General features: G+C 50.8%; 40 protein-coding genes (1 of these 40 cut by a window edge). 19 read left to right on the forward strand and 21 right to left on the reverse strand.

What is annotated here, in order from left to right; genetic code table 11:
• Positions 1–1605 carry the 5' portion of a M1 family aminopeptidase gene (locus BOC67_RS15880; RefSeq protein ID WP_291911588.1) on the reverse strand. The gene continues 954 nt to the left of window position 1, outside the view, so only the first 1605 of its 2559 coding nucleotides appear in the window; the start codon lies at positions 1603–1605; its stop codon lies beyond the left edge, outside the window.
• Positions 1606–1668: 63 nt separating this feature from the next.
• Here BOC67_RS15880 and BOC67_RS15885 point away from each other — a divergent pair, with 63 nt between their 5' ends.
• The 3 genes from BOC67_RS15885 to BOC67_RS15895 all read left to right on the forward strand — a co-directional run bounded on the left by BOC67_RS15885 (position 1669) and on the right by BOC67_RS15895 (position 3106).
• Positions 1669–2463, forward strand: a complete 795-nt coding sequence (locus BOC67_RS15885) for an AraC family transcriptional regulator (protein ID WP_291911589.1) — start codon at positions 1669–1671, stop codon at positions 2461–2463.
• A 72-nt stretch (positions 2464–2535) separates the two neighbouring features.
• On the forward strand, positions 2536–2910 hold the full coding sequence (locus BOC67_RS15890) for a VOC family protein (RefSeq protein ID WP_291911590.1): 375 nt from the start codon (positions 2536–2538) through the stop codon (positions 2908–2910).
• Positions 2911–2974: 64 nt separating this feature from the next.
• Entirely contained in the window at positions 2975–3106 is a 132-nt protein-coding gene (locus BOC67_RS15895) for an alanyl-tRNA synthetase (protein ID WP_291911591.1), read from the forward strand.
• A gap of 105 nt (positions 3107–3211) precedes the next feature.
• Here BOC67_RS15895 and rph read toward each other — a convergent pair whose 3' ends face one another.
• The 3 genes from rph to BOC67_RS15910 all read right to left on the reverse strand — a co-directional run bounded on the left by rph (position 3212) and on the right by BOC67_RS15910 (position 8267).
• Entirely contained in the window at positions 3212–5794 is a 2583-nt protein-coding gene (rph, locus tag BOC67_RS15900) for a rifamycin-inactivating phosphotransferase (RefSeq protein WP_291911592.1), read from the reverse strand.
• Positions 5795–5922: 128 nt separating this feature from the next.
• The gene (locus tag BOC67_RS15905) at positions 5923–6921 is read right to left on the reverse strand and encodes an RloB domain-containing protein (protein WP_291911593.1); all 999 of its coding nucleotides are present in this window, start codon (positions 6919–6921) and stop codon (positions 5923–5925) included.
• Positions 6918–8267 carry an ATP/GTP-binding protein gene (locus BOC67_RS15910; protein ID WP_291911594.1) on the reverse strand — a complete coding sequence of 450 codons (1350 nt, stop codon included), beginning with the start codon at positions 8265–8267 and terminating at the stop codon, positions 6918–6920. Before BOC67_RS15910 ends, BOC67_RS15905 begins: the two co-directional genes overlap by 4 nt.
• Before the next feature lie 201 nt (positions 8268–8468).
• On the opposite strand from BOC67_RS15910, the gene BOC67_RS15915 reads away from it, so the two are divergent.
• Entirely contained in the window at positions 8469–8900 is a 432-nt protein-coding gene (locus tag BOC67_RS15915; protein ID WP_291911595.1) for a thioesterase family protein, read from the forward strand.
• A 58-nt stretch (positions 8901–8958) separates the two neighbouring features.
• Here the strand turns inward: BOC67_RS15915 and BOC67_RS15920 are convergent, their stop codons facing one another.
• The 4 genes from BOC67_RS15920 to BOC67_RS15935 form a co-directional block, all read right to left on the reverse strand.
• On the reverse strand, positions 8959–9486 hold the full coding sequence (locus BOC67_RS15920) for a hypothetical protein (protein WP_291911596.1): 528 nt from the start codon (positions 9484–9486) through the stop codon (positions 8959–8961).
• A 740-nt stretch (positions 9487–10226) separates the two neighbouring features.
• Positions 10227–10985 carry a GLPGLI family protein gene (locus BOC67_RS15925; RefSeq protein ID WP_291911597.1) on the reverse strand — a complete coding sequence of 253 codons (759 nt, stop codon included), beginning with the start codon at positions 10983–10985 and terminating at the stop codon, positions 10227–10229.
• A gap of 7 nt (positions 10986–10992) precedes the next feature.
• Positions 10993–13779 carry an outer membrane beta-barrel family protein gene (locus BOC67_RS15930; RefSeq protein WP_291911598.1) on the reverse strand — a complete coding sequence of 929 codons (2787 nt, stop codon included), beginning with the start codon at positions 13777–13779 and terminating at the stop codon, positions 10993–10995.
• A 166-nt stretch (positions 13780–13945) separates the two neighbouring features.
• The gene (locus BOC67_RS15935; RefSeq protein WP_291911599.1) at positions 13946–17986 is read right to left on the reverse strand and encodes a DEAD/DEAH box helicase; all 4041 of its coding nucleotides are present in this window, start codon (positions 17984–17986) and stop codon (positions 13946–13948) included.
• A gap of 422 nt (positions 17987–18408) precedes the next feature.
• Between BOC67_RS15935 and BOC67_RS15940 the strand changes: the two genes are divergently transcribed.
• Together BOC67_RS15940 and BOC67_RS15945 are read left to right on the forward strand one after the other, a co-directional pair.
• Positions 18409–19287 (forward strand): DMT family transporter, encoded by an 879-nt coding sequence (locus tag BOC67_RS15940; RefSeq protein WP_291911600.1) that lies wholly within the window; start codon positions 18409–18411, stop codon positions 19285–19287.
• 27 nt (positions 19288–19314) lie between these two features.
• Positions 19315–20139: a glycoside hydrolase family 16 protein gene (locus BOC67_RS15945; protein WP_291911601.1), complete on the forward strand. Its 825-nt coding sequence runs from the start codon at positions 19315–19317 to the stop codon at positions 20137–20139.
• A 379-nt stretch (positions 20140–20518) separates the two neighbouring features.
• Here BOC67_RS15945 and BOC67_RS15950 read toward each other — a convergent pair whose 3' ends face one another.
• The 3 genes from BOC67_RS15950 to BOC67_RS15960 form a co-directional block, all read right to left on the reverse strand.
• Positions 20519–25576: a DUF4132 domain-containing protein gene (locus tag BOC67_RS15950; RefSeq protein WP_291911602.1), complete on the reverse strand. Its 5058-nt coding sequence runs from the start codon at positions 25574–25576 to the stop codon at positions 20519–20521.
• A 36-nt stretch (positions 25577–25612) separates the two neighbouring features.
• A complete protein-coding gene (locus tag BOC67_RS15955) occupies positions 25613–26038 on the reverse strand; it encodes a hypothetical protein (RefSeq protein WP_291911603.1) in 426 nt (141 codons plus the stop codon).
• Positions 26039–26116: 78 nt separating this feature from the next.
• Positions 26117–27604, reverse strand: a complete 1488-nt coding sequence (locus BOC67_RS15960; RefSeq protein WP_291911604.1) for a PLP-dependent aminotransferase family protein — start codon at positions 27602–27604, stop codon at positions 26117–26119.
• 122 nt (positions 27605–27726) lie between these two features.
• Here BOC67_RS15960 and BOC67_RS15965 point away from each other — a divergent pair, with 122 nt between their 5' ends.
• Both BOC67_RS15965 and bioB read left to right on the forward strand, forming a co-directional pair.
• A complete protein-coding gene (locus BOC67_RS15965; RefSeq protein WP_291911605.1) occupies positions 27727–28365 on the forward strand; it encodes a hypothetical protein in 639 nt (212 codons plus the stop codon).
• Between the two features lie 7 nt (positions 28366–28372).
• A complete protein-coding gene (gene bioB / locus BOC67_RS15970; RefSeq protein ID WP_291911606.1) occupies positions 28373–29356 on the forward strand; it encodes a biotin synthase BioB in 984 nt (327 codons plus the stop codon).
• A 75-nt stretch (positions 29357–29431) separates the two neighbouring features.
• Here the strand turns inward: bioB and BOC67_RS15975 are convergent, their stop codons facing one another.
• Positions 29432–29572, reverse strand: coding sequence for a hypothetical protein (locus BOC67_RS15975; RefSeq protein ID WP_291911607.1), 141 nt, complete (start codon positions 29570–29572; stop codon positions 29432–29434).
• Positions 29573–29694: 122 nt separating this feature from the next.
• Here BOC67_RS15975 and BOC67_RS15980 point away from each other — a divergent pair, with 122 nt between their 5' ends.
• On the forward strand, positions 29695–30585 hold the full coding sequence (locus tag BOC67_RS15980; protein WP_291911608.1) for a hypothetical protein: 891 nt from the start codon (positions 29695–29697) through the stop codon (positions 30583–30585).
• A gap of 169 nt (positions 30586–30754) precedes the next feature.
• Here the strand turns inward: BOC67_RS15980 and BOC67_RS15985 are convergent, their stop codons facing one another.
• The 7 genes from BOC67_RS15985 to BOC67_RS16015 form a co-directional block, all read right to left on the reverse strand.
• A complete protein-coding gene (locus BOC67_RS15985; RefSeq protein ID WP_291911609.1) occupies positions 30755–33703 on the reverse strand; it encodes a sugar-binding domain-containing protein in 2949 nt (982 codons plus the stop codon).
• A gap of 82 nt (positions 33704–33785) precedes the next feature.
• Positions 33786–35939, reverse strand: coding sequence for a RagB/SusD family nutrient uptake outer membrane protein (locus BOC67_RS15990; protein ID WP_291911610.1), 2154 nt, complete (start codon positions 35937–35939; stop codon positions 33786–33788).
• A gap of 24 nt (positions 35940–35963) precedes the next feature.
• Complete coding sequence (locus BOC67_RS15995; protein WP_291911611.1) at positions 35964–39245, reverse strand: TonB-dependent receptor; 3282 nt, start codon at positions 39243–39245, stop codon at positions 35964–35966.
• Positions 39246–39671: 426 nt separating this feature from the next.
• Complete coding sequence (locus tag BOC67_RS16000) at positions 39672–40310, reverse strand: family 16 glycoside hydrolase (RefSeq protein WP_291911612.1); 639 nt, start codon at positions 40308–40310, stop codon at positions 39672–39674.
• Positions 40311–40379: 69 nt separating this feature from the next.
• A complete protein-coding gene (locus BOC67_RS16005; RefSeq protein WP_291911613.1) occupies positions 40380–40664 on the reverse strand; it encodes a hypothetical protein in 285 nt (94 codons plus the stop codon).
• An 81-nt stretch (positions 40665–40745) separates the two neighbouring features.
• The gene (locus BOC67_RS16010) at positions 40746–41243 is read right to left on the reverse strand and encodes a ferritin (RefSeq protein WP_291911614.1); all 498 of its coding nucleotides are present in this window, start codon (positions 41241–41243) and stop codon (positions 40746–40748) included.
• Positions 41244–41340: 97 nt separating this feature from the next.
• Positions 41341–41601 (reverse strand): hypothetical protein, encoded by a 261-nt coding sequence (locus tag BOC67_RS16015; RefSeq protein WP_291911616.1) that lies wholly within the window; start codon positions 41599–41601, stop codon positions 41341–41343.
• A gap of 299 nt (positions 41602–41900) precedes the next feature.
• Here BOC67_RS16015 and BOC67_RS16020 point away from each other — a divergent pair, with 299 nt between their 5' ends.
• The 3 genes from BOC67_RS16020 to BOC67_RS16030 are packed head-to-tail and all read left to right on the forward strand — an operon-like array spanning position 41901 to position 43537.
• Positions 41901–42332 carry an SRPBCC domain-containing protein gene (locus tag BOC67_RS16020; RefSeq protein ID WP_291911617.1) on the forward strand — a complete coding sequence of 144 codons (432 nt, stop codon included), beginning with the start codon at positions 41901–41903 and terminating at the stop codon, positions 42330–42332.
• Positions 42329–42646 (forward strand): helix-turn-helix transcriptional regulator, encoded by a 318-nt coding sequence (locus tag BOC67_RS16025; RefSeq protein ID WP_291911618.1) that lies wholly within the window; start codon positions 42329–42331, stop codon positions 42644–42646. The genes BOC67_RS16020 and BOC67_RS16025 overlap by 4 nt, the downstream gene beginning before the upstream one ends.
• Positions 42647–42670: 24 nt before the next feature.
• A complete protein-coding gene (locus tag BOC67_RS16030) occupies positions 42671–43537 on the forward strand; it encodes an AadS family aminoglycoside 6-adenylyltransferase (protein WP_291911619.1) in 867 nt (288 codons plus the stop codon).
• 80 nt (positions 43538–43617) lie between these two features.
• Here the strand turns inward: BOC67_RS16030 and BOC67_RS16035 are convergent, their stop codons facing one another.
• Complete coding sequence (locus tag BOC67_RS16035; protein WP_291911620.1) at positions 43618–44205, reverse strand: Crp/Fnr family transcriptional regulator; 588 nt, start codon at positions 44203–44205, stop codon at positions 43618–43620.
• Positions 44206–44479: 274 nt separating this feature from the next.
• On the opposite strand from BOC67_RS16035, the gene BOC67_RS16040 reads away from it, so the two are divergent.
• A complete protein-coding gene (locus BOC67_RS16040; protein ID WP_291911622.1) occupies positions 44480–45472 on the forward strand; it encodes an AraC family transcriptional regulator in 993 nt (330 codons plus the stop codon).
• Between the two features lie 4 nt (positions 45473–45476).
• Here the strand turns inward: BOC67_RS16040 and BOC67_RS16045 are convergent, their stop codons facing one another.
• Positions 45477–46610 (reverse strand): prolyl oligopeptidase family serine peptidase, encoded by a 1134-nt coding sequence (locus BOC67_RS16045; RefSeq protein ID WP_291911623.1) that lies wholly within the window; start codon positions 46608–46610, stop codon positions 45477–45479.
• A 211-nt stretch (positions 46611–46821) separates the two neighbouring features.
• Between BOC67_RS16045 and BOC67_RS16050 the strand changes: the two genes are divergently transcribed.
• From BOC67_RS16050 to BOC67_RS16075, 6 genes are all read left to right on the forward strand, one after another.
• The gene (locus tag BOC67_RS16050) at positions 46822–47208 is read left to right on the forward strand and encodes a DoxX family protein (protein WP_291911624.1); all 387 of its coding nucleotides are present in this window, start codon (positions 46822–46824) and stop codon (positions 47206–47208) included.
• Positions 47209–47226: 18 nt separating this feature from the next.
• Complete coding sequence (locus tag BOC67_RS16055; RefSeq protein ID WP_291911626.1) at positions 47227–48228, forward strand: alpha/beta hydrolase; 1002 nt, start codon at positions 47227–47229, stop codon at positions 48226–48228.
• A gap of 94 nt (positions 48229–48322) precedes the next feature.
• Positions 48323–49306: an NAD(P)-dependent oxidoreductase gene (locus BOC67_RS16060; RefSeq protein WP_291911627.1), complete on the forward strand. Its 984-nt coding sequence runs from the start codon at positions 48323–48325 to the stop codon at positions 49304–49306.
• Between the two features lie 383 nt (positions 49307–49689).
• Positions 49690–49887, forward strand: a complete 198-nt coding sequence (locus BOC67_RS16065) for a helix-turn-helix transcriptional regulator (RefSeq protein WP_291911629.1) — start codon at positions 49690–49692, stop codon at positions 49885–49887.
• 4 nt (positions 49888–49891) lie between these two features.
• On the forward strand, positions 49892–51859 hold the full coding sequence (locus BOC67_RS16070) for a site-specific DNA-methyltransferase (RefSeq protein WP_291911630.1): 1968 nt from the start codon (positions 49892–49894) through the stop codon (positions 51857–51859).
• 2 nt (positions 51860–51861) lie between these two features.
• Positions 51862–54729 (forward strand): type III restriction-modification system endonuclease, encoded by a 2868-nt coding sequence (locus tag BOC67_RS16075; RefSeq protein WP_291911631.1) that lies wholly within the window; start codon positions 51862–51864, stop codon positions 54727–54729.
• The last annotated feature ends 130 nt before the right edge of the window (positions 54730–54859 follow it).

Below are 54859 nucleotides of genomic sequence, written 5' to 3' on the forward strand. Positions count from 1 at the left end.
CGGCCGTGGCAGGCCGGCAGCGCCTTTGACGGTGAGCCGCGCGGCATTCATATCTACCTGGATCGTTTTTACCGACTCCGGATATACGAAAGTAATGTCAAACAGCTGCGGCCAGATGTCCGTGCCGCCAAACTCCGGCCGCTGCGTGATTTCCAGCTCCTTTACGCGGTTGCCGGCATAAGCAATGTTATAATCGAATACCGGGCGATGCGGCTGGTTAACCCATACGGCATTCCACTTGTAAAGGTTCTTTTTCGTGTATTTGGCGAGGATGGCGATCAGGTCATCCCAGGAGGCATTGCCATAAGCGTATTTTTTCAGGTACTCCCGCACGCCTTGCCGGAAATTATCCTTGCCCATGAGCAACTCTATCTGCCGCATCATGATCGGCGCCTTGTGATAAATGATATCGCCGTACATCGTGCCCGCTTCCTTCAGGTTATCCAGCTGCTGCCGGATGGGATTGGCCCCGCGGGTACGGTCCACATTATACGCGCGCGGATAGTGATCCTGCAGGAAGCGCAGGTTAAACTGTTCGGACCCGAGGATGTTTTCCGCCACCTTATCCGCCATGAAGTTGGCGAATACTTCTTTCATCCACACATCGTTGAACCATTTCATGGTAACGAGGTCCCCGAACCACATATGCGCCGTTTCGTGGGAAATCAGCTGGGTGCGGGATAGCAGCTGGTCCGTAGTTGGACTCTGCAAAAAGAAGGAAGCGGCTTTGTAATGCACTACGCCCGGGTGCTCCATCCCGCCGAACTGGAAGTCCGGGATAGCGGCATAGCCCATTTTCTGAAATGGATACGGGATGCCCGTCCATTTTTCCAGGAAGCTCACCGCCTCGCGGTGCAGGCGGAAAACGCTGTCGATATTGCTGCCGGGGTCCTTCTCCCGGTACAGCAGGGTTACCGGCTGGCCTTTGATGTCTTGTACGGCGGCCTTGAAAACGCCTGCCACAAAGGAAAACAAATAAGTAGGCAGTTTTTCCGTAGTCGCAAAATGCCAGGTAGTGGTACCGTCGGCATTTGCCACACTGTCTTTCAAGGCGCCGTTAGCCAGCACCGTCCACCCATTGGGCGCCGCCACAGTAAGGTCGTACGTGGCTTTCATATCCGGCTGGTCAAAGCAGGGAAACACTACCCTGGCCCGGTCCGGCACAAATAAAGCGTATAAAAATTCATTATTGCGGTTCAGCGAGCCATCGCCCGCCAGGAAGGTAATTTCGATTTCATTTTTCCCCGGCCGCAGCGCTGCTGCCGGTATGACCAAATGTTCTTCTTCCACCACAGGGCTCACGGGCTTTCCGTTCACCACCAGCAACGAGATATTGGCAGCAGGCTGTTTAAAGTCGAGCTGCAGGGGTTGCTGCGCATTGTTTAGGGAGCAGGTAATGCGCTCCTTTGCCGGAATACCCGCCGTTTTATTGGCAGGGAACTGGAACGTCAATGCATAATGCACATCTGCGATGTTGTGGAAACGCGCCGTTGCCAGCTCGCGGGATACGCCTGCGGTGACGGGCACGGCAGCCGGCTGTTGTTGGGCATATGCCAGCGGCGCCACCGCCAGCAGCAAGACAGAAGTCAATAAATTTTTCATCATAATTGGTTGGCCGAAGGTTGTAAATATAGGATTTTACAGCCATCATTTCCCTAACTTTAAAGTATGAAATACGAGACTGTTTTCCCGGACCCGCGCCTGCGGCATATCGTCCGGTTTTACTGGATACTGGAAAGCGGGGAGGGCTACACGCACCACTCCCTGGCGGACATGTGTCCGGAATTGTTATTTCATTACAACGGCAGGTTTGATGAACTCTCCGCCAACGGCAGTACAACCCCGGGCTTTATCGCCGGCATTCACGGTCAAAGCGCGCAGGTGAGCCGCCACCGGATCAACACCGGCTTCGGCATGATTGGCGTGTACCTCTACCCCCAGGCCATTCCGCTCGTCTTCGGCCTGCCCGCGGAGGAAGTCACCAACCAGATGCCGGACCTCTCTTCCCTCCTTAAATCTGAAGCGCAGATGCTGGAAGAGCGCATCTTTACCGCTCCCGGCAACGGGGAACGGATACGGCTCATCGAGCAATTTCTCCTGCGCCGGCTGGCCATTACCGAGAAGCCGGAACCGCCCGTATTTAAAGCCATTGCAGGTATCATCCAGTCCCACGGGCAGCATAGCATTGCGGAGCTGGCGGCCACGCACTATTTATCGGAACGGCAATTCCAGCGGCAGTTCCGCCACTATACGGGCTTTACGCCTAAGCTGTTCTCCCGCATCGCCCGCTTTCATGGCGCCATGAAACGTTATGGCGACAAAAACATCTCGCTCACCCAACTGGCGCTGGAATGCGGCTATTACGACCAGGCGCATTTTATACACGATTTCAGCCGCTTCTCCGGGCAACACCCACGTATATACTTTTCCGGCAAATCGGGCGCAACCGACTGGATGGAATAATGTCGGTTTTTTACAATTCCGCCCCACGTAGTGGCCCTAGTTTTGTGGAACAAATCATCAAAATATTTAGCTATGAACATTCCTACAGGACATCAAACCATTATGCCTTACCTGATTTTGAAGGATGCCAGTGCATTTCTCTCCTTTACGCAGGCGGTTTTCGGGGCTACGGTCACGCATAAGTCCATGCAGCCGGATGGTAACACGATCCGCCATGCGGAAGTGCAGGTGGGCGATTCCACCATCATGTTTAGCAATACCACGGCGGATTACGGGTCACAGCCGGCAGGGCTTTTCATTTATGTGCCGGATGCGGATGCCACGTTTAAAAAGGCGCTGGAGCATGGCGCTACCACGGTCATGGAAGTGGCGGACCAGCCGTATGGCCGCAGTGGCGGCGTACAGGACACGAACGACAACATCTGGTGGATTACTTCCGTGAAATAAGTGGCTGGTTGTATCTGAAAACATTAGTAAATTTACAGGTACACAACACATCCTGATTTACGCCATGGAACCCGCAACTACCACCAGGAAAGAAAAAATCATGAAATGGCTCAAACGCCTCGGCTTTTGGGGGTTCATGTTCTTTTTGCTGAAAGGGCTTTTCTGGCTGTACCTGATTTACTGGGTAGCCAAATAAAAACGATATCGCACAAAGGCCGGCATTTTTATACTGCCGGCCTTTGTTTTTTTAGGGGGGAAAGATTTAAGGCTGCCCCGCTGTGAGGTCCCGTTGCTGCGGGCATTATAACACTTCAATAAAGCCATCGGTACCATTTACCCTTATGCGTTCCCCATCCCGGATGAGCTTTGTAGCGTTTTCCACGCCCACTACAGCCGGTAATCCGTATTCCCTGGCAATTACCGCACCGTGCGTCATAAGGCCGCCTACTTCCGTCACCAGTCCTTTGATGCCCACGAACACGGGCGTCCAGCTGGGGTCAGTGAAGGCGGTAACGAGGATATCCCCCGTTTCGAGTCGCGCCTCGGCGAGGTCGTGAATCACCCGGGCACGCCCTTCCACCACGCCGGAGGATACCGCCAATCCAACGATGGCGTTCTCAGGAATATTTTCCCGTGTGTACCTGCCCGTTATAACTTCTCCATCGGAGGTCATTACCCGTGGCGGCGTGAGTTTTTCGTATTGCAGGAAGGCGGTTTTCCGCTGGTCGATCAGGGATGGGTCCACCCGCTGCGACTCAATAGCCTCGCGTAATTCCTGGAAGCTGAGGTAAAAAATATCCATCGCCTCTTTGATCACGCCCGCCTGTTGCAATCGCGCCGCTTCGGCCATCAGCGCCTGCTTGTAGTAGAAGTTGCGCTTGATGATGCTGTATTTCGGGAACTCCCGGAAACCGCTGTATTCCCGCACCAGTTGGATCATACGTTTGGTTTCTTCCGCTTTCGCTTCCCCGTCCGGCAACTGGCGTAACCGTTCGAGTATCTCCTTTTCCTTGTCCGTAGCCGCTTTGAGGCCCTGCTCAAATTTGCGGGCCGCAGCGCCGGGCTCAAAGTTGCGGATATTATTGAGGATCATAGGCAGGAGGATGGCGGGGTTCTCCGCCCAGCGGGTTTTGGTAAGGTCTATTTCGCCGGCGCAGCGCATGCCGTATTTTTCGAGGAAGTCCGTAATAGCCGCAGCGGATTCCGCGCCGCCCGGCAGGGATGGCAGTTGTGCCAGGAAGTTTTCGGAGGTAGTGCGTTCCAGGAAGGATACCACTTCCGGGTAATGGCGGATTACGTCCGCCACGTTCATGAGGGCGAGCCCCATTTCGGAGGTAACGTTGTCTGGTACGGACTGGGTGAGCGTGTCCGCCACGTTCTTATCGCCCAGCCATTCCTGGATATGTTCGTTGAGCCAGGTGGCGGCGTTCATGGCGGTAACGATCACGTTCAATGTTTGCGGATCGAACAGCACTTTGGCCGAACCGGGAATATGCGCGAGGATGAAATCAATTAGTTCTACCCCCTGCTTACCTTTAATCTCTTCTTTGAGTTGCGCGTTAGCCGCTTCGTTGGCGGCAATGAGCGTGCCTACTAAATGCGGATCGTATTCGATTTTCACTGAATAATCGTGCATCGGGTGCACACCCGTTTCTTCCTTATCCGTACTGAATTCCGGCCGTTGCAGCAGGGTATGCAGGGCATCCTTGATAAGCGGGTCCGATTTCCCCAGCACGCCGGTAAGCATGGCTCTGCGCGCGGGCACAGCCAGATCCGGCGCGATATCCACAAACAGCCGGCCTGCGGCTTCGTACATGGGCCGCTGCGTCGTCAGCTGGAAGAGCGATAAGCCCAGGGGCTTCATGGCATCCGTCATCATCTGCTGGTGGCCAACGGAAATGAACGCATGAAACTGATCATCATTCGTCGCGGGGATGGGGAATAGCGTGGTGATTGGCCTGCTTTGTACGATATAGAAAGTACCGCCGGCGAGGCACCATTCAATATCCTGCGGCTGGCCGAAGTGCGCCTCTATCTGCCGCCCCAGCTGCTCCAGTGCAAGTAGCTGAACGTCTGTCAGCACGGTTGCCTTTTGCCGCTCCGTAGCGATGGCTTGCTGCCTGGTGCCCCCGTTGTTTTCCGGGAAGATACCGAGTTGCTTCACTGAAATTTTTCTCCCAACAATAACCCCCTGCGAAATTTTATAGTTATCCGCATTTACCAGTCCGGCTACCAGCGCCTCCCCGAGGCCAAAACCAGCATCGACGGACACCGTTTTCCGGTTGCCGGTAACCGGATCTGCGGTGAACAGGATGCCTGCCGCCTCCGGGAACACCATTTGCTGGATCACCACTGCCAGCTGGACTTTGCGGTGATCGAAGCCCTGCTGTATGCGGTAGATGACCGCCCGCTCCGTGAACAGGGAAGCCCAGCATTTGCTGATATGCTCCAACACGGCGGCGATGCCAATGACGTTCAGGAAGGTATCCTGCTGACCCGCGAAAGAGGCCGTGGGCAAGTCTTCCGCGGTAGCGCTGGACCTCACGGCCACCGACGTGGCGGCCATGCCTTTCAGCTGCCGGGTAACCGCTTCCCGTATGTCCGCCGGGATGGGCAGCTGTTCGATTTCCCTGCGGATGCGCGCCGCTTGCTCCGCGATGGCCGCGTGATCCTGCGACGGCAAAGCAGCCAGCTCATCCAAAAGTCGGCTTACCTCCGGCGAAGAATGGACTACCTGCCGGAAAGCCGCTGTGGTAACGCAAAAGCCCGGCGGCACGTGGATGCCATCGATACGGGAAAGTTCTCCGAGGTTGGCGCCTTTACCGCCAACGGTGGCGAGCATGGAACGATCAGTTTCCGTGAAGTTGCAAACATAGGACTGCATAATGAGCGGATGGAATTTATGGGTTATGAGAGATGGTGAATGGTGCAAAGGTAGTATTGGAAACGGGAAATGCTCTAACAATCTTTTAATTTTTAAGCGGACGCTTACATTAGAAATGCCAGTAACGCTTAGCAGGCAATTATCCGGGGCTCGTTACAGGTGGTGTCTATTACTATCACCTCATTTGCAAATTCCATGTAAAACAACGGATATGCTTTTACTTCGAATGAAAATTCCTTTGTAGCGCCGGGGGATACTATCTCCCGTTCTTTTGCAATATTATTTTTAGCTCCGTTGGAGGCAATAGTATAGAATTGAATTTGTGTTGAAATTAAGGCGGCTTTTGCGTTATTTAAGACATGTACTTCACATACTTCATCTTTCATCAGGATGCTGAACGTAATACCCTGGATTATAAAACTGTCACCGGGAAACATCAGTCCATATCCATGCATCCTTAGCAACAGGTGATCCATATTGGCGTATGGATTTTTCTCATAAAACCGGATTTTCGGATTGTTTTGTCGCAACCTTAATGCAACCACATTATTCAAGGCAACGGGCAGGCGTAGTTTAAGATGGTCGTAAATTTTTGTTTTGGCCTTCTTCTCTATGACATACTCCGCTATATGCGTCGCCAGTGGAATATGCGCAGATTTTTGGTAAGCTACATGATTGATTTCGAAATGCAGCAGGAACCATTGTTCAATGGCAATACTGTTGAAAGCAATATTCACCCGGGGGTGCTGCTGGGCCAGCAGATAGGAGTTTTCATGGTGTGGATGGCCGTCTTTGTCGTACACGGCCCAGGCCTCGTTATGACCGGCTTCCTCCATTCGCTTTTGCGCTTCCCTGACATAACGGGTAGGCACCGCCTTGTATTCCTTTTCAATATCCAGCGATAACGGCGTGCTGACAGCATGGAGCTTTCTAAGTTTTCGGCCGGACTTATGTTCCACTGCATTCGTAGTCGTTCCAGCTTCTTCAGCTGGCAACGGAAATATATCAATTGCGTCCCACGCCTTCAACTCATTGGCGAATCCTCTCAGATAGGATGGGGTAACTTCGGAATCTTCACAAACAATGACCATTGTTCTTAACAATGGTTTCTTAATGATTCTTGTCATTCTGAAAAAATAGCTTCAATGTCTTGTATTTCAGGAAGGGCGCCAAATTTACCCGCCAGGTACCACTTATCAAATGGGCTATCTTCTCTAATATCCTCAAAGTCCTGCGCGCTATAGATTTCCGTTGCGCCGTCTGGCTGTTTCGAAGCAAACCAGATTTGGTCCGATCTGAACATATCGCGGTCTATCAGGTTGGCTTCATGTGTAGTAAACACCAACTGGGCGTTCTTTTTATTGATTGTTGAATTATTAAAGAGGGAAACTAAGAACCGGGCTACTTTCGGATGCAGGCTATTATCAAGTTCATCAAAGAAAACAATGCTTCCTTCCTCGATTGCGTTTAGGATGTACGCACCCAGGGCAAAGAGCACATTTGTGCCGGACGATTCCTCGCGGAATGGCCATGAAACGCTGTAAAGAATTTCGCCCTTCTTGTCCCTGACATTATAAACAGAATACAATTTTTCTGTATGGTGCGACATGTCATAGTGAAGTATTTGGGACCCTTCCTTTATAACCAGATGATTCTTAAAGCCTGTACCAAATCGTCCTGATTCTGTATCTGCATCACCATTTACTTCTATTTCGTCAATCCTGGTATCGCAAGCTTTAATAAGTTTTATGAGTTTTTTAAAAAATTGCTCTCCTTTTTTAGGCAGCATATCATTGATAACTTTCTCCGTTAACTGCTGAATGCCATAGGTGGTATTGCTACTCCAAACTTTCCAGGATGCAAAGTAGGTAAAGACTGCATTCAGAAATGCATCAGGGATATCGAAACCAAATTTTGCCAGTGCCGGCTGGGTTTTAAATACTTTAAGACTGGGCGGAAATACATCGTAATCAATGTCGGGAATAGTACTGTTTAATATGACCAGGTCTACCTCCCCATTGTGTGGATCAGGCGCCCGTTTATAAATATTTTTAATGATTTTCTTCGGAAAATAATTTAGCTCTTCCTTTGTTACTTTGACTCCGTCAAAAGCAATTACATAACTATACTTCACATTATTCAATAAGAATACACACTTATACTCTGTAGGAGCAGCCATCGTTTCCAGGGATAATCCAAAGGCATCATGGATAGCCATCTCCTCCCCTTTTAAAACACGGTAACCCGTTAAAAGCGTTTTGAAGTTAAGGGCCGCTTTAATGAAATTACTTTTACCGGAGGCATTGGCGCCATACATCACTGCTGATCTTACCAGGGTGACTTTTCCACCGGCGGCCAATTCAATATCGAAAGTATTCGAAGCCCTTTTATTCTTCGTGGCTTCAGCAACCATTGTGAACACTTGCTCATCACGAATGGACCGATAATTCTTTACTGAAAATTCCAATAACATAAATGTGAAATTACAAAAAACACCTTACAATATGCTAAAAATCTCCTATAGCATCCATTTTTTTGTAAAAAAATTACATAAAATAGCCTACTTATTCCCAGCAAACCTTATATACATTATTAGATAACTGTATATCAGCAGGCAGCTTGCCTTTTGGCAAGCCCTTTGCAACTCCCTGTCTCATTTTTCGTACATTTAATCATGGAGATTTTTTTCGAAGGCCCGGTACTATGGGCGCAACTGGATGCCAACATGCACATGCGGCATAGTGCGTACGCCGACTTTGCAGCGCAGGCGCGGCTCAACATGCTGGATAAACTTGGAATGAAAGCGGAAGAACTTGTAGCGCTGAAGCTGGGGCCCATCCTGTTCAGGGAGGAGCTGATCTATCACCGGGAGGTGGGGCCCAACGATTACCTGAAGGTCACCTGCGTGATGACGAAATCCCGCAGGGATGGCAGCAGGTGGTCCATCCGGCACGAGATATTCCGGAAGGACGGCGTAAAGGCCGCTACCATTAATGTGGATGGCGCCTGGCTGGACGTTGTGATGCGAAAACTAGGCACGCTGCCGGAGCATTTGTACCAGAAATTCAAGCAGCTTCCCGTGAGCGAAGATTACGTGGAAGAATAAAAGAGAAAGTCCGTTCCTGTAAACACAGCAACGGACTTCTTTTTTCAAAGGGGAACAATCAGCGACGGGTAATGGGTTTTTCACGGAAATAGACTAACCTGCCCGCTTCCAATTCCTTGATAAAAGGCAGGTTGTTTTGTATATAAGACTTGGTGGATTGTTCAAAATAGCTGTCGAGCTGGAAGAATTTGGCGGCACGGGTAGCGCCGAGGAGTTTATTCATCCGGCGGAAGTAGCGCATCTGGAGGTGACTGTATTCCAGGTCGTTGTTCATCATCTGTTTGGTCAGGGAGTTCAATTTCTTTTCGTCCAGGGAGGAAAATTCTTCGTTGTACATCCTGAGCAGCGCCAGTCGCTCCGCCTGCCAGGGCTGTTTGTCCGTTTCATAATCCATCATGGCTTCCTGGAAGCCTCTGCTTTCAACAGGTGAAATGCGCAGGTAATCTTTCATCAGGGCATCTTTGTTCTTGCCATAAATTTCCGTGATGATGTCCTCCCCTTCCAGTGGCATGGCCACCCGGACGGCCTGGGCATGCGCTCCCAAATTGGCTAACAATACCAGCAGCAAACAAAACAAATTTCTCATCTTGATAAAGGTTTTTGGTGATCGGTTATTTGAGATCCAACGCCCATTGGCGCATATCACCCAGGCACGGCTTTGCCTGTAAAATTTCCGGAATGTTTCCCGTTGTTGTAACTGCATCCAACTGTCCAATACTTCAGGGGCTCTAACAAATGAAAGGGTTTTCATACGATTACCAGATGCCGGCGTAATACTAAAACCAACAATACACGGCTCAGCCTGATGTAGTACTTGCTATTCGCTGTGACGTATCGCTTCCAGTTTCGCGGTTACCTTAAGCTACGGTTACATTGAATTTAAACGACATTGCGGCTTAGATCTCTGTCATGTAAATATTTATTTCATTCACACTCATTTTTAAATTCATAGGAAATCCTCCTCAGCAGGGCGTTACGGCCTGTCAGATTCGGGTTACTATATATTGAAAAAAGTTACGTCAGAAAATTGCGGAGTGTGATCACTCCGCAGTCATTCATTATAATTCCACGTTACGAAAAAGAAGTATCTTTTATCAATAGTTTTTTTCGCTTTAATAATATTGATACAGGCTACTTTTCGACTAAGAACATTTGAATGATGCCAGAGGTCATGCTTAGGAGTCAATCGTTATAATTACGCAGGACTCCAAATTTAATTGTTAGTTTTTTATCCACCAAAAAAATAAATTTATCCACAGTTCAAACAATTCAGGGAAACAAAAAAGCCCCCGGACTACGGAGGCTTTCAGCGGATTTAGCCAAACTTTATAACTCTGCGAACCTGATGTAAAACTTACCATACGAACCCCAGCTCCCCAGCGCGTCTGTCATATCCTTATGCATTTGCGCGCGGGTTACTTTCTTTCCTTTTTTATTCGGCAGGAGTTGATCGGCCGGGATGGATTCCGCGAGTACCTTGGTGGCGAACCAGGTGACGTGTTCGTGCGGGAGGGCCACGCCGAGGATCATCCCCGGCAGGCCGGTGAAGGACTCCGGCCCACCAGGCGGCACTATCTGGTCCGTATAAAAGGCTACGACGTAGATGCTGTCCATAATCACTGCGTTGGCGCGGCGGCAATCGAACCCTGCAATATTCCTTGTTTCATCCGTGATCTTCCAGTTGATATGCCGCAGGCTATCCTGCACGAGGAAAGTTTGTTCGAAAATATGTTTCTGCGAAACGGTGCGGCCGGCGTTCAGCAGGTTGTACACTACGTTATCATTGGCGGGAAACTCGCGGGATACCTTCGCATCCGGACTCTCCTTTCCTGGCTTGAATAATGTTACCGAGTCCGTAAACCAGCAATCGAAATACTGCGTGGCGAACTGCGGATAGCGTTGCAGCTCCACCTGCATCCAGCCATTGTCCAAATCATCCTTGTTCATTTCCTTTATGATCGCATGTAAGTTGATGCGCTTCTCAAATTCAATCCGCCCGGTGGTGAAAAACATCGCTTCCTGCGCTTTCACCATTTGTATTGCGCTTATACACAGGAATACTCCTACAAGTATTTTCATTTTCATACAAATACTATTTACTGGCGGCGCCATCTGCGCCAAACTTATTAAAGTTCCAAAGGAAAGAAAGCATCACGTAGCGGCCGATAATACCATAAGTACTTTGCGAAACGGTATTACCATACATGCTTCTGTTAATGCCCTTGCGCTGCTTTAAAATATCGTCTACCGTACACCTGAACTCAAACGCATCACCTTTTCCAAACTTCTTGCCCAGCCCCGCATTCCAGATGGCCATGCTATTATTGGTGGTAAACAAAGCTGTTTTAGGACGGATGGCGTAATCAAGATCCGAATTCAGCTCCAGCTTCCAGGGAAGTTGTACGGATACGTTGGCATTGAGCGGGTATTCCCAATAGGTGGTGGTGAGCGACTGCTGGATGGACGACACCGTGCTGTTGAAATTGATGCCGCCGCGCAGCCGTGCGTCGTACCGCTTCTCCTTGAATTTTCTCAGCTGGAAAAGAGCGCCTGCGTTATAGGTATTGGAGACGTTCTCCACGTGGTTCACGAGGCCCGTACGCCGGCCTATCTGGCCATTGGTTTCCACACCTATGCGTAGGTCCTGCCACTTCAGCTTCCATTCCCCGGAGAGGTAGTAGCTGACATTGCGGTTGCCGTTTACGTTTACAGCCATGCTTTTGCTTCGGCCGCTGGCATCCACCTCGGTTGCATTGGCAAAATCATTCATCGTAAAATTATAGCTGAGGTTAAACCAAATGGACCGTTCCGTAAATACCTTGTAATCCCCGAGGTTCAAACTGATAGTGCTGTTGAAGGATGGTTTCAGATCAGGGTTACCGACGAAGATGTTGATCTGGTTATCGTTGGACACCAGCGGCTGTAACTGGTTGATGGAGGGCTGCCGGGTATAACCGTTATACGACAGCGAAATGCTTTGCTGCTGTTTGCGCTGGTAGCTGAAGCGCATCCTGGGGCTCCAGTTGACGAAGCTGCGGTCATAGGTTTTGCCGGTGTACAGGTTATCCTGGTGGTACTGTGTGGCCCCCACTTTGGCGCCTATGTTAAAACGGAACTTCTTGAAATTGTAGCTATAGGCCAGTCCGCCCAGGTTCGTGACCACGTTATATTTATAGTCGTTACTGTACAGCGAATCCAGGTCTTCATACTTACCATTATCCGCCTTGTTATAGGAACTGCGCCCGGAACGGTTGTTATTCAACTGCAACCCGTAGGATATTTGCATCAGGCCATTTTTGCCCACCGGCTCCGTATAGGCTACGTTGCCATTGATATCCGTTTGCTCGCTGTTGTTGATCTTGTGCTGATCGACTTTCAGTACGGAATCCAGGACGCCGTTCGTATATATGTTGGCGTGGGAGAGCTGCATAACCTCGCTGTTCGACTTTTCATAATTCTGCCAGAAATTGGCGGTAAGGGTACGGCCCTTCTTCTGAAAACGCTGCTTCCAGAGCAGGTTGGTACCGAATAAGTCACGCTGGCCATCACTGCTGGTATTGTTTTCATTTTCATTGAGCAGTTGATTATTTTCATTGGTTACCTGCCCCATCTTGCGGGAGAAGCTCGTACGGTTATCCCTTCCTCCTTGCACGGTGAGCTTTACAGTAGCCATGCTGTCGATCTTCCATTCATACAGGCCATCCGCACGGAGTTTTTTATCGATAGACTTGCTGCTGCTGCTATCCCTGGAATATTGTACAGCATTGTTCAGCACTTGCTGGTTCAGGTCTGCAGACCACTGTTCCACCCCCATCCGCATGGCTTTCACGTTGGCGGATACCCGTTGTTTATCCTCCTTCCATTTATCCTCATAGTGAACGCCACCTGTTTGCACCAGCGGATAACCTCTGCCCTCAAACCTGCCTTCCCAGCCACCCAGGTCATCGCCATTGCCGGAGAAGGTATAATAACCATTCATCTCATCGTAACTCATATTGCCGGCATCACCTTGTCCGAATTTTTCCCGTTCCTGCCAGTTGAGGCCCGTTTTACCGGTGTTGGAAGCTATCCCGAACACGGCCGCTTTGCGTTTGCCCTGGAAGAGGTTGGCCATCAGCTGCGTATCAAAATATCCATTAGTACCGCCACTGGCGCTGGCTTTTCCGAAGTATCCCTTCTTTTTATTTTCTTTCAGGGTGATGTTGATGGTCTTGGATTTTTCACCGTCGTCCACGCCGGTAAAGGCAGCCTGGTCGCTTTGCTTATCGAATACCTGCACCTTGTCTACCATATCTGCGCGAAGGTTTTTGGTGACCAGCGTCGGATCATCGCCGAAGAATTCCTCCCCGTCGACCAATATTTTTTTCACTTTCTGCCCCATGGCCGTGACCTGCCCATTCTTATCCACCTGGATGCCGGGCAGGAGCTTCAACAGTTCCTCCACATTGGCATTGGCGGCGGTCCTGAAGCTATCCGCATTAAATTCCGTGGTATCTCCTTTGAAGCGTATAGCCGCTACCTGCTGCTTGATCACTACTTCTTTAAGGAGGCGGGATTTCTGGATCATATTAACGCTTCCGAGGTTATGGACGGCGCTATCCGTCAGCGTGATCGCTTCCACATAATCGGCAAACTTCGGGTAGGAGACCATCACCAGGTATTGCCCGGGCTGCAGGTTTTTCAGCTCAAACCGGCCGTTGCCGGCAGTGCGCTGGAAACGGTAAAGCATGGAGTCCTTAGCATGCAGAACAGACACTACCGCATTGGAAAGGGGAATACGATTCAGGGTATCGGCCACTGTTCCTTTTACTATCGCGGATTGCGCCCATGCTGCATGTAGGCTTAGCAACAGGGCAAACAGGGTAAATATTTTTTTCATTAACGGCTTACAGGTTGTTATGGAATGCACAATTCCCGGCCACACGCATTCTCAAGATGCTACGCCGCCAAAATTCCATAAAATATTCCAACCGGATTTTACCATGTGTGATAAACATCTGTTAAATCGCACCCTACTTATCAAGTAGGGCAAACAGGTTATCCTGTTAATAACTCCTGATCAGTTCCACCAGCTCGTCGGCAGATAATTTCACGGCCTGGTCCGTGCCTTCCAGCAACTGATCCGCGAGGGAACGTTTGGTATGGTGCAGGGTTAAAATCTTTTCTTCTATGGTATGCATGGTAACGAGGCGATAGATGGTGACCGGCCTCGTTTGCCCGATGCGCCTTGCCCTGTCGGAGGCCTGCTCTTCGATGGCGGGGTTCCACCAGGGGTCCAGGTGGATGACGTAATCCGCGGCGGTGAGGTTGAGGCCGAGTCCGCCCGCCTTCAGGCTGATTAAGAAAATATCCGCTTCCCCTGCCTGGAATTGCTTTACCAGCGCGGCGCGGGTAGCCACGGGCGTACTGCCGTCCAGGTACAGGAACTTCACGCCTTTTTGCAGCAATGCCGCTTTGATTAAATCCAGGTGCATTACAAACTGGCTAAACACCAGGGCTTTGTGCTGGTTCTGCAGCAGCTCTTCTACTATTTCCAGGAACACTTCCAGCTTGGAGGAAGGCATGTCCAGGTTGGCGTCTACCAGCTTCGGATGGCAGGCGGCGAGGCGGAGGCGGGTGATTTCGGCCAGGGCTTGTATATGGCGCTGCGCGATATTATCCTCGCGGGAATGCAGCGATTCCAGGGCTTTGCGGCGGACGGCTTCATACAGCGCCGCTTCTTCAGGGGTTTGCTGTACGAGTTTGACAATTTCCGTACTAGGCGGCAGTTCCTCCAGCACGGCGGTTTTTGTTCTCCTCAACATAAAAGGAGATAAGAGTTTTTTCAGTTGTTTCCTCACCGGGCTCTCGGGGTTACGCAGGGAAGGGAATACGTATTGTTTGTTGAAGTACTCCTGGCTGCCCAGCAGTTCTTCATTCAGGAAGCGGAACAGCCCCCAGATTTCGCCCAGGTTGTTTTGTACAGGCGTTCCCGTCAGGGCGAGGCGGAAGTGCGCATCCAGGCTGTATGCCGCTTTTGCCGTGCGGGTATTGGCATTGCGGATGATATGCGCTTCGTCCAGCACTACGGTGTGCCATACTTTTTTAGCCAGCAGCTGTTGCTCCGATTGCAGCAGGCCGTAGGTGGTAACTACTACGGTGAAGGCCTGCGCTGCTTTGATGATAGCGGCGCGGTTAGCGGAAGAGAGGTCGATTACCTGCAGGGCCGGCGCAAACTTATTCGCTTCGCTGATCCAGTTGGGCAGCACGGAGGCCGGGCATACCACCAGGGCGGGCCCTTGCGGCGCGCGATGGAGTAGTAACGCCAACGCCTGTATGGTTTTACCAAGGCCCATATCGTCCGCCAGGCAAGCCCCCGCTCCCCAGGAGGCCAGTTGCACCATCCAGCGGAAGCCTTCTTCCTGGTAGCTGCGCAGGGTGGTTTGCAACCCTGCCGGCACGGTTACCTGCAGTTGTTTGGCTGCTTCCCATTTTTCCAGCATACGGCGCCAGGCGGCATCGGTTTTTACTGCTTCCAGGTCCATCAGGGCTTCCGATGCAAAAGGCGCCAGCATAGGGCGGATGCGGATCTGCTCCTGCTCTTCCATGGTAAAGGCAGCCAGCTCCTGCAGCCTGCGGCGGATGCCGTCTGTAAGGGAAACGATTTCCCCGTTCTTAAGGGTATAGAACTTATGGTGTTTCAGGTTTTTAGCATCGAGCAGTTCTCTGAGGGTAAGAACGGTATATTCGTCCACCTGCACGCTGCCTTCCGCGGTGAACCAGTGGTCTTTTTCCTTGATGGTGATATGCAGCTGCGAGGCATCCAGCTCCTGGCGGATGCGATAGCGCTCTCCTTCCGGCCATTCGGCCACGGCGAGGTCCGGATGCAGCCGGATTACTTCCAGGAGTTGCAGGCAATCCACCGGGTCTTCAAAGATGATCTGGTCCTCATCTACTTCCTGCATGACTTCCAGCTGAATATAGCCGAGCAGCGCTTTGTAGTTGGCCATTTCCTGGTCGAGGTCCCGGCGGGCCTGGCAGCGCTCCCCGTTCATAATCCCCAGCACGGAACGGCCGCCCAGGCCGGGTTTGCAATACGGAGGATCGTTGCGGAAGGGCTTCACAAAAAAGGCCGCTTTCAGCCCGGTGTTAACCGGCAGCATTTGCACGACGATCCGTGGGTCCGCGGTGATACTGCGTATATCCGCCGGCGTTTCCAGCATATCCGCATGCACGGTGAGGTGCGTGGCTACCTGTTGCAGCACGGCGTTGAGTTTATCCTTTCCCGTGAGCGGCACGGTGTGCAGCTGGTGCAACGTTCTCAAGAGGTGTTGCTGGTAGGTGTTGAGTACAATTACTTTCAGGCGGGTATTACTTTCCCGGATGAAGATCATGGGAGAATTAAAGTCATGTATGTTCGTTGAAATCGTATAGCCTTTAGCGTTAGTAATCACGTTGATTTCAGGAACGCCTTTCACCACTTCAATGGGAGCGCCTTCGTGGATATCAAACAGCAGCGGGTGGCCGGCCATTTCCTGCCATACCCGCGGCTCGAAGGACCATCCATCGGCGCCGGAGTTATAGTAGCTGACCTTTTGCACGGTCGTGCCTATACGAAAATCCTGGTCTGTCATACCTTCGGCGCTGCCGTCTTTGAGGCGGCTGAGCGGCAGGTTACGGCCGCTGCTCCAGGCGTTATCCTTCCATTGCTGCTGCACCGGTTGAATCGTGTACTGCCGGAGGTCCAGCAGGTAGGCAATACGAAACGGCGTGGCCGCTTTTTCCTTTTTCTTTTCCTCGTGGCCGAGCAGCGAGTTCAGCACCCGTTCCCACTCGGGCGCCTGTTCGGAGGATGCGCCCAGTGGTTGCAGGCCGGTGGCGGCGGCAAATTCATCGTAGAACGACTGGTAGCCGTCGTAATTCTCGTCCTTTGCATGGAAGCAATATTCGAATGCAGGGAGCTGATAGCCGTTTGCTACGGCCCTTGCCAGCAGCATGCGCTGCGAGGTTTGGTGCAGCACGAGCAGTTTATTTTTCGGGTGGTACCACTTCAGCGCGAGGTAGCCGAGGAATGCCATCAGCCGTTTATCGGCTTCCCGGGCGGCGTTTTCAAACAGTATTTCCAGCAGGTTTTCCGCCCGCTCCCGTTTGCCGGTATGCAGGAGCAGCAGGGCCAGCGCCGGCACGATCGCCGGGAAGGATTTGCGTTCGTAATGCGCCGTGATCTTTTGGATCAGGGGGTTAGCGTCTGCCGGGGGCAGCAGGGCGAGGTTGCAGGCGTAATAAAAAGCGTAGATCGCCGTGGTGGGCAGGATATTCTTTTTATCGCTGCTGCGTTGCTTTTTCATGCCCAGCTCGAATGCTTGCCGCGCCTTAGCCGGCGTATCGTGATAGAGCAGCCATACGGCCTGTTGAAAATATTCGTCTGTTGTTGCGGGAGATGGGATAGCTGCAAAGGAACCATCCAGCAGGCTCACCTCCGGGCATATGGTGGTAGTGCCGAAGGCGGTAAGTTGCGCTTGTAATTCCCGTAGCACCGGGAGGGGTTGCAGCTGCTGTTCCTGGTATCGTAAAGACCAGCTGAACATGGCGGCCACTGCGTTTTCGCTGAAAAAGTGCAGCAGTCCTCTATAGGCTTCGCGGCCTGCGAGGCAGGACAGGTAAGGCAGGTATTCCGCCAGCTGCTGTTCCATTTTGCGCACGGGTGGCTGCAGCAGGGAGCGGTCCCCAATGAAGTAAGCCACCAGCAGCCGCTGCACTTCCTGCAGGGCGGCATGCATGGTATAGAAATGAAAATCATTCGCCGGCACGGCGCGCAGCATCTGTTGGTACTGTGGCGCTTTGATTACAACAGGAAATAACTGCAGGCAATATTCCAGTGGCAGCAGGAAGCTGCCGGTGATGTTTTTTACCACGATACCTTTATCTGCCAGTTGCTGCAACAGCTCCCCCACTTCCACCGGCTGCAAAGGCAGCAGGGTAGCCATGGCCGCATTGAGCGTAGGCTTATCGATGGGGTACATATAAATTGCCAGTACATCCGTCATGATGCGGAGGTTAGGCGAAAGCGCCTCGTATTGCCGGGTGAAATACTGATCTTCAAACATGATGGCAGCAAAAATAAAGTATTCGCATCTTGCATGGCCGGAATGAATTGCCTATTTTTGAAACTATGTTGAAACCAAGATTATTAGGTACGCTTCCTCCTCCTCCGGTAGCCCGCTAAGCTGAATAAGAAGCTTGTTTTTTTATGCTACTGTTGTTCCTGCTGCGGCGGGAACCGGGATTGGTTTGCCGTTCATGCAAACCGGTATCCCATCAGCGGATCATGCGCATAATTTCCTTCCTTTATTCAGCCCTCTCCTCACACAAAAAATTTTCGTTTCAAAACCTTGTCGCGGCGCATTTTACTGCTGCAACACCGCCTATCGTAGCCACGTGGTTTACGGCAGGCTGCCGGGCGCCATTACTACCCGGACGATGCGGTGCTGCGGCGCAGCCGTAGACATCTATCCACCTAAAAATAAAAATGAAAAAATCTCTTCTGATGCTGCATATCGCGGTCATCCTGGCAGGATTTACGGGCATATTCGGTAAGCTTATTACTATTAACGACATCGGCCTGGTGTGGTTCCGGGCGCTGTTTTCCATGATCCTGCTGTACGCGCTGCTGAAGGGCAGCCGCAAATTCCGTACGTACGGCCGGCGGGATCAATGGCGGCTGATTGCCTCCGGATTGCTGCCGGGGCTGCACTGGGTGCTGTTTTACGCCAGTATTAAATATTCCAACATCAGCATTGGGGTGATCTCCTTTTGCACTTCCGGTTGCTTTACGGCGCTGCTGGGGCCACTGGTGGCGGGCAAGCGGCTTTACCTGCGGGAGCTGCTGTTGAGTTTACTGACGGTACTGGGCGTAGGGCTGATCTTCGCCTTTGATACCGGCTACCGGCTGGGGATTGCGCTGGGCCTTATTTCGTCCGTCTTCGGTTCGTTGTATATGCTGACCAATGAAAGGCTGATCCGCCGCTATGATGCCGCTATGATTAACTATTACCAGATGATGGGGATTACGCTGGGCGTTGGGTTGTTGATACCCGTTTACGTATATGCGTTACCGGTAGCCGTGAGGTTGATACCCACCCGTACGGATATTGGTTACCTGCTGGTCCTGTCCTCCTTCTGCACCATTGCCATTTACGTAATGGTGGCGGAAGCTTTGCGGCGCCTCTCCGCGTTTACGGTGAGCCTCTCGTTCAACCTGGAGCCGGTGTACAGCATATTGCTGGCCATCCTCTTTTTTGACGAGGGCAGGCAGCTGAATATGGCATTTTATGCGGGGCTGCTGCTGATCATCACGTCTGTGAGCTTGCAGCTGTATGTATCCCTGAAAACCAGCAAAATAAAGTAGTATCTTCAGGATAATTTACAGTTGACAATGAAAAGATTACTCCTTGTGCTGCTTGCAGCAGCAGCCATTTCTTCGTGCAAGGTAACGCAGCGCAGCGGCGACAACCGCCATATTTACGTGCAAAAAGACGGGCGCGCCAACAAGCCCTGGAAGCTCGTTTGGAAAGACGATTTCGATGGGCCGCAGCTGGATACCTCCCGCTGGTCGCGCATACCGCCGAACAATGCCGCGTGGGGCAGGCACATGAGCAGCAACGATGCCTGCTACCGGCTGGACAGCGGCCTGCTGTACCTCCGGGGGATCGTTAACCCGGATACAACGGCGGACACGCGCCCTTACCTTACAGGCGGCATCTGGTCGAAAGGGAAATTTGCTTTCCAGTACGGGCGAATAGAGATCCGCGCGAAGCTGGAATGCGCCCGGGGCGCCTGGCCGGCCATGTGGATGCTTGCCGAGCAAAATAAATACGGCGCCTATCCGAAAAACGGGGAGATCGATATCATGGAGCATCTTAACCATGACAGCATCATTTATCAAACCACGCATTCCTGGTACACGCTGCAGCTGAAGCAGACTAAGCATCCACCGCATGGCGGCACTGCGAAAGTGGACCCGCTGGCGTTCAATACGTTTGGTATTAGCTGGTACCCGGACAGGATTGAGTTTCAGCTGAACGGGCGAACAACTTTTACGTATCCGCGGGTACAGGGGGTGGATGCGTCGCAATGGCCGTATGATCAGCCTTTTTATATTTTGATCGACCAGCAGCTGGGAGGCGATTGGGTAGGGCGCGTGCATGCAGAGGACTTGCCGGTGCAGATGGTGGTGGATTGGGTGAAGGTGTACCAATAGCGCGGTTTTTTTCTCGCAAAGGGGCATAAGATTGCAAAGAGCGCAAAGGGGGGTAAGGGGCAGAGGGGCGTAAGATTGCAGAGAGAGCAGAGGGAAATAAGGGGCAAAGGGGTGTAAGATTGCAGAGGGAGCAGAGGGGAATAAGGGGCAGAGACAGCAGAGGATTGTATTGTGCGGCTTTACGCTCAAAGGGAACTAAGAGGCAAAGATCGCAGCGGATGGTATTGTGCGGCTTTGCTTGTGATATGACCTTATATTAAAAAAGGGGCCGATTAGGCCCCCTTTGCGTTCTTTGCTATCTTATGTCTCTTTGCGAGCCCCCCCTTTGCGCTCTTTGCAATCTTACGCCCCTTTGCGAGAAAAAAAACCGCGCGCAACCCTACGCCGTCTGCAGTTGGCGCAATATGGTAGGGTCCTGGATTTCCTGGTCCCGTGCCAGCAGCAATACCTTCGATACCAGCTCCGCTGATCTCGGGTCCTCGTCGGCAAACGGGAGGAAGATGCGGCCCCTGTGCTGGGAATGCACCGGCAATATGCTCAGGTAGTTACCCGGCAGCTGATGCACGACGGCGCTTCCCAGGTGTACGGTGTACTCGCCGTACTTGCCTTTGATAAAGGCGTGGTTGCCTTTTACGGTGACGTTATCCAGCTTGAACAGCCGGGCGGATTCCTTCAGCAGCACCGCGCGCATTTCAATAGAGCTGTGGCTGGCCTCAGGGTCTACGCCGCCTACGTGCGCCACGCTCACCACGAGGTCGATGTCGCGCATCACTTCACTGAAAATATGGGGCGGAATATCTTTAAACGCTACATTTTCGTAGGTCTTCAGGTCATGGAACTGGATGGTCTCCAAAGTAGGGCTTTCCACTTCCGCCGGCGAAAACCAGTCGGCCATGGCGTAGAGCTTCGCTACAAATCCCTGCTTGTGGTAAACCTTTTGCAGGCCTTCTTCGTAGTTCACTTTCCAGCCGCGGGTTTTGAGCAGGGCTACCGCCTGCGAAGGCTGCACCTGGTGGCCGGCATACCTGCGGGAAATGGAAACTTCCTTCAACTCCTCTTCCAGCGGCAGGTACAGCTCGCGGAATATCTGCTTAAACGGCTGCTGCAGCTGGTGCGTGAAGCAATAGTGCTGGTAGGCGGACCAGAGGCCGGTACTGTGCAGGTCAGCACAGTGCGCGATGCGTATCTCATCGTTCGCTGTTGGCGTGTATGCTTTACCGTTAGTATCCGCCAGTTCCCCGCTGCGCCAGAAGCCGGTGTGCCCGTTGCTGACAAACACGAGGTTTTCCAGGTGTTTGCTGATCACGGGGTGGGCAAAGAGGGTGGTTACTTCTTCGAGGGTGAAGTTGTCCGCCTTTACCATGGCTTCTTCCAGCGCTTGCCTTGAGCGGCTGAACTGTTCGCGGAGCGTTTTGCGGTACTCCTGTAATTCCAGTATCTTCTTGTCTTTTTTGTATTTGGGCGGGATCGCTTTTAAAGGCTTATCTCCTTTGTAGGCGACTACCTCCGCCAGCCCGTCGTCCTGTATCACCAGGCCGATCAGCGTATCATCGAATTGCACCTGTGTGTTGGACGCGAGGATCTCCTGCACCTGCCTGGTTTCCATGGCCCAGGCGAGGCGCTGCGGATCGGCATAACCGGCATTGCGGGCCAGGTTTTCCATGGCGATGCGATAGGCCAGTTTTTCGCTGGCCTGTTTCTGCGCGCCCCATTGGCGCGTTTCTTTCAGAAACTGTTGCAGGTAGGCGTAGCGGGACAATACATCCTTGGCAGGATTGGATTTGGCCAGCGGAATGAGGCCGTACATGCGGAGGTAGTCCTGGTCGCGCGTATCCTTTACTTTAGCGGTTACTTCCTTGATCTTCAGGTCGCCCGTCATCACGTCTGCGTACAGGCGCGCCCGCCGGTGCGCGTTACCGTCGCTGATATATTTGGCGGCATCGTAGACCAGCTGCCAGCGTTCTTTTCCGAGCTCTTTGCGGGCTTTCAGGAACCATTCCTTATCTACTGCGCCGTCTTTAAAACCCTGTAAGTCCACTTCGGAGTAGCGGGCGATTTCGCTTTCCGCTTCCGCATTTTGTTCGTTCGCCCCGGAATTCTTCGTATGGGCATGCATCCACCAGATGGCGGAGTCCAGGCCTTTCCAGCCCAGGTAAGCGCTTACAAATTTCTGCCACTGCGGCGCATATACGGCGGCTTCCACGAGGCGCTGCTCCGTAATGCCGGCGGCTTTCACCCCTGCGTTGAAGGCTTCCTGGGTATCTTCCGGGAGCGGCTGGCAACGTTTCAGCAGGGTGCTGAAGAGTTCTGTTTTATTGTAGAGGGTATTATCGTAGCTGTACAGGTATCCCCGGTGGAGGTTCGTTTTACCCATGGCGTGCAGGATGCCGGTAAACCGCTTCACGCCGTAAATTACCTGTAACGACTGTACGAAGAGGGAAACGGTGGTTGGCGTGTCGCCCCGCTTCAACTCCACATCCAGGAAGGCCTCGCGGATGCGGTCCAGCTTAGGCTTCACAAACGGATACTTTGTAGCGTAGTCCACTTCGTGCGGGCGGGTTTTCTTTTTTGATAAAGCACGGATGTATTCCGGATGGATGATCCCGGCGAAGAGGTCATCAGCGTTGATGACGCCCGCCTCATAAGCTTTGCAGATCAGCTCCAGCGGCACGGGGAAGTTGCCCGGCATGTCCGGCAGGCTGCTCAGCTGGCGCCAGCGGTAAATATGCCAGCACAAAAGGATATTATCCCCTTCCAGCTTTTCGTAATTGATCTGTTCGAGGAACACCTGGAACTGGGGAACGGCCTGCCAGTTCTTGCCGGTGCTGGTTTGGCCATAGCTCCTGACAGGGATGGGCTTTTTCAGCATATCCGGCGGAATGCTGTGGAATAAACGGATGCAGCCACCGATCAGGAAGGTATTGATATCCTCCGGCTGATAGCGGAGCAGCAAAACATTCGTGATATTGAATAAAGGGTTGTGGTGTTTGTAAGGGTATTTATCCAGGACTTCCTCCGGCATGACATCGCTTTTCAGCGGGAGGTCCTTAATGATGGCCTGGTAGGATTCTTCCAGCTCGTGATAGCTTTCGAAAACCAGTCGCGATACGATGAACAGGTCCAATGCCGTCAGGCCGGACGCCTTGAACCAGGCATCCCATACTTCCGGCAGCGGGTAGCTGAGGTATTCTTCCTCGCGGGATGCAAACTTATACCCGTAAGGTTTGGTGCGGGTGAAGTTGTTGCCGAGGATGTAGGTATGTTTTTCGTTCTGGTAGGTTTCCGCTTCGTACTCATAGGAAGCGTGGTCCTGGAAAACCCGGTACAGGCTGGCGTAGGCGGCCCTGATCTTTTCTGCCGGCATGGAAAAACCGAATGCATTTTTTGCAAGTAGTTTTTCATAGGGAGATGCTGGATCTACCGGCGGCAGTATTGCCTCGGTCAGGTTGGCAGGGTTGTAAAGCCCATAGCCATTTTCAGCAACCAGGTCGTTTTCAGCCATGTTGCTGGTCAGTTGTGTCAGCAATATTTGTTCTTTCGGGGAGATTTTTTTGCGCTCGCCGAAAGCGGTTGCCCATTGGCTGACCTGCGGCAGGAGGCGGTCCGACTTCTTCAGTTGCACGGCTATGTCCAGCCCGCCCAATCGTTGCTCCGTATCGCCGTCCAATAAAAGGCCGGTGGTAGCGATGAGCGTGTCATCCTGCTGCTTCAGCAACAACTCTATGGCCTTGCTGCGCATGGTAGCGCCTTTCCTTTTGAGGATGTCCGCCACCTGGGCGGCTTCTTCCATGGTGAGCACTACTTTGCCGAGTACGCGGAAGGCAACGGTCACGTTAAACTCGCCGCGATCCTTGAGTAAGCGCAGGGCGTAGTTCCGCTGGAAAGGCGTAACCTCATAGTCTGCATTCTTTTTATTGGCATCATGATCCCAGTTATAGTCGGAGAATACCGGCAGCACGATGCGGGTGATGCGTTCCCGCAGGCTTACCTCCATTTCATCAAAATAGCGAAGCAGGGTGTTCAGGCGCTCATCGCTATCCAGCACCAGCGCGGCCATGGCCGCCATGACCTGGTTGCGGCTGAAGGTGATATTACTCCAGGAGAACACTTTGCCTTCGAAGGTTTTTTCCTTTTCGTGGATGCGTTCCAGTATGCCATGCAGGCGGTCGAACAGCGCGGGATAGGCTTCCGCGTAGATGGGCGCCGTAGCGGTGGTCAGCATGCTGTTGATACCTGCCACGGCTGCGCCGAGTACGGCCAGGTCGTTACTATCCAGTACGGCGTAGTACAGGGGCATATTGAGGTAGAAATGCCCGGTTTGCCCGCCGAAGAACAGCGCCAGGCATTGCTTTTCGGAGGAGCCTTTTTCCAGCAGCTGCGCCAGGTAAGGCAGGGTTTGATGGACGTCTATCGCGCCCTGCGCCCAGAGGGCCATATATACGTCGGCGTTATTGCTGCTTTTGATGGCGGCGGGGATTTGAGATGGATCTGCCAGGTACTGGTAACCTTTTTCGAAGAAGGTTTTTACCGTGGCATCTTTTTCGGATTGCCAGAGGAGGCCGGCCCATACGTCGAGGGCGCGCACCACGCCGGAGAAGCGGTAAAGCTTTTCGTCCAGGATCACTTTCATCAGGTGCTTCAGGGCGCCGAGGCTGCATTCGTCCATCGCTTCGGTAATGGTTTGGCGCAACCCTTCCTGTCGCTGTGCGGCGAGCAGCAGTTTTTCCACGAGCTGCCAGCAGCGTTCCTGGTTGGACATGAGGAGGGCTTGTATCAGCGGGCGGGTAACTTTCCCTTCCGGGTGTTTGTTGAAGATGATATCTTCAAAGGTCTGGTACAGCGTTTCGTCCCCGTTGTCCAGCGCGGCCGCCCAAACGGCGGTCATATTGGCGATACTTTTCAGCTGGTGGTTATAGATCACCTGTTCCGGCAACGTAAGGTCATAAAAAATAGCCCTTGGATCACTGTAATAAGCGGCATAATGGGCCTGCCTTACTGCCAGCTGCAGGAAGTTCAGCTGGTTGGGAAAATAGAGTTCAATATCATGCGGAGCCCGGAACGATCTGCGGTAGTAGCTGCGCATGTAGGCGCGCTGCCGCTCCTGTTCCCAGGCGTAGAGGATCAATGGCGTCAGTTGTTCACCGAAGAGGAATTCCAGCAGCTGCTTTTGTTCCTGTTGTTCCCACTGTTTTTGTCCCAGGAATTCCAGGAAAAAATTATAACGGGCATCCCCGTACGAAATTAACCCGGAGGGGTAGCTGTTCCGGCCGGTGACATAGTCCGGCATCTGATTCAGCAGGATCAATCCGGCTTTGGCGGCATTGGGCGTCAGCTTATCATGTTTCAAAGCGCCTTCCTGCACCTGTTGCAGGGTGGCGATCAGTTGGCTCCAGTAATCTTGCTTTACTTTGTTTTTCAATAATTCCTGCATGTCCATCTTAAGGCGTGTTAGGTTTTACGGGTGTACAATGGTTTACCAAAAACTTCCGGCGAGGAAGGTAAGGCGTATAAAAGTCAATGCTGTTGCGGGTGTAAGCGCAACGGTTTCATCAAGTGATTTAATTTCCTGTTCGCCGGCAAATACGGCAAAGAGGCCATCTTTAAACGCCTGCAGTGCATTCTCCTGCGCTTTGGCCAGGTCCGGCGCGCGGTCATTATAGTTAATGCCGAATCCTACCTTTCCGGTAGCCGCCTGGTTATCGATATTTTCTTTGCTTAAAACTGGCAGTAGCTGCGAGTCTTGCGGCCGCTGACGATATGCCGTCACCTGTTGTTCAACAATAGCGAGAATGAGTTTTTCTAAGGAAGGGTTAACTCCAACGTCTTCAATCTCTATGGTTTTATTGGCGAGGATCGCGTGTTTACGGCCTAACTGTTTAACATTGATAATTACATCCATTTTAAATAGTTCGGTCCCGGCAAATGTAAATTTTCTTTGGAATAATTTTTCAATTTCCGGATTAAATTATGATGGTGGCTACAGCAATTGCATCAGGCTATACTTCAATATCTCCATACTCTCCGTAGCTTCTTTAGGGGTCAGGTGCCCGAATCCCAGGCGCATTCCGGACAGGCGCTTATGCTGGTACAGTAAGGTTTTAGGAATGAAGAGATTATTTTTTGCGCATTCTTTTGTGAGCTGCAGGAGGTTGACGGGATGTTTCCATTCCGTCCATACGGCCAGTCCGCCGGTTGGTTGGCGAAACTCCAGGTATTCCCCCAGGTGTTGCTCCAACAGGTTGGTGAAGTGATCCCGGCGTTCGTGGTAGACTTTAAGGGATTTTTTCAGGTAGCGGTGGATCTCTCCTTCTTCGATCATCTCCCCGAGCACCTGTTCCATGAGCACGTCCCCCTGGCGGTCAATGATGCCGAGGTGCTTGCGCATTTCGACCATGAGGTTTTCCGGCGCTACGATGAAGCCTGTACGAAACCCGGGGGCCAGGGATTTTCCGAAGGCGCCGATGTACACGACCATGCCGTTTTTATCCGCGCTGGCCAGGGGCAGTACCGGACTTTTCTCGTAGTGGAAATCGTAATCGTAATCATCTTCCAGGATGATAAAGCCGAATTCCGCGGAGAGGTTGAGCAGCGCGAGGCGGCGCTGGGCGCTGAGGGTAACGGTGGTAGGGTAATGATGGTGCGGGGTGATGTAGAGCATGCGAATGGTTTGCCGGCTGCAGATTTCCCTGACGGCGTCCACGTCTATCCCTTCCCCGTCGATAGGCACGGGCATGATCCTCGCCCCGGATTTCTGGAAGATCATGTTCACGGAGAAATAGCTGAGGGCCCCGACCAGTACAATATCTCCCTTTGATAATAAAATTTCGGAGGTGATGTACACGCTCATTTCCGTACTGCGGGTAATGAGGATGTTGTTGGTGGAGATGTGCAGGCCGCGGGTTACGTTGAGGTAGTTGGAGAGGTTGCGTTTAAAATATTCGCTCCCGTCGTGGTTATAGTAACCGAGCTTACGGTGGTTGCTTTTGCGCTTCATATTGGCGCTGTACAGGCTGGACAGCCGGGCTATCTGCGTAAGGCGGATATCGGGCGTGCCATCGTTAAAAATATAATCACAGGCGGCGTGTTCAAAGGGGTTATCCAGTAAACTGGATTTTTTGAAGGAGAAGCCGGTGCTGGCGGGGTATTGCACCAGCGGCGCTTCTTTCGGCCCCCTGATCTTCCGGGGCTTTGCGTCAGGGTTGCCTATTACGTAGGTGCCTTTGTTAGGGCGCGACTCGACCCAGCCCTGTGCGTCCAGCTCTTCATATGCCGCTACGATGGTATTGCGGTGCAGGCCCAGCGCATCGCTCAGCTGGCGTGTGCCGGGGAGCCGCGCCCCGGGGGGTACAAATCCCCGCTGTATGGCGTTTACCAGCTGGTTGGCGATTTGAATATAAACGGCGGTGGCCGAGGCACGGTCGACCTGTACAAAACTTTCGAATGGCACGTTCACCGGACTACCCATGAATGCAATTTTTTAATAGTCCGGCAAAATACGGCTTTTATCCGGACTAGCTACAATATAAAATCCGGCCTAGTCTGACCATCCGGATAGCCATTACATTTGACCCGAAAAATCAGGAACTTATGTATCAGTTACTTCAACATATAGTGAGTCAGCCGCACCTGCATGCCCGCTGGTTAAATACCCTGTCGTTCATGGAAAATGCCGGCGCCAGGAAGATATCCGCCTGCGAGCATGCCACCAGCGTGGACCTCATCCAGCTGAAGCATGCCGCGGAGGAACACCGCCATGCCTACTACCTGAAAAAGCAAATCCTGAAGCTGGACGGGGAGCTATGCAAGACTTACCTGCCGCACGAGCTGCTCGCAGCCACGCATACACGCCATTACCTTCACCAGCTGGATATGCTGACCTGCCGGTACCTGAAGACGCAGTTTGGATTGAGCGGGCAGGCGCTGAAAAATGCCGCTTACCTGTTTGTGACTTATGCCATTGAAGTACGGGCGGACGAGCTGTACCCTGTGTACCAGCAGGCGCTGGACCAGGCGGGCAGCAAAGTGATGGTGAAGTCTATCATCGTGGAGGAGGAAGGGCACCTGGAAGAGATGATCAGCCAGCTGAAACTATTTTCCGCGGACTGGGAAGCGCATGCGCGGTATGTACAGGCGCTGGAAAAGGGGTTGTTTGAACGGTGGCTGGCTGCCATTGAGGAGGAAATAAATAATTCGATAATACGCATACACGCAACTATAAATCTATAAGGAAGCAATGACAGCAGAAATCAGACACGACTGGACCAAAGAAGAGATCCAGGCCATTTACGACCAGCCGCTGATGGAACTGGTGTACCAGGCCGCTACTGTACACCGCCGGTACCATGCCGCAGATGAAGTACAGGTTTGCACCCTCCTCTCCATTAAAACCGGGGGCTGCCCGGAGGACTGCTCCTATTGCGGACAGGCAGCGCGTTATCACACCAACATTAAGGTACAGGCCCTGCTGCCGGTGGAAACCGTGCTGGCCCATGCTAAAAAAGCCAGGGAAACCGGTTCCACGAGGTTTTGTATGGCCGCCGCATGGCGGGAAGTGCGGGATAACCGCGACTTCGACAAGGTGATAGAAATGGTCAAAGGAGTAAATGAGCTGGGCATGGAAGTATGCTGTACCCTCGGCATGCTCACGGAAGAACAGGCCGTCCGCTTACAGGAAGCCGGTTTGCATGCCTACAACCACAACCTCGATACCTCGGAAGAATATTATAAAGAGATTATCTCCACCCGCAATTTCGACAACAGGATCAACACGATCAACAACGTGCGTAAAGCCGGTATCACCGTTTGCTCCGGCGGCATCATTGGGTTGGGGGAAACCCATCACGACCGCATGGCCATGCTGCTTACGCTGGCCAACATGCCGAAGCATCCGGAGTCCGTGCCTGTTAACGCCCTGGCGCGGGTGAAAGGAACGCCATTGGAAAACAATCCCAAGGTGGACATATGGGATATGGTACGCATGATTGCAACAGCAAGAATTGTAATGCCTGCCTCCGTGGTAAGGCTCAGCGCTGGCCGCATTGAAATGAGCGAAGCGGAACAGGCCTGGTGCTTTATGGCAGGCGCCAACTCCATTTTTACCGGGGAGCGGCAAACCTTACTGGTGACGCCTAACCCGGGCGTGGATGAAGATATGCAAATGTTGCAAACACTGGGACTTAAACCTATGGAAGCCCGAAAAGAAGCACACTCCTGTTAACGGAGGAATACCCCAAGGAAGGAAATCCCCACTCTTCCGGGTGGGGATGTTTTTTGGGCGCCCTTCGTGTTTGTCTTAAAGATTAATATATTCAATATCCACCACTTTCCCGAAACCGGTGAAAGTATAGTAGCTGGGGTGATGGGGAAGCTCCATATTGATAATGTCTACCTTCCCTCCCCTGGCGCCCCCGGCAGGATGGAATACGCCTACCATCAGCCCTACTACCGGCGGCTCAATCTGTGCCCTGTTATAGTTCTGTGGTTTAATCCCTGTTTCCGGGTATTTTCCGGAATGGCAGAAGTTGTAGCTTTGCCATGCCGATTAGGCTGATTATTATGAAAAAACTATCATTCCTTTGCCTGTTGCTGGTAGCTATCAGCAAATGCACCTTCGCACAGGAGGACTTCCCGGACATGCGCAGCTGGGCTATTTATGGGGACTCCATTGAGCGCTATGTATATGCGGATACTGCTTTTATCAGGGTATCCCCCGATACGCGCCAGGCCCCTGTCGACACCCTCTTTGCAGGGGATAATATCCTCGTACTGCAGGTCACTAAAAACGGGTTAACCGTTCGCGGACTCAGAGGCCCGTGGCTGCAGGTGACTTACACCAAAAACGGGGAACAAAAGAAAGGCTACATCTGGCAGGGGCTTGTGAGCCTTACGCCGCTGCGCCGGGGCGATACCAAGTTTGTGGCGGCCATTGAGCGCCGGTCCGACAGCCTGTACCTCAACGAAGACCGCCAGCGGGATACCCTCCATCGTTTTGTCGTGAAAGTAAAAGCTGTGCAGAACGGCGTCATTAAATCCACCGCTACGTTTATTACGGACGATGACGAGAGCGCCAACTTCGGCTATGGTAAAATAATGTCCGGTATGGGACTGACTAACGTGCAGAATATCGTGATCATCAGCTTCGGCGGGGAAGCCTGCGGCATTCCTACCTACGATTATTACCTGGCCTGGACTGCGGACCAGCGGCTGGTGCGGTTGCCGGGTAAGATGAACGTAGGCGATGCCGGCGCTTATTACCATTCGGAGAACTTCATCTTCCCGAATGAAAAGAATGGCCGGCCGGATATGATTACCTGGGAGATGAGTACAGAGGAAGCCACAGACAAACTGGATAAGAACGGTGAGTATATCATGGCAGTTACTGAAAAAGGCAGTAAGACTTACGCATGGGATCCCGTTACGTATAAAGTAACTGAATTGAAGCAATAAATCTTCTCCCCCCCTAAAAAAAATCACGCAAGGCAACAGCGCCTTGCGTGATTTTTAAGTAACTAGCGTGAAGCCTCCCTAAAAAATCACATAAGGCGTGATTTCTAATCACCGGAAGTGAACAAATAATTCTCCCCTAAAAAATCACGCCTTGCCTGATTTTTTTTACCTATTTAATCGCTTCATAAACCTCCGCTTCAATAATACTCAAGGTCCCCTTCGCCCTGGAATCATCCCTCGCTACCCCGTCATCCAGCTTTTTACCAGTCACTTCCACCATTTGGCTACCGCCGGGGTCTTTGGAAATGGATGCCAGCTGTATGCGTACTTTCCGGCCTTTGGCAGGCTTGCATGCCAGCGTGCAGTAGCCTAAGGTAAGCGGGGTTTTGCCGTTGAACACCTCCCTACCGTCAACGGTTATACGTAGCGGATAAGAACGGGATTTGAAATTGTTCAGTTTGAGGGTCACTTCGCTCACGGTGGCTTCCCGCTCCAGCTCGTACTCCACCCACGCGGTTTCCAGCTTACCATCGTTCACCCAGTCGGACAGCTCGTTGTCATCATAGCTCATAAAAACGGAATCGGCATTGGCGCCGGCAGTAGCGCGCTTTATACGCAGCGGCGTACGGGTAAGCCTATACGAAGGCGTTAATGGCGTGGGGCCACGCACCAGGCTTACCGGCAGACTTGCGCCCGGGAGTTCGGTAGACAACCCGTTCCTGGTAACAAACGGCTTCGATTCCAGGGTGATGCTGGCTGGCTTCAGCCCGTCCGCAGCGGCTTTCACCGTTATCGTACCGGCCCTTTCCGCCGCGCGTATCAGCGCGCGGTTTATACCGCCCTCCACGGGGAACTCCCGGGTAAGGGTATAGTTATCAGGCCCCATGGCCATCCCCCCGATCCATTCCGCCGGGCCTTCCAGGGAGAATTTAATCATATGCATCGCATCCGGTACACGGTTGCCGGCAGCGTCCACCACTTCCACCTGCAGCAGGGCAAGGTCGTGCCCATCGGCTGTCAGCCCCTGCGGCGATGCAATGTTGGTCAGCTTCAGCGCCACCGGCGCGCCGGTAGTTTTCTTCTCTGCTGTGATCACCTGCCTGCCTTTGCTATCGTACCCGGTGGCGCTGATGGCGCCTGCCTCCCAGCTCACAGCCGGGAAGGTAAAGAGAAAGCCATCGCTTTTTTCGCCAAAGCCCTGGGATTTACCGTTTACTTTCAGTTCTACTTTATCGGCCGTGGAAATGACGTACACCGGCTTCCTTACGCCCGGCCTGTAGTTCCAGTGGCCCACGATATGCAGGCCTTCCTGCTCCGGTACCACCCAACCGTTCCACATCACCTGGTGCGCATAGAAGTTTTCCTTTTGAATGCGCAGGGCATCTACTTCCCCGCTGCGGCGGTAGTTTTCCTCCCCGCGGTGATGGGTGTTGGTTTCCGAGAATACGATGTTCACCCCGCCGGCGCTCACGCGGGCGCCGGTGCCGGGTCTTTCCCGCCAGAACTCATACCAGCGTTTCACATTTTCCACGGCATGGCTTTCCATGTTGCGGTTGTAGGCAGCGGCGCTTTGCCCCTTGTGAGCCGGGCCTTCGCCGTCTTTATGATAAGGCGGCGTATAGTCGTCCCAGTACTTGCGGGAGCCTTCATCGCGGGAGTATTCCATCGCCCACATGGGAATGTGCGCGCTTTTGTTTGTATAAAGCATCTCGCCCCCATACTCCGCCTCTTGGCTGTTCAGCATCTCCCGGGAGCCGATCGCGCGGCCGCCATGGGGGTCATACTGATCGCGGATGGCTTTCATCTCTTTCATATGCGCTTCGCTGATGCTCTCATTGCCGCATTCATAAAATACGATGCTGGGGTTATTGCGGTTGTAAATCATCGCATCCCGCATGACGGCCTTACGCTGCTCCCAGCGGGCGCCGGTTACATCCGCTTCCGCATCGCCTGCGGGCATGGCCTGCATGAGCCCTACCCTGTCGCAGCTTTCCACATCCTGCTTCCAGGGGGTGATGTGCATCCAGCGTACCAGGTTACCGTTGCTGGCTACCATGAGGCCATTGGAATAATCGCTCAGCCATGCCGGTACGGACATGCCTACGGAAGGCCATTCGTTGGAGGTACGCTGCGCATAGCCATGCACCATGATCACCCGGTCGTTCAGGTAGATCATGCCATCCCGGAATTCCGTTTTGCGGAAGCCCGTGCGGGTTACTACCGCATCTACCGCCTTGTTGTTGATCTTTAGCGTAGTGGTTACGTTGTAGAGATAGCCATAGCCCCAGCTCCAAAAGTTGAGGTTTTGCAGGGGCGCGGCGGCCGTCAGCACTACTGCCTGCCCGGGCGCTATGCTTTGTTTGCCGCCGCTGAAATTCGCTACCGGCTTGTTGTTGATGTCGGTGATCGTCACCTCCAGGGAAACCTGCTGCGGTGCGGCGGTTTCGTTCTTTACTTCCGACTCCGCATGGATGGTGGCGGACCTTCCCTTGATATTGAAATCGGTTGCATAAATATACGTGCCAATAGTGTGGAGGAGGGAATGAAGCGGCAAAGTTTGGTACACTTTGCCTGTTACATGCAGGTACACGTTCTTGTTGATGCCGCCGTAGTTGGCGTTGAAATTTTTATCCTCCCACTGGAACTTTTGATTAGTGGATTTCTCCCGGTAATCCCAGCTATTGTCGATCCTCACGGCCACGGTGTTTTCCACGCCTGGTTTTACGAGGTCCGTAATATCAAAGCCAAAAGCCATGACGCCGTTTTCGTGTATGCCTATCCGTTGTCCGTTCACATAAAACTCGCCTGCCTGGCGGATGCCTTCAAACTCCAGGAATACCTTCTGCCCGGCTGCGGAAGCAGGCAGGGTGAACTTTTTGCGGTACCAGGCAATGCCGGTGCTCAGTTCCGTGATATCTTTCCGGAAAGCTTCCTGCTGGTTCCAGGCATAAGGCAGCGTTACCTTCTTCCAGCCGGCATCGTTGAAGTCCGGCGCGGCGGCGGAGGTATCGCCAATGAATATTTTCCAGTCGCTGTTGAAGTTGTATTTCGCGCGTTGCGCAAACGCGGCCATGCAGAGGAGCAGGCCGGCAAGGGTGAGGTAGAGGCGTTTTTTCATACGTAGCTGCAAAAAGTGACCACTATTTACAAAATACCCGTTGCCAATGGCAACGGGCTTTTATCGGGAACTCATAAAAAAATTAATAGCCAGGGTTCTGGTAAGCAGCCATAGCGGCGGCATCCAGCGGTTTGCCGTTTTCGTCCGTCAACTGTAACAGGTAGTTGGACGGCCACGGACGGAAGGTGTATTCCTTCTTCATTTGTCCTTTACCGTTACCATTCTGCCCGTTGCCATTCACCGGGTTATCCGCTACCGGCCAGCGGCCTGCAAGCGGGGAAGCCATCTGGTTCAGGTACACGGTGCGGTCGTACAGGATGCCGGCATTGTGCAGGTCCTCCCATAATACGCCTTCACCCAGCAGCTCTCTAGTCTTCTCATTATAAATGAAATGGATAAACATATCCGCTTTGCTGGTCACGGTCGGGATGTAATGCTCTGCCAGGGCCTGCGGCGTACCAGGCGTAAAGTATTCTTCCGTAGCGCGGATGGCGTTGAAGGAAGAACCGTTCGCAGGATAAGGCGTAGTTTTTTCCGCAGCGGTGAGCGTGGCAGCGCCGGGCTCCCATTGTACGAGCACCTGCGGGCGACTCTCGCCTGATTTATACGCAGCGCGCTGGCGGATCACATTGATGTCTGCCAGGGCGTCGTTGTACATACCCTTACGGCCATACGCTTCCGCGCGCACCAGGTAGGTTTCGCCGAGGCGCATCAGGATGGCGTCCCTGGTGCCGCTTTCGCTGTTGAAGTTACTTTCATCCGCACTGCCGCCACGGAGCGGGTCCACGAATTTTTTCACGGATAAATACGGCGCCGGGCTACCGGTGTTGAGGCCAATCGGGTTCTGGTTGTAATTGACGCGGTAGTAAATACGGCCCGTCACCGCGGAGCGGATCCACCTTACGGCAAACTGGTAAGGCTGGCTCATCACCATCGTACTATCCAGCGCTTCGCTCTTCTGGTTTTCCAGGTAGATGAGCGCGCGTTTACCGATGGTGGCCCTTGGCGCGCCGGCAACCACATTCGGTTCGCCGGCAGGCTTGTTGGCATTCCACCAGGCTGCTGCAGCGGCGTTCCAGGTCCAGGAGCCGGCAGCATTACAGATGTATTCGTATTGGAAAGTTTTGTAGTAGCGGGAGTCGTTCACCTTATCCGTAAACACATCGTACCCGAAGTCCGTAGGTTTGAAAGTACCAAACGGGCGGCCATAGGCCATGGCGCGGGTAACGCCCGTAGCGTCCGTATAGTTGCCGGTGTGGTAGTTAACGGAGCGGTTGCTGAAGCGGCCGTTCAGCGTAGTGTTTACATCAAACTGCGCCGCCCAGAGCACTTCCTTGCTGGGCGTGGTTTCAGAAACCTTCGGATCAAAAAGCGTCCAGTAGTCCTGCGCCAGCGCGGCGGTACCACCGGCGGTGTTGATCACATCCGTGGCAATGCTGATCACGGAATCCAGGTCCGTAGGTACGTTGCCTTTATAGAGCATTTTCAGGGAGTTGTCCCCACTGTTCTGGAAGGTAGCGGCTTGCGCGCGGGCCAGGTACAACTTCGCCAGGAAGTGGCCGGCCGCCAGTTTGGTAACGCGGCCCTGCTCTCCCACCGTTACCGGCAGGCTCGCATAAGCTTCGCGCATATCCCCGATGATCTGTTTGTAGATATCTTCCAGCTTCGCTTTCGGGTAATAGTACACGCCATTGTCCATACGTTTAGGCGTGAGCGTTAGCGGCACGTCGCCCAGCTGGTTGGTCACCAGGTAATAGGCCCAGGCACGGAGGAAGAGGATCTCCGCGCGCTTGGTCTTACGGTAGTTTTCATCCGTACCAAACTTGCCGGGCTTCTGGTTGTCGATAATATCCAGCGCGATATTACAGTTGTTGATATGCGGGTAGATGCCCATCGGCGGATTGTCCGCATTGGTAGCGCCGAGGAAGTTGTACACGTTGGTAGCCGCGATGGTAGCCACATTGGAGCCGTAGATGGCGGCCGTCATAGTGGCGTAGGTATTCGTGGCGGACATATACGCATCCGTTTCTGCCTGTACCAGCCTGCATCCGCTGGCATCCCACTCGTTTTTCAGGCGGGAGATGTTGTACAACCCGTTGATCAACGAATTCAACCCTTCTTCAGTATTGTAGTAGTCCTGCGTCAGATTGGAGACTTGCTTTTCCGTTAAAAACTTTTTGCAGGAATCCAGGGAACCTGCCAGCAGTACCAGGACTATCGGAATATATCGTTTCATAATTGCTGTTAAGATCGTTAAGGATTAGAATGCTGCACGTAAACCAAACACGATACTGCGGGGCAGTATGGTATTGTTATTTTGCCCTCCCACCGGCGCGGTGAAGAAGGAATTCGCCTGCGATTCTGATTGCCAGTTAGTTTCATCATCCGGGTTCAAGCCCATCTTCACTATATCTCCGCCGAAAATGAAAGGATTCAGCACCTGTACATTCAACTGAATATTTTTCATTTTAAGCTTGTTGGTAACATTTTCAGGCAGGTCGTAAGTGAGTGAAATGTTTCTCACCGCGGCAAAGGAACCGTCGTGGTACTGCATGGCGGATTCGATGTTGGTCACGCCCGTAGCGCCGAGGATAGGCAGCGGCCAGCGGCCACCCTGGTTATCCCAGCTCCAGAGGTCTGTTTCATTTCTGCCGAATACGCCGGGGTAGCCACCAAAGTAGGTTTGACCCACGCGGGCATAGATGAAGGAACTCAGGGACCAGTTCTTATAGGTAAAAGTGTTGGTAATTCCGCCGTACCATTTCGGGCGGGAAGTTCCGCGGATCACGTAGTCCGCCGCGTCGATCTTGTAATCGCCGTTCTGGTCCACTACCCTTACGGTGCCTGGTTTGAAATCCAGGCCGCCGATAGATTTGAACTTCGCCATCTCTTCCAGGTCCTCTTTACTGTTGCTCCAGATACCGGCATCCTGCAGCTGGTAGAATACCTGCCATGGCTGGCCGATGAAGAGGCGCTGGGCCACCATATCCTGCTTGCCGTTGATCAGCTCCACGATTTCTTCGTGGTTGGTAGACCAGGTGAGGTTGGTGCTCCAGGTAAAGTTTTTGGTGCGGATATTATCGGTATTGATTGTTACCTCCCATCCCTTGTTCCTCGATTTACCGATGTTCATCAGCTTGCTCACGTAACCGCCTACGGCGTTGAGGTCGCGGGAGAAGAGGAGGTCGCGCGTTTGCTGGTTATAGTATTCCACGGAACCGGAGATGCGGCTGTTCAGCACGGCGAAGTCGATACCGGCGTTGATCTGCGCGGTCTTCTCCCAGCTCATGTCCGGGTTCTGCGCCGTCAGCGGCAGGTAGCCGATGGCCGGCGTGGAGCCCCATGCGTACGGCGCCCTGTCCAGCGGACCGCTGGTGGTGTACGGCGCCACGGAAGAGTTACCGGTAACGCCATAGCCTATACGTGGTTTCAGTTCATTGATCCAGCCGATGTTGCGGATCCAGCTTTCTTCCTGCATCTTCCACGCGAGCGCGAAGGACGGGAAGAATTCCCATTTGTTGGAAGGCGCCAGCACGGAGGAACCGTCGTAACGGCCGGAAACCGTCAGCAGGTATTTATTCATCAGGGTATAGTTGATCCTGCCCATGAAGGAGCTGAGCGTATTTTCCGTAAAGCCGGTACCGATGCCCGGGTTGCCCTGGGTGTTGGAAGCGAGGTCGTACCACATACTGAGCGGGATAACGACGCCGCCTACACTGGTACTGGTGTTTTCCTTGCGCGACTTCTGGGCGGACTGCAGCAATGTTACGCCCAGCGTATGGTTTTTATTGAATGATTTATCGTAGGTCAGCAGGTTTTCCACCACCCAGGAAAAGTTTTCTTCCCTGGCGTAGGAGGCGGTGTTCGCGCGTTGGCTAAGGTGGCCGGTCACGTTAGGGCCGGTCCATGCGCCATTGCGGAAGTTGCGCATCTGCGCGCCGAAGTTCACGCGGTATTTCAGACCAGGCGCCAGCTTCACTTCCGAATAGATATTGGACATGATAGCGGAAGAACGCCTTTCGTTGATGGACTGGTCGATATCTATCAGCGGGTTCCAGGTGTTGAGGTTACCGCCCGGGTTGCGGATGGCAACGCCATTGCTGTCGTACGGGAACGCCCATGGGAACTGCGTGGTAGCGCGGCCGTAAAGGTCTTTTGCGCCGGTATTGCCGCTGTTGGTGGAAATACCAAAATTCTGGGTGGATAAGCTTGCGATCACGGACACGCCCATGGTAAACCATTTATTCGCCACCACATCCCCGTTCAGGTTGAGGTTAAAGCGTTCGAAGTCCTGGTCCTTTTGTACGCCGTTTTGCTTGTTATAACCTACGGACATATAGAGCTTAGCCGCTTCCGTACCTGCGGAGAGGGAAAGCTGGTAGTTTTGGGTAATGCCCGTGCGGGTGGCTGCATCCCGCCAGTTATAGGTAGGGATGTTAGCGCCGTTATACACGGGGATCATATCCGGCCAGCCGAGGGCTTTTTCTTCCGCGGTGGTGGCGCGCATTTTCACGGTGCCGTCCGCATTCCATTCATAGCCTTTCATGGCGGCGGCCAGCAGTTCGGCGTAGTTGTTGGTGACGCCGGATGCCGGGAAGGAGAGGCTGTCCAGATGCGGATCTGCATACCATTTTTGCGGGGCCACGGTGAGGTCCGCCGGGCTGCCTGGCTGGTAGCGGCGGCCGTTCATGAGTCCATACCGGAGGCGATCGATGTATTCCCCGCCTGTCATCCAGTCGGTAAGATTTTTATAGCTATCCAGTGATACGCTGCTGGAAAGGTTCATGGAAACTTTTCCTTTGGAGCCTTTCTTCGTGGTCACGAGTATCACCCCGTTAGCGCCCCTGGAACCGTAGATAGCGGTGGCGGAGGCGTCTTTGAGGATTTCCACGGAAGCGATATCGTTCGGGTTGAGGTCATTGATGGAGAAGGAGGTAACGCCCAGCGCGCTTACCACCGGCACCCCGTCGATCACATACAACGGTTCGTTGGAAGCGTTCTGGCTGCGCGTACCGCGGATACGGATACTCGGCACTTCGCCCGGGCGCATGTTGGTGGACACGTTCATACCCGAGGCCTTACCCTGCAGCGCCTGCGCTACGTTGGTAACGGGGCGTTCCTGGATGGTTTCGGCGGTGATGCGGGAGAGCGCGCCGGTAACGTCGCTTTTCTTTTGCGTACCGTAACCCACCACCACGATGTCGTTCAGCATGGATTGCCTGGACGACAGCTGGATAGTGATGGATTTGCGGCGGATGGCATCCTCCGTCACGGGCGCCTGCTTCGGGTCGTACCCGATGAAGGTGACGGCGATGGTTTCGCTGGCGGCCACGCTGAGGGTGATGGTACCATCGCCCCCGGTCAATCCTCTTCTTTCAGTTTTGCCGATCATCACGGACGCGCCGGGTAACGGCATGCCGGTGGTGTCCTGGATATGAATAACGATTGGCGTCAGTTGCTGACGGATGCCGGCGAATACGTTGGTTGGCAGGGCAACGGCCATCAGGCAGATGGCGCCCAGCAGTGAAAAGCTGCATTTCATAAAAGTACCTGATTGCATTTCCCGTCGTCGGAAAGACTTCAAGACTGTAATAAGACGGGCACCTACGTTCGAATGGTGGCAAGCACTTGTTCTCATAACTTGGACATATATTTAGTGATTGGCCGATAAGATGGCCAGCTCCGTTTTTGCCGGAGAATTATACGATTAGACCAGTATTTCTATTTGTTTGGTTTTCCGTGATTCAGGAGCAAAGGCTAGTCCGCGTTCCGTTTGTTCCCTATTGAAAAGTCCCTCCATTCTACCTTTACCATCTGCTGCGATTTAAGTTGTGCATTTGACCGGACTGTTTTTCAACTCGAAATATACTTCTATCCTGATTTCTACTATCCTGCTCTGTCCTGCGCAGGCACAAAAAACCCGGTAGCGGCGGGCTACCGGGCAAGAACATATAGCGTACTTTTTTTATCAGAGATAGGTGATGGTCATGTTGCGGAATTCGCCCGGGGAGATGTGGCCGGTCCACAATGCAATTTTACCGGTTTGCAGGTTGCCCAGTTGTTGTACCTGCAGGCAGGGCGTGGCAGCGTCGCCGATGTACACGGTGATTTGCCCGTCCCGGAACCGGATCCTTGCTTTGAACCAGTCGTTCGGATTCGTGGGGGCGTTGATGGCGCTTTCGTATTTACCGGGGAATTGCTCCCGGAGGATGGGCCAGTCGTACTGCGGCAGGCTGATGTACTGCACGGCGTGCCGCTTGCGGACGGAGTCCGGGGAGTTGAAGTTGAACGGGCGGAAGTACACGGCTTCGTAGGTACTGTCGTTCTGCCCATGGAAGGCGATGCCTACAAAGCTTTGCTGCATAACGTCCCGGCCTTTTATTTCCAGGGTGATTTCCGCATTGCGGGCATCTGGCAGTTGCAGCCATGCGCCGCCGGCTTCCGGTTGCGGGTGGATGAATACCTGCTTGCTGCCGGGCGGGATGGTAATGGTACGGTTGAAGGTGCGGGTGATGCGGGTAAGGTCTACCTGCCTGGCTTTTTGCGCATACGCGGCGGGCAGCGCTGCTGACAGGAGGCAGGCCAGCAGGAGATATCTAAGGTTCATAGCTACGGATTTGATTATCCGAATAAACAGAAAAGTTGCGACATCCGCATGGCCATTGTGGATGAGCGGTCAGCGGCCGATGTCATTGATATCCTTTTCCTGCCTTGCCTTTTGTTGTTTGCTGATGGCATAATAAGGCAGCAGCGTACTCGCGGCCACGAGCAGGTTTTGAATGGAGGTACGGGTGCTGCCGAAGGCCTCGTACACGGCGCTTTCCGGCGAAGCGAAGAGGCGTGCGCCGATGGATGCCAGGAACATCACGGAACTAAATATCCCCACGATCAGTAAAAAGTTTCTCACCCATTTTTTTTCGATCCAGTGAGCAGGCGCGTGGGCGTCAGGGTTTGTTTTCATATGGCGTGCGGTTTTTTGCTGCCATAGCAGCGGGTTTGCTAAAAAAGCTTAACCGGTGTTGATTAAGCTTTTCTTATCAGGTTATTCCTGGTCGAGCGTCATGATATCCCTGTCGAACAGGTACAGGCCACTTTTATCATCGCCGATCAGTTCGAGTTTGTCGTTACAGTCGCGCGCGAGGCGTTCTTCTTCCATCTGCTCCATCACGAACCATTGGAGGAAGTTGTGGGTCGCGTAATCCTTTTCTGCCAGGGCGATTTCCACGAGGTCGTTAATGCTTTCGCTGACTTTCACTTCGTGTTTGAAGAGCTGCTCAAAGGCGGCCTTCAGGGATACGAAGGTCATCACCGGCTGTTCCAGCGCGGGTATAACGGCAAAGCCCCCACGCTCGTTGACGAAGTGGATCAGTTTGAGCATATGCATTCTTTCTTCTTCGCTGTGGCGGTAGAAGAATTTGGTCACTCCTTTGAGGCCGGGCTGTATTTCGGCCCAGCTGCCCATGGCCAGGTAGGCCTGGGAGGATTGCGCTTCCATCAGTATCTGCTTGTTGAGCGCATCTTTCATTCTTTGTGATAACATGCTGGTATAGATTCAGGTTAAATATTGGTAATGTGGGAATGCTATCCCTACGTTAAGTTCCTAAAAAAGAATGAATAAACAGCGAAAAAATGCGGAATTATTGGCAGATGATCAGCCCCGTTACGAGGTAGAGCGCCATGACCAGCCAGGATTGAAAAACCATCAGCCGGTGGTTCACACTGCCGAAGTGCCTGGCCCACCAGGCGATCAGGTGCAGCAGGCAGGCCACCAGGAGGCAGAAGCGCCCGATCCACGGATTGACGGCGCCACCCGCAGGGGTGGAATAACGTATAACCAGTAACGTGCCGGTGAGGAAGAAGGTATAAATGATAATATGGAAGAAAAATAATTTTCGCATTGCAGCGAAGGTATCGATTTATCCCATTTGGTACAATGCCGGCATCGGAATAGCCCACAGTGCGCCTTAGGCGAGGCCGGTACCTTTACCCCCGCGGCAGTAGATCTCTCCCCCTAAAAAAATAGTACATAACAAAAAAGGGCAGTGGTCCGGGCACGCGCACCTGCCGCGCCGCTTAAAAAACTGGCAGGATAACAAAGGAAGTTATTCGCGTATCTCGCCCTTCCCCTGCTCCTCAAAAAAAATTTGCGTAACTCAAAAGTTACATTTAATTTTAGGTAACCTAAAAGTTACATATCATGCATAGCATCCGACACACTTATTTTTATCAGCAGTCGCCCGCCGAAGTATGGGCTTACCTGACGGAGTCCGAACTGCTGGCGCAATGGCTGATGCCGAACGACTTCCGCGCCGAAGCCGGCCATGAATTCACCTTCCGCACGCGCCCCATGCCGGCATTCGGTTTTGACGGCATTGTGTACTGCAAGGTGGTGGAAATTGTACCGCACAAGCGGCTGGCCTACACCTGGAAAGGCGGCCCCGGCCCGGGAGAGATCACGCTGGACACGCTGGTGGAATGGGAACTGCGCGAAAAGGACCATGGCACCGAGCTGCTGCTGCGCCACAGCGGTTTCCAGGAAAGGAACAGCATGATGTTCGGCATTATGGACGGTGGCTGGCTGAAAAATATGGGCGAAATTGCCGACCTGCTCAACAAAGCAAAAGTATGACGCCGGATATTTTTCAAGCCATCGCTGACCCGAGCCGCCGGGAGATACTGCATTTATTGTCGCACCAAACGCTCACCATCAACGAGCTGGCGGAGAATTTTGACATGAGCAGGCCGGCGGTATCCAAGCATGTGAAAGTGCTGAGCCAGTCCGGGTTTATCACCATCCGCGACATTGGGCGGGAACGCTATTGCCTGCTGAGCCAGGAAGGGTTCCAGCAACTGCAGGCCTGGGTATCGTATTTCGATAAATTCTGGCAGCATAAGCTGAAGAAACTGGAAACGGTGCTGAATAATAAATCTAATCCTGCGTGATGGCGGAGGACTGAATACGACCAGATGACAAACAGAGATCAGCGGCTGGCGGCGGTTACAGCCTGGGCTACCGCCAATGAGGACATCCGCGCGATGCTGCTCACCAGCTCCCTCGTAAACCCGTATGCCCCCGTGGACGCCCTCAGCGACCTGGACATAGAACTGATTTTCACCGACCCGGCCCCTTACATCCGGGATAATGCCTGGCTGAAAATTTTCGGGGAGATCATCGCCACCGTGGAAGAAGGCGTAGCAGCCTTTGAAGGCCGGCATGCTATGAAAATGGTGCTGTATGAGGACCACGTGAAAATAGATTTTAAAATATACAGCGTGCAGCACTTCCTGGAAGATGCCGCCAGCGATCCCCTGCCGGAAGACTGGGACATCGGCTACCGCGTGATCTTTGACAAGGACCAGGTTACGGCACAGCTGCCGCCGCCTACCTATGCGCCGGCGTTCATCCAACAGCCGGACGCCGCGAGGTTTGCGCAGGTAATGAACGATGCCTGGTGGGATATGACGTATGTGGCCAAATGCCTGGCGCGCGGGGATATCTTCTATGCGAAATTCATGTCGGAAAATATGATGCGGACCGATTACCTCGTACCCCTGATTGAATGGTACATCGGCAGCCTGCACGAGTGGAAAGTGAGTACCAACAAGCATGGGCGGCTGTTTCCAAAATACCTTCCGCCTGAGCGCTGGCGCGAGATACAGGCTACCTTTTCCGGCGCGGATATAGCGGACAACTGGCGTGCGTTGTACGCCTATGCAGATGTGATACATCAGCTGGGGACGGAGCTGGCCGGCAGGATGGGGTTTGTATATCCGCAGGACACGGAGCGGAAAGTGAGGAAGTACCTGATGGAGGTGGAAACGCAGGGGTGGTAAGGTATTGCTTCCCGGAAGTATTTGCCGGGAGGGCAAAGGTTTTATTGTATAAATCTACGAACAGGCTGCTGCTAAAGGTTTCACTCCTCCCCTATGGTCTTCAGCGCGCGGTTCAGGCTACGCACCGTAATACCCAGGTAAGCGGCCATATCCTCTTTTGACAGCGTCATGTGCTGCTGTTGGAGTAAGCGCAGCAGGTTACGCAGGCCATGTTCCACCGTGTACAGTTGCTGCAGGGAAGCGCGGGTACTGGTAATGGCCAGGCGGTTTGCCAACTCCTGCAGCAGCATGGCGTTGAAAGCCTTATCCGTTTCCACGATATGGCGGAAATACGGAACGGACACGGCATAGGCCACCAGCGACGTCAACGCCTGTACGTTATTCAGGCAACGGGTATTCCGAAGCACTTCCAGCTCCCCCAGCAGCTGGCCCGTACCGAGAAAAGCCAGGATAAAATCCTTCCCGTTTTCCTCATTGATGATACATTTGGCGATGCCCTCACGGATAATCAGCACCCTGGCCAGCGGACTGTTTTGCTGCAGGAGGTAATCGCCCTGGCGGTAGGCCTTCAGGGAAACATGGTCCTTCGCCGCGCCGCTGCTGTGGAGGCGTTCCATAAAGTCGTAAAAATATTCGTTGGTACGGTACATATTCGGTTGTTGGGACAAATGTCCTTTTTTGAGTTACCCGGAAGCTGCAATTTCGCCTTCGCAAAACAAAAGTAAGAGGAAAGATAAATTAAAAGTCAGGCTTTTGATGGGGAATGAGGCTTTCCTGTCTAACTAACGGAGAAGTGGTCGCATTGGGGATAGTGGTATCAGCGGGAGCATTTGTTATACCTGCGGGATTTTCGCCCGGGGTGTTGGCGGAGCTGTCTGTTTAATTGCTATTTTTAATACCGGTATGGAAACGCTATCCGTTGCCCCATCGAATTTTAATGATATGGAAGAGCATATATTCACCTACAACGACACTCCCACCGAACTGTTTTCCAACAGCGCATTACAGGAAGGCATTCACTCGCCGGGACTAACGGAGAGGAACCTACGATTTTCAGCGCCCGGCATGACGGGCATTGTACAGAGCTGCTGGTTCGACGGTATCCGCATCGGCTATGCGGAATGCAACCTGCAAAAGGATATGCATTTCGAATGGCAGTCCGACCTGGAACTGGTGACGCAGTACTTCAACCTGCGGGCGAATACTTCCAATAACAGTTCCGTTTACGGGAAAGATTTTGCGTTGGGCAACTACCAGCACAATATCTTTTACTCTTCCGAAAGCCATGGAACCATCAAAAGTCATGATACCTGCCTGATCACTTTTATGGTGCAGTACCGCACGGATAAATTCCTGGAGCTGGCGCGGGAATCCAATGATGTGCTGCAGCACTTCGGGTCGCTTGTCCGCCTTGGGCAGCCCAGCACGCTTTCCCCGCATAACCTGTACATTGACGGGGCCATGGTACAGACGATTGAGCAGATACGCAACTGTCCGTACACCGGCGGCATCAAACAGCTATACCTCTTCTCCAAATGCCTGGAATTACTGGTGCTGCAGGCGGATGCGCATCACAAGGCGCAGTCGCAATACAGTCGCTTTCTGAAATCCGGTTCGGACAAGGAAAGTATTTTGTATGCGCGGGAGTACCTGCTCAACCACATGGAGCAACCGCCCACCCTGACGGACCTGGCGCGGATTGCGGGCATCAACACCTTCAAGCTGAAGAACGGCTTCAAGGAAATGTTTGGCAATACCGTATTCGGCTATCTTACGGATAAGCGCCTGGAAATGGCCGCCGCAGCGATTGCGCGGAATGAAAAGAGCATCAGCGAAATTGCGCTGGATATGGGCTACTCTTCCGTGCAGCATTTCAGCAAGGCGTATAAAAAGAAATTTGGTAGGACGCCCAGGGACGGGCGTCCTAAGTTTTAAGGCGTTATTTTAAAAGCCGTGAAAATAAACTGCTCAACACCGCAGGGCCGATGCCGGGTTCGTAAATAAACCCATGCGAGCCTTTTTCAATCGTTTCAAATTTCCAGCCGGGCGCTTTGTCCTTTTGCTCGTTGTAGATTTTTAAGACTTCCTCGTATTTATAGGTTTGGTCTTCCTTGGAGTGAATGGTGTAAAGCGGATGCGCCGCCGTAATGTTGCTGAATGTTATCTCCCCTATTTTGAGCATGGGGCTGGCCGCAAACGCATAAAAAGCCCGGAACGGGGTGCCTGGCTGCGAAGCAAACCAGAAGGTGGCCGAGCCGCCGTTGGACATGCCGCCGAGGAACATCCTTGCCGAGTCTACATTATACCTTTCCCGTACGCTTTTTACCACGTTGAAAATATTTTCAAATGCTTTTTGCTGGTTCACCCAGCCAAAATCTTTTTTCGCAAAAGGGTAAATGATGATGCTGTGGAACTGCTCCCCAACGGCGAATATCGGCTCCTTACCCACGTCAGGATTGTTGAAATAGAAATCGCTTACCGCATTTACGCCGCCATGGAGGTACACGATGGCAGGATACCGCTTAGAGGGATCATAGCCTTTGGGGATGTACACCACGTAAGGTACCTGTTGGCCATCCGCTTCCGTGAAATACAGCGCAAACCCTTCCGGCGCCTGTTGAAACGGCGTGCCGGCCGGTACCTGGTGACGGACGATTGCTTTTTTCCAGGCGTCCGCTGCTTCCTGCTGCTGCTTTTCTTTAGCGGCCAGCCGGTCTTTCATGCGTTTCAGGATATCCTGGAATGCAGCGGTTGCGGCTAATGGTTTAAAGGATTCATTGTTTTCCAGGTACGCGATTTCCGACTGGTCCTTGCCCAGGCCGCCGTCATAACTGGCTTTCAGCCATTTCAGCGCGAGGGAGGTATCGTTGCAGTTGGCCGCAGCGGATACGCCGCTTAAATAATCATAGGGAGTGAGCGCCGATTTTTTGGTAAAGGCAGCTTTCAGGTCAGTAAGCGCGGCGCAATAGTCTTTCTTTTTCAGGTTGGCGGAGGCGCTGGCCCGCAGCTCGTCAAAGGATTGCGCACATGCGAGATGGGTAATGAAAAGGAACGGGAGTAGGAGGATTCTCATAATGCTAGTTGATGGGATAATAATACGGTGGATTTTGAAAATTACAAAAAAATCCATCGGCTTTAGTGCGGGAGGGGCATGTTCCAGGTCAGCTCCGGGGTAATTTATGTCCGGCTCGGGGATCAATTTGCCAGGTTGGGCAACTCCCGGTAGGCCAGCAGGAATTTGCAGTACATCTTTGTGTCATCATTCACAATTAAACCTTTACAAAATGAATACACAAACATCAAAAGCAATTTACTGGACAGGCGCTATTTTAATCTCTTTATGGTTCGGCGCAAGCGGATTTTTTGAACTGACTCACAACCCGATCGTATGGGATATAACGGTTCAATTAGGCTATCCTCCCCACTTTATTTATATCCTGGGCGTCGCAAAATTACTGGGCGTGATTGTACTGCTGACTCCCGGCCGTTTGTTACGGTTAAAAGAATGGGTATTTGCCGGTATATTTTTCGATATCCTTTTTGCATTCTTTTCCAAAATCGCCGTGCTGGGCTTTGCGGCAACCATCGACGCCATCATCGCATTCACGATAATTACTGTCACCTATATCCAGTACAGAAAATTATACCCGGCTACCTTCACCAAAGCATAACCCTTTAAATCCAACATCATGAAACAGTTCATCAGCGGCAGTTACAGGCTTATATTAGCAGGCTTGTGTACTTTACTCGGTCATCTTAACGCCCATGCAGGCACGGGGGATGTTGCCCCGGCAGTGGATTCAATCAAACATATCAAGGCAGGCGTGCTCAATGTGGGTTATGCGGAAGCTGGCCCTGCAAACGGGGAACCTGTGATCCTGCTGCACGGCTGGCCTTATGACATACATAGTTACGATGAATCGGCGGCATTGTTAGCGAAGAAGGGGTATCATATTTATATTCCGTACCTGCGCGGTTATGGCAGCACCCAATTCCTCTCTGACGCAACGCCGCGCAACGGCCAGCAATCGGTTTTCGCTGCAGATATTATTGCGTTTATGGATGCGCTCAGGATTAAGAAAGCCATCATCGGCGGGTTCGACTGGGGCGCGAGGACGGCAGACATCATCGCTGCCTTATGGCCGGAGCGCTGTAAAGCCCTGGTATCAGTAAGCGGTTACCTGATCGGCAATCAGCAGGCCAACAGCGCACCGCTGCCTCCTAAAGCCGAGCTGGCCTGGTGGTACCAGTTTTACTTTGCAACAGCGCGCGGAAGCAAAGGCTATCAGCAATATACGCACGACTTCGCCAGGCTTATCTGGCAGACGGCTTCTCCGCAATGGCATTTTGACGACAGCACATTTGCAAAGTCAGCTGCGGCACTGGATAACCCGGATCATGTAGCGATCACGATTGATAACTATCGTTGGCGTATTGGCCTCGTGAAAGGGGAAAAACAATACGATGGTTTGGAAGCAAAACTGGCTAAGGCGCCGGTGATCACCGTACCTACCGTTACTTTGGAAGGAAATGCCAATGGCGCGCCTCACCCTGATCCGTCAGCTTATGCGGGTAAGTTTACCGGCAAGTATGTACATCATACGGTTAAAGGAGTGGGGCATAATTTCCCGGAAGAAGCGCCGGAAGAATTTGCGAAAGCGATTGAAGAAGCGGGGAAGATGGCGGAGTGATGCGGGAGGCCTTTAGCGATAGCGGCGGGACAAATGTCCCGCCCGGAGCAGGGCTGATTTCTAACTTTGCAGCATTTCCATCAAAACAGAGCATATGAAAGTTTTAGTAACCGGCAGCGCCGGGCATCTTGGAGAGGCGCTGGTACGCACATTACAACAGCGCCCGGTAGAAGTAATCGGGTTGGATATACGGCCTTCCGCCTTTACTACTCATATAGGCTCCATTACGGACCGCTCCTTCGTTAGAACTTGTATGGAAGGCGTAACCACCGTTTTCCATGCGGCCACCCTTCATAAGCCCCATGTGGCTACGCATACGGCGCAGCAATTCGTAGATACCAATATTACCGGCACGCTTAACCTCCTGCAGGAAGCAGTAGCCGCCGGCGTGCAGCGCTTTGTTTTCACCAGTACGACCAGCGTTTTCGGGGATGCATTGGTGCCGCCGGCCGGAGCGCCTGCCGCCTGGATTACAGAGGAAGTACAGCCGCAGCCCAAAAATATCTACGGGGTAACCAAAAAAGCAGCGGAAGACCTTTGTCAGCTCTTCTACAGAAACTTCGGCCTGCCTTGTATTGTACTTCGCACTTCCCGGTTCTTTCCTGAAAAAGACGACGATAAACATATGCGGGAATCCTTTCAGGACGAGAACCTGAAGGCCAACGAGTTCCTGTTTCGCCGGGTAGAGCTGTCCGACGCGGTAAATGCACATTTGCTGGCGGCTGAAAAGGCTGCTTCCATTGGATGGGGCGTTTATATCATCAGCGCTACTACTCCTTTCCGCCCTGCGGACCTGCATGACCTGCGGTACAATGCGCCCGCAGTAGTTTTGCGCGCCGTACCGGAATATGCAGGCATCTATAGCCGCCGCGGCTGGAAGATTCACCCATGTATAGACCGGGTATATGTAAATGATAAAGCGAGGAAAGAGCTGGGTTGGGAACCCGTATATGATTTCGCTTATGTAGTGGCGCGGATAAAGGCAGGAGAAAGGTTGTTTAGTGAACTTGCGGAATTAACCGGCTCAAAGGGATATCATGAGGAGCGGTTTACGGAGGGGCCTTATCCGGTGGGGTAGGTTATTTATGAAATGATTGAGGGATTCTCCAAAAGCCGCTAAAACAAAAAAAGAGATCATCATTACCGATGATCTCTTTTTACTTGCGGAGAGTCAGGGATTCGAACCCCGGGACCTGTTACAGTCAAAATCATTTGAGAAAAGACTGACGCATTCTCCAAAAGCCGCTAAAACAAAAAAAGAGATCATCATTACTCCCGTATAAGTATACAATGCTTTTTCATCTTCGCTGGCTGGAATATTTTGCTTTTCTGTTTTCATAGGATAATAATTCGACAGTAATATTATTATGTATTAAGGCCAATTACAATTTTCTAAAAAATATATCTAAATCAAAAATTTGATATTATATTTAACATCAAATGTTAATCTAATAACACTCAATGAAAATCAATAGATTAAAAATTGTTTTGGCTGAAAATGACAAAACAAATAAGTGGCTTGCTGAACAATTGGGTAAAAGTGAGGTAACGGTTTCTAGGTGGGTAACTAATGAAGTGCAACCTAGCTTAGAAACTATGACTCAAATAGCACAGCTTTTAAAAATAGATATTAAAGAATTGTTGAATTCAACCAAATAATAAAATGAGTACAGAACAAGACATTACCAACAATATACAAGCCATCAATCCTAATTTGGAGAAATTGAAACAAGCCTTTCCACATTGTTTTGATAAAAATGGCGATTTCGATTTTGCGAAGTTTAAAGCAGAGTTAGATAGTTCGGATATTAACATTGCCAAAGAAGGTTATGGTCTCAATTGGTTAGGTAAATCGTATGCAAGAGTATTGGCAAGCGATGCGGCAACGACTTTACTCAAAGAAGATGAAGTGCACAATGCAAAACCTGAAAATGCCAACAGCCAAAACTTATTGATAAAAGGTGATAACCTAGAAGTATTAAAGCATTTATCCAATGCTTATTATGAAAAGGTGAAGATGATTTACATCGATCCACCTTACAATACAGGTTCGGATGGATTTGTGTATAATGACGACCGTAAGTTTACCGCTAAACAATTACAAGACTTAGCAGGCGTAAGCGAAGACGAAGCCAAACGCATATTAGAATTTACCCAAAGCAATAGCAATTCGCATTCGGCTTGGTTAACCTTTATGTACCCACGCTTATATATTGCCAAACAACTCTTAAAAGACGATGGCGTCATTTTCGTTTCTATTGACGATAACGAAGTCGCTCAATTGCGTTTATTGATGGATGAAGTTTTTGGTGAAGAGAATTTTGTTGCAGAATTTGCAAGAATAACAAAAAAAGCAGGTAAAACAACAGAATTAGTTGCTGGTAATAATGATTATGTGATTTTTTATCGTAAATCAAGCATCTCTCAATTAAATAAATCAGATTTAGAAAGCAATGGCTATAATGGTGTAGATGAATATGTAGAAGAAAGGGGGACTTATAAGCTTAGTCAAACTTTAGATTATGACTCAATACAGTATTCTGCATCTTTAGATTATGAAATTGAGATTGAAGGAGAGATTTTTAGACCTGGTAATTCCACTAAAGAGGAAATGATTGAAAGACAGCAAAGAAATCCAAAAAATGATTATTGTTGGCGCTGGTCTAAAGATTTGTTTGATTTTGGTTTAAAAGAAGGGTTTATTGTTGTAAAGCAAGGTATAAAAGGTAAAAGAATTTATACTAAAACCTATCTAAATGCAAATATTAAAAAAAGCAAGAATGGCTATTACGTTGAAATAATTGAACGTAAAAAGGCAACTTCTTCTCTTGAATTTTTGGATAATAAATACTCTAATGATAATTCTAAAAAAGACCTTGATAAAATTTTTGACTCAAAAGTATTTGAATATGCAAAGCCAATTGAACTTATAAAAAAGATTACAGAAATATCTACGAATAATGATGATTTAATACTTGATTTTTTTGCGGGCAGTGGTACAACCGCCCACTCGGTAATGCAGTTGAACAAAGAAGATGGCGGAAATAGGAAATTTATTTTAGTACAATTACCTGAACCTATAGATGCTAAGAAAAGTAAAGCGGCTTATGATTTTGTAAAAGATGAGTTAGGCGTTACCCCACCAACTATTTTCGAGATTACCAAAGAACGTATCATTCGTGCTGCTAAGCAGATTGGCGATACAAGTGGTTTCAAAATCTTCGAAACAACACCTATTTGGGATGATTACGATTTCAAAGCCGAGAAATTGGCTAATGCAGAAAAATTGTTTGATGATGATAAGCTAACCGAAGCAGATGTAAAAGCTTTATTTACCACTTGGAAAACCTATGATGGTTGCCCATTGACAGAGCCAGTTCAAGAAATAGATTTGGCAGGCTATAAAGCGTATTATACCAAACAGAAATTGTATCTGATGCACAAGGGGCTTAGTACAGCTACCTTAAAAGCCTTATTAGAACAGATAGATGCAGATGCTAACTTTAACCCAACAGCTATTATTGCCTTTGGTTATTATTTCGAAAGTAAAGCGTTGCGTGAAATAGCAGAAAACATCAAAACTTACAATAACAAAAAGAACATCGACATCGACTTTATTACACGGTATTAGTTATGAAGGGATTTAATTTTGAAAAAAATCTTGACCATCAAGCACAGGCGGTAGAAGCTACATTGCGTGTGTTTGAACACGTGAATAAAGTGTTGCCCGATGGTACAGATAAACAGTGCATCAATCCATTATTAGATTATAAAGATTTTCAGTATTGGAGAAATGTAAAGGAACTTGCAAAAAATAATTCATTAGCAGGAGTAGAACACGATAAACGTACCAATATCATAGATATTATGATGGAAACAGGTACAGGGAAAACCTATACCTATACCAAAACAATGTTTGAACTAAACAAGCATTACGGGATTTTTAAGTTTATCGTGGTGGTTCCTACTTTGTCTATTAAAGCAGGTACGATTAATTTCTTGAAGTCGGATTCTTCTCGTGAGCATTTCTATGAGCAATATGGTAAATCATTAAAACTACACATTGTAGAAAGCCAAACGAACAAGAAATCAAAGAAAAGCTATATTCCATCTGCCGTTAATAGTTTTGTGAAAGCTGGTGATTTTGATAAGAATAGCATACAGGTACTAATTATCAATGCCGGTATGATTAATTCTAAAACAATGACAGAAAAATTTGATGTAGGTTTGTTTGATAAATACAATGTTCCGTTTGATGCCATTGCAGCCACACGCCCATTTATGATTATAGACGAACCGCATAAGTTTTCGCAAGACAATAAAACGTGGGAGAATCTCCAAAAGATGCAACCACAGATTATATTGCGTTACGGAGCGACGTTTACTCAAACCGAGAATTTAGTATATACGCTATCGGCAGTAGATGCTTTTTCTAAAAACTTGGTAAAAGGTGTTATTGGACATATTACCGAATTTGAAGAAGGTAAAAATGCTTTAGGTAAGCTGATTGATACTGATGGTAAAGAAGCAACGTTTGAAGTGAATGAGGGAACGACAAAAAAATCTATCAAAATTGGTAAAGGCGATAGTTTAAGTCGTGTGCATCCGCAAATGACAGATTTATTCTTAGAGCAAATGAATATGTCTAAAATTGTGTTATCAAATGGTTTAGAACTGAAAAAAGGTGATAAAATCAATCCGTATTCTTACGCACAAACCTTGCAAGAACTGATGATTCAAAAAGCCATTAAAAAGCATTTTGAAATAGAAAAAGACTTGTTAACTCGTGAAGTTCGTATTAAGCCTTTAACCTTATTCTTTATTGATAATATTGATGAATATCGTAATAAGGATGGACATTTACGCCAATTAGTAGAACAGTATATCAAAGTAGAGGTAGAAAGTTTGTTAAAGACAGAAACCAATGCAACGTATAAAGCTTTTTTAGAAAAAACGTTAAAGGATATTGATGCTACACACGGTGGTTATTTCTCTAAAGACAATTCGGATAAAGATGAAGCTATTGAGAAAGAAATCAATGAGATTTTACACGACAAAGAAGCAATTTTAGATTTGGATAATCCACGTCGTTTTATCTTTTCTAAATGGACTTTGCGTGAGGGTTGGGATAACCCGAATGTATTTCAAATTTGTAAGTTAAGAAGTAGTGGTTCTGAAATATCAAAGCTACAAGAAGTAGGTCGTGGTTTACGTTTGCCTGTTAATGAATACGGTAATCGTGTAAAGGATGAGCAATTTTATTTAAACTACTTTGTAGACTTTACCGAATCCGATTTTGTAGATAAGCTAGTCAATGAGATCAACGAAAAATCAGGTGCTATTTCTATTGAAGCAATACCAGCGAAATTAACGGAAGAAATTATCCAAAAAATTACTGAAGCATACAGTATCTCGGAAGATGATTTATTGGAGGTTTTAGACGATAACGATGTTATTAAACGTAATAATACCTTTAAAGACGGTGGCTGGGATTATATCAAACAAAACTATCCAAATATCTTTCAAGGAGTTAATTCTTCTAAAATTCGTAAAGCCACAGATACTCCAAAGAAAATTAGTGTGCGTACAGAAAAGTATGCAGAACTAAAAGCCTTATGGGAAAAGCTGAATGAGAAAGTAGTTTTAGAATATAAGTTTGATGATGAGGCACAATTTACTACTTTGTTAAAAGACTTCTTTACAGACTTAAAGAGTAAGTTTAAGGTAGAAGGTTTACAGAATAGAACCAAGAAGATTATCGCGAAAGACTATGAAGCATTGCTGGATGAAGAAGTGTCTATTTTTGATGATGAAATTACGCCTGTTTCAACAATGTTGTACAGTGATTTTATCAAAGAGTTGGCAAAGGTTTTACATATCAATTTGAAAACCATTCATCAAGCATTTGTAGATGCTGATATAGAAATAGATCAATATCTGAATGCATCTACCATTCGTATTATCAAGCAAGGTTTTAATGAATACTTAATGCATAATGCTATAGATAAATTCTCTATTGGCTATCAAAATGTAAATAACAGCATCCACCCAACGAAGTTAACTTACGAAGACGGAAGTCCAAAAGAAGAAATAAATGCTAGCGATATTGGCGTACAAATGAGCGAAGATAAAGTAGCAGACAACTATTATTTTGAAGAGTTATTTTACGATTCGGAGTTAGAAAAGAAAAACATTATTGAGAAGATTAAAGAAGTTATCGTATTTACTAAAATACCAAAGAACTCAATAAAAATTCCTGTAGCTGGAGGTGCGAGTTATTCTCCCGATTTTGCCTATGTATTAGACTTTAAAAACGGCGAAAAGCAATTACATTTTATTGTAGAAACAAAAGATGTGTCAGGTGATAATAAATTACGTGAAGAAGAAAAACAGAAAATCAAACACGCTGAAATATTATTTGATGGAGCAGTAAAGGTTTCCTTCAAAACGCAGTTTAGCAATACAAAGATTACGGAATTGATAAAAGAAATTTATCGATAATTTTATATCATCAATTATAAACTTAAATTATTAATTATTTTCACTATTGTCCGACTAAAATAATGTTTTAGGATGAAAAAAGGCAGTTCCGAAGAACCGCCCAATTTGGTAAGTTTGAGTTACCACACTT

This window comes from Chitinophaga sp. CB10 (assembly GCA_001870995.2).
GTDB lineage: Bacteria > Bacteroidota > Bacteroidia > Chitinophagales > Chitinophagaceae > Chitinophaga.

Bases quoted from the DNA above. Each gene is read 5' to 3' on its own strand.
- BOC67_RS15975 (WP_291911607.1), bottom strand. From the start codon at position 29,572: ATGGTAGGCGTATTCCATCCTGCCGGGGGCGCCAGGGGAGGGAAGGTA.
- BOC67_RS16005 (WP_291911613.1), bottom strand. From the start codon at position 40,664: ATGAAAACAAACCCTGACGCCCACGCGCCTGCTCACTGGATCGAAAAA.
- BOC67_RS15890 (WP_291911590.1), top strand. From the start codon at position 2,536: ATGAACATTCCTACAGGACATCAAACCATTATGCCTTACCTGATTTTG.
- BOC67_RS15945 (WP_291911601.1), top strand. From the start codon at position 19,315: ATGAAAAGATTACTCCTTGTGCTGCTTGCAGCAGCAGCCATTTCTTCG.
- BOC67_RS15885 (WP_291911589.1), top strand. From the start codon at position 1,669: ATGAAATACGAGACTGTTTTCCCGGACCCGCGCCTGCGGCATATCGTC.
- BOC67_RS16045 (WP_291911623.1), bottom strand. From the start codon at position 46,610: ATGAGAATCCTCCTACTCCCGTTCCTTTTCATTACCCATCTCGCATGT.
- BOC67_RS16060 (WP_291911627.1), top strand. From the start codon at position 48,323: ATGAAAGTTTTAGTAACCGGCAGCGCCGGGCATCTTGGAGAGGCGCTG.
- BOC67_RS15985 (WP_291911609.1), bottom strand. From the start codon at position 33,703: ATGAAAAAACGCCTCTACCTCACCCTTGCCGGCCTGCTCCTCTGCATG.
- BOC67_RS15910 (WP_291911594.1), bottom strand. From the start codon at position 8,267: ATGTTATTGGAATTTTCAGTAAAGAATTATCGGTCCATTCGTGATGAG.
- BOC67_RS15950 (WP_291911602.1), bottom strand. From the start codon at position 25,576: ATGGACATGCAGGAATTATTGAAAAACAAAGTAAAGCAAGATTACTGG.
- BOC67_RS16070 (WP_291911630.1), top strand. From the start codon at position 49,892: ATGAGTACAGAACAAGACATTACCAACAATATACAAGCCATCAATCCT.
- BOC67_RS15965 (WP_291911605.1), top strand. From the start codon at position 27,727: ATGTATCAGTTACTTCAACATATAGTGAGTCAGCCGCACCTGCATGCC.
- rph (WP_291911592.1), bottom strand. From the start codon at position 5,794: ATGCAGTCCTATGTTTGCAACTTCACGGAAACTGATCGTTCCATGCTC.
- BOC67_RS16050 (WP_291911624.1), top strand. From the start codon at position 46,822: ATGAATACACAAACATCAAAAGCAATTTACTGGACAGGCGCTATTTTA.
- BOC67_RS16020 (WP_291911617.1), top strand. From the start codon at position 41,901: ATGCATAGCATCCGACACACTTATTTTTATCAGCAGTCGCCCGCCGAA.
- BOC67_RS16055 (WP_291911626.1), top strand. From the start codon at position 47,227: ATGAAACAGTTCATCAGCGGCAGTTACAGGCTTATATTAGCAGGCTTG.
- BOC67_RS15935 (WP_291911599.1), bottom strand. From the start codon at position 17,986: ATGTTTGAAGATCAGTATTTCACCCGGCAATACGAGGCGCTTTCGCCT.
- BOC67_RS16010 (WP_291911614.1), bottom strand. From the start codon at position 41,243: ATGTTATCACAAAGAATGAAAGATGCGCTCAACAAGCAGATACTGATG.
- BOC67_RS16000 (WP_291911612.1), bottom strand. From the start codon at position 40,310: ATGAACCTTAGATATCTCCTGCTGGCCTGCCTCCTGTCAGCAGCGCTG.
- bioB (WP_291911606.1), top strand. From the start codon at position 28,373: ATGACAGCAGAAATCAGACACGACTGGACCAAAGAAGAGATCCAGGCC.
- BOC67_RS15930 (WP_291911598.1), bottom strand. From the start codon at position 13,779: ATGAAAAAAATATTTACCCTGTTTGCCCTGTTGCTAAGCCTACATGCA.
- BOC67_RS15980 (WP_291911608.1), top strand. From the start codon at position 29,695: ATGAAAAAACTATCATTCCTTTGCCTGTTGCTGGTAGCTATCAGCAAA.
- BOC67_RS15955 (WP_291911603.1), bottom strand. From the start codon at position 26,038: ATGGATGTAATTATCAATGTTAAACAGTTAGGCCGTAAACACGCGATC.
- BOC67_RS15960 (WP_291911604.1), bottom strand. From the start codon at position 27,604: ATGGGTAGTCCGGTGAACGTGCCATTCGAAAGTTTTGTACAGGTCGAC.
- BOC67_RS15895 (WP_291911591.1), top strand. From the start codon at position 2,975: ATGGAACCCGCAACTACCACCAGGAAAGAAAAAATCATGAAATGGCTC.
- BOC67_RS15920 (WP_291911596.1), bottom strand. From the start codon at position 9,486: ATGAGAAATTTGTTTTGTTTGCTGCTGGTATTGTTAGCCAATTTGGGA.
- BOC67_RS15995 (WP_291911611.1), bottom strand. From the start codon at position 39,245: ATGAAATGCAGCTTTTCACTGCTGGGCGCCATCTGCCTGATGGCCGTT.
- BOC67_RS15940 (WP_291911600.1), top strand. From the start codon at position 18,409: ATGAAAAAATCTCTTCTGATGCTGCATATCGCGGTCATCCTGGCAGGA.
- BOC67_RS16015 (WP_291911616.1), bottom strand. From the start codon at position 41,601: ATGCGAAAATTATTTTTCTTCCATATTATCATTTATACCTTCTTCCTC.
- BOC67_RS15905 (WP_291911593.1), bottom strand. From the start codon at position 6,921: ATGACAAGAATCATTAAGAAACCATTGTTAAGAACAATGGTCATTGTT.
- BOC67_RS15990 (WP_291911610.1), bottom strand. From the start codon at position 35,939: ATGAAACGATATATTCCGATAGTCCTGGTACTGCTGGCAGGTTCCCTG.
- BOC67_RS16040 (WP_291911622.1), top strand. From the start codon at position 44,480: ATGGAAGAGCATATATTCACCTACAACGACACTCCCACCGAACTGTTT.
- BOC67_RS15915 (WP_291911595.1), top strand. From the start codon at position 8,469: ATGGAGATTTTTTTCGAAGGCCCGGTACTATGGGCGCAACTGGATGCC.
- BOC67_RS16030 (WP_291911619.1), top strand. From the start codon at position 42,671: ATGACAAACAGAGATCAGCGGCTGGCGGCGGTTACAGCCTGGGCTACC.
- BOC67_RS15925 (WP_291911597.1), bottom strand. From the start codon at position 10,985: ATGAAAATGAAAATACTTGTAGGAGTATTCCTGTGTATAAGCGCAATA.
- BOC67_RS16025 (WP_291911618.1), top strand. From the start codon at position 42,329: ATGACGCCGGATATTTTTCAAGCCATCGCTGACCCGAGCCGCCGGGAG.
- BOC67_RS16075 (WP_291911631.1), top strand. From the start codon at position 51,862: ATGAAGGGATTTAATTTTGAAAAAAATCTTGACCATCAAGCACAGGCG.
- BOC67_RS16065 (WP_291911629.1), top strand. From the start codon at position 49,690: ATGAAAATCAATAGATTAAAAATTGTTTTGGCTGAAAATGACAAAACA.